Genomic DNA, 57,017 nt, shown 5'->3' with positions numbered 1-57,017 from the left:
GCGCCGCCGACGGCATACCGAGCCGTCCGTCGCCATAGTGCAAGCGGATGTTCGGGATGCGCAGCGGCCGCAGGTTCGTCTTTGCGCGCTCGTATAACGGCTTGATGCGTTCAATCGAATACACATCGCGTGCAATCCGGCTCAGCACCGCGGCCTGATAGCCGCAGCCCGTGCCGATTTCAAGCACGCGTTCCAGTTCACGGCCCGCGCCCGCGAGTTCCAGCATGCGGGCGACCACCGACGGCTTCGAGATGGTCTGGTGATGGCCGATCGGCAACGCCGCATCTTCGTAGGCCTGGGCCGCGAGGCCAGGATCGACGAACATGTGGCGCGGCACGGCCGCGAGCGCCTGAAGCACGCGCGGATCGGTCACACCGTTGGCACGCAGGCGTTCGACCATGCGTTCGCGAACCCGTTCCGAAGTCAGCGCGAGTGCACCGTTCAGGGCGACGCCCGGCGCACCCGTACCAGGCGTCACGCCGGGACGCGGCACAGTGACCGGGCGCGTCTGCGCGTTCCTTGCGCCCGCAGGGAGCGGCTTCGTCGCGGCCGGCGAAAACGTTTGAGCGGCACGGCCGGGAAGATCGGCGCGGGGCGAAGCGGACTTGCGCGCGGGCGACGCGGCGGTATGCGGCACGCCTGGCGCTTTCGCGGCTTTCACAGCATGCGCATTGGCCGTCGAGCCGATCGCGGACGATCGCGCGCCGGGCGACTGAGCATTTGCCGTGCCCTTGACTGCGACCTTTACCGCGACTTTCGCAACGGGCTTGGCCGAAGGCGTCGCGCGCGCCTCGCCGGGGCGCGCGTCGTCGCGCCGACGCGGCTCCCGAACGAGATCCGCGAGGCCGAGCGGAAAACGCTTGGTACGCTCGCCCGTCATGAAGCGCTGCCGCCCTGGCGCACCCATTCGTGCGTCGCCGGCAACATCTGCGTGTGTGTCAGATCGAGTTGCAGCGGCGTGATCGACACCTGGCCGTTCGACACCGCATGGAAATCCGTGCCCTCGCTCGCGTCGCGCGCGCTGCCCGAGGGGCCGATCCAGTAAATCGGCTCCCCGCGCGGATTGGTCTGGCGGATCACCGGCTGCGAAGGATGACGCTTGCCGAGTCGCGTGACGCGCCACTCGCCCATCTGCCCGTAAGGCAGGTTCGGGATGTTGACGTTCAGCAGCGGATTGCCCGGCAGCGGGTTGGCGAGGTAATGCGCGACGATGTCGGCGGCCACGCGCGCGGCGTCGTCGAGGTGCACCCAGTCCTTATCGACGAGCGAGAACGCGATGGCCGGCACGCCGAACATGATGCCTTCGGTGGCCGCGGCGACCGTACCCGAGTACAGCGTGTCCTCGCCCATGTTCTGGCCGTTGTTGATACCGGACACCACGAGATCGGGCCGATGGTCGAGCATGCCCGTCAGCGCGATATGCACCGAGTCCGTGGGCGTGCCGTTGACGTAGTAGAAACCGGTGCTCGCCGAACGCAGCACCGAAAGCGGGCGCGATAGCGTGAGCGAGTTCGATGCGGCGCTACAGTTCTGTTCGGGCGCCATCACCGTGATCTCGCCAAGCGGCTTGAGCGCTTCGTAGAGCGCGGCGAGGCCGGGCGCGAGATAGCCGTCGTCGTTGCTGAGTAGTATTCGCATCAGCCGATTGTAACCGAGGAAAGAAGGCAGACGAACGACAGGCAGAGTGCCCTCCTACGGCTTATGACGACGCACTTTACGACGGTATGCACGGCACATTCCTACATTCTTTCGGAGCACACCGGGAAGGTCGCCGCCCTCACGAAAATAAACGCACGATCGTTCGCATTGCGTCGGATTGCCGTACACTGTGATGCTCAAGCCGGATCCATGACTGACGTAAAACGACAGGAGACACGATGCGCGCAATTCGCTGCAACCAGTACGGCCCGCCCGACACGCTCACGCTCGAAGATCTGCCCGATCTCGTACCCGGCCCCGGCCAGGTCGTGATTGATGTGAAAGCCGCCGCCGTGAATTTCCCGGACGTCCTCATCATCGAGAACAAGTATCAGGTCAAGCCGCAACTGCCCTTCACGCCAGGCGCCGAAGTCGCGGGCATCGTGCGCGCCGCGGGCGCAGGCGTGAAGCTCGCGCCGGGCGCGCGCGTCGTGGCCTATGTGGGCAACGGCGGATTCGCCGAGCAGGCGATCGCCGACGCGTCGGCCTGTGTGCCGCTGCCCGATGCCGCCGATTTCGCGACGGCCGCCGCCTTCACGCTGGCCTACGGCACCTCGCATCACGCCGTAGTCGATCGCGCGCAACTCAAGGCTGGCGAAACGATGCTGGTGCTCGGCGCGGCGGGCGGCGTGGGTCTGGCCGCCGTGGAAATCGGCAAGGTGCTGGGCGCACGCGTGATCGCCGCGGCGTCGAGCGATGAAAAGCTCGACGTATGCCGCCGCTTCGGCGCCGACGACACCATCAACTACAGCACCGAGGATTTGCGCGAGCGCATCAAGGCCCTCACCGACGGCAAAGGTCCCGACGTGATCTACGACCCGGTCGGCGGCATCTACGCGGAGCCGGCGTTTCGCAGCATCGGCTGGCGCGGCCGCTATCTCGTGGTCGGTTTTGCGAACGGCGAGATTCCCAAGCTGCCGCTGAACCTCGCGCTGCTCAAGGGCGCGAGCCTCGTCGGCGTGTTCTGGGGCGACTACGCGCGCCGCGAGCCGCAGAACAATGCAGCGGCGTTCGCGCAGATGGTCGGCTGGATCGGCGAAGGCAAGCTCAAGCCTTATGTCTCGAAGCGCTACAAGCTCGCCGATACGGCACAGGCGTTCAAGGACATGGCCTCGCGCAAGGTGACGGGCAAGATCATCATCGAGCCTTGAACGGCGCTTCCTGAATCAGCAGGACAGAATGAAAAAGGCTCGCCCGTTTCCGGCGAGCCTTTTTCTTGTGCTGCGTTTGTTGATTTCGTGGCGCTAGACGATCTGTTGCGCGCGCAATGAGGCAATCCGATTCGCGTCATAACCGAGCGATTGCAGGACCTCGTCGGTATGTTCGCCGAGTTCCGGGCCGAGCCAGCGCGTGTCGCCGGGCGTCGCCGAAAGCTTGGGCGTGACACCCGGCAACGCGATGTCGATCCCCTCTCCGTCCGCATCGCCCGGCTTCTGCCAGCGGAACTGCTGGATCATCTGACGAGCGGCGAACTGCGGATCGGTGAACATGTCCGCCGCGCTGTAGATGCGGCCTGCGGGCACGTCGGCGGCGTTGAGCACATCGAGCGCTTCGTCGATGGTGCGCGTGGCGAGCCACGCGGCGATCGCGCCGTCGATTTCCACGGTGCGCGGCACGCGGCCGTCGTTATGCGCCAGCGCCGGATCATTGGCGAGATCGGCGCGATCGATCGCCGTCATCAGGCGTTTGAAAATGGGATCGCTATTGCCGCCGATCACGATGCTGCCATCGCGGCACGCATAGGTGTTGGACGGCACGATGCCGGGCAGCGACGCGCCGGTGCGCTCGCGCACCATGCCGTAGACGCCGTACTCGGGCACCACGCTTTCCATCATGTTGAACACGGCTTCGTAGAGCGCCACGTCGACGATCTGGCCGCTGCCGCCGTTCATGTTGCGATGATGGAGCGCCATCATCGCGCCGATCACACCATGCAGCGCCGCGATCGAATCGCCGATCGAAATGCCGATGCGCGGCGGCGGCAGTTCCGGATAGCCGGTGATGTGGCGCAGGCCGCCCATCGACTCGGCGATCGCACCGAATCCGGGGCGGTCGCGATACGGGCCGCTCTGGCCGTAGCCCGAAAGCCGCACCATCACCAGACCGGGATTGTCCTTCGAGAGCACGTCATAGCCCAGCCCGAGCTTTTCGAGCAGACCGGGCCGGAAATTCTCGATGACGATGTCGGCTTCCTTCGCCAGACGCCGCACGATTTCCTTGCCCTCTTCGGCCTTCAGATTGACCGTCACCGACTTCTTGTTGCGCGCCTGCACCGCCCACCAGAGCGAGGTGCCGCCCGCTTCGGGCCAGAGCTTGCGCCACTTGCGCAGCGGATCACCGCCCTTCGGATCTTCGATCTTGATGACCTCGGCGCCGAATTCGCCGAGAAAACGCGCCGCGAACGGGCCCGCGATCAGCGTGCCGAGTTCGAGCACTTTCACGCCCGCAAGCGGACCGGCCGCTTTCGTGGCAGCGGAGGCGGATTCGTCGGATCGGTCTGCGCTCATGGGTCTCCTGAACTGTTCCTGGTGTTTCTGCTTCTTGTGTCGGGCGCGTTGCACACGCGCCGTCGCCTTACATCGAGCGCCGGTCGAGCATGGCGCGCGCGATGGTGCCCGCATCGACGTATTCCAGCTCCCCGCCCACCGGCACGCCGCGCGCGAGGCGCGTGACGGCGAGACCGCGCGCCTTGAGCGCCTGGCCGAGGTAGTGGGCCGTGGCCTCGCCTTCGTTGGTGAAGTTGGTCGCGAGCACGACTTCCTTGACGACGCCGTCCGAGGCGCGTTTCACGAGCCGGTCGAAATGAATCTCTTTGGGGCCGATGCCGTCGAGCGGGCTCAGATGCCCCATCAGCACAAAATACAGGCCGCGCCAGGTCATGGTCTGTTCGAGCATGATCTGGTCGGCGGGCGTCTCGACGACGCAGAGCAGCGTGGGATCGCGCTCCTCATCGAGACATGTTTCGCAGACCTGAGCTTCGGTGAAGGTGTTGCACTTCTCGCAGTGCTTCAGGTGATCGGTCGCGAACAGCAACGCCTGGCCGAGCTTTTCGGCGCCGTCGCGATCGTGCTGCATCAGGTGATAGGCCATGCGCTGCGCCGACTTCGGCCCGACGCCAGGCAATACGCGCAGCGCCTCGACGAGCGCCGCGAGAGCAGAAGGTTGTTTCATGCGAATTCAGCGTGGTGAAGCGAAAAAACGTGCGCAGCGAACAGGCAAAGACAACGCGCGCGGCGGTCTTGCGAACCGTCGCGCGCGAGGCGCCGCATAGCGTTCAGGCCGTGCGGCGCGCGGGCCTTAGAACGGCATCTTGAAGCCCGGCGGAATCGGCAGACCGGCGGTCATGCCGCTCATCTTTTCCTGCGACGTGGCTTCGGCCTTGCGCACGGCGTCGTTGAACGCGGCGGCGACGAGGTCTTCCAGCATGTCCTTGTCGTCGGCGAGCAGGCTCGGATCGATCGAGACACGGCGCACGTCGTTACGGCACGTCATCGTGACCTTGACGAGACCGGCGCCAGCCTGACCCTCGACTTCGATCTGGGCGAGCTGTTCCTGCGCCTTCTTCATGTTTTCCTGCATCTGCTGGGCTTGCTTCATGAGCCCGGCGATTTGGCCTTTCAACATTTCATTGCTCCTTCTGGATCATGGTGATTCAGGTGTGTCACTCGCGCGCACGGCACCGAAGCGCCGTGCGGCGCAATTCAATGGGCGGCCTGAGCGCCGCCCGGCGCGGCTTCGGGCACGATCGGCCGGATCGAACCGGGCACGATGCTCGCGCCGAAGTCGCGAATCAGTTGCTGCACGAAAGGATCGGCGCCGATGTCGCGCTCGGCGTCGCGCTGGCGCTCGGCGCGCACGGCGGCGTCGAGCGCCGCCGCCGTGCGGCGCGCCGGCCCCACCGTCACATCGAGTTCGACCGTCTTGCCAAGGCTGTCGGCCAACGCCGCCTTGAGCTTCGCGACCTGCGAGGCTTCCGCGTACTGCGGCACCGGCACGCTCAGCTTCAGCACGCCATTGTCGAGCGCGGTGAGTTCGCTGTTGAAGGCGAGCTGGTACGAAATGCCCTTGAGCGGCAGCGTCGCGGCAAGCGCGGGCCAGTCGCCCGTGAAGCCGATGGCGTCGAGCGGGATGCCCGGCGGCAGCTTGCTCACGTCGACCACGGCCCCCGATGCGCCGGCAGACACTGCTGCGCGCGGCGCGGCGGGCTCGTTATCGTAGGACGGCGCGAAGCCGTCATCGGGCGACGAGAAATAAGCATCGTCGGCACCGAGCGGCACGTAATCGTCCGGCGGAATGTCGTCCCACGGCGGCGCGCCCGACGCATCCTGCGAGGCGCTGGCCTGACGCGCGGGCTGGCGCGCCTGCGCCTGCTGCGCGGCAGCGGCGCGGCGTGCGGGGTCGGGCGTCGGCACTTTCACTTCCATGCGCGGCGCGGCGGGCTTCTGCGCGGCAGGCGTGGCGGGCGCTGTGGCCGCACCGCGGGCGCCACGCTCCGGAGAAGTCCGCAGGCCCTTGTTGCGCAGGACGTCGAGCGCAGCGCTTGCACCGCCGCCGGGGCGTCCCGCAGGCGCTGCTGCGGGTTCGGCAGCCGTTTCTGACGGCGTGGGCGTGGGCGCAGATTCGGGTTGCGCAGCGGGAGCAGGCGCAACAACGACCGGAGCCGGCGCAGCTGCTTCGATTTTCGCTTCGCTCGCGGCAGGTGCGGTGTCGTCTTCCCAAGGCGGAACGATGCGCGGTTGCGGCGCGCTCGCAGGTTGTTCGACGGCTTTTTCAGCGACAACCGTAACGGGTGGCGCGGCGTCGACCTTGACCGCTTGCACGTCCGATTGCACTTCTACGCGCGGCGCGGCAACAGGCACAACGGCCTTCGGAGCAACAGCACGCTCAACCGGCGCGGCGCTCGCAGCCGAAGTGGCCACCGCCGCGCGAGCCGCACCCGCTACTGCGGGCTTTGACACAGGCGCGCTGCCCACGCTACCCGCGCCAACCGACGGCTCGAACGCCAGCATACGCAGCAGCGTCATGGTGAAGCCCGCGTATTCGTCGGGCGCGAGACCCAGTTCGCTGCGTCCGAGCGTGGCGATCTGATAGAAAAGCTGCACCTGCTCAGGACTCAGCGCCTCGGCGAAACGGCGCAGATCGTCGGCTTCCGGCCACTCGTCGAGCACCGACGCCGGCGCAAACTGCGCCCATGCAATGCGATGGAACAGGCTCGCGAGATCCTGCAGCGCGGTGGAGAACGACAGGCTGCGCAGCGCCATTTCATCGGCGATCGCCAGCACCTGCGCGCCGTCGCCCGCGAGCAGCGCGTCGATCAGGCGGATCAGATAACTCTGGTCGAGCGCGCCCAGCATCCCGCGCACGGCCTCTTCCGTCACCTGATTGGCCGAATAGGCGATCGCCTGGTCGGTCAACGAAAGCGCGTCGCGCATCGAGCCGTCGGCCGCGCGTGCGAGCAGACGCAGCGCCTGCTGCTCGAATTCGACCTTTTCTTCGCCGAGAATATGCGTGAGATGCTCGACGATATTGCCAGCCGGCATCTGCTTCAGATTGAACTGCAGACAGCGCGACAGAACCGTGACCGGAATCTTCTGCGGATCGGTCGTCGCGAGGATGAACTTGACGTGCGGCGGCGGCTCTTCCAGCGTCTTCAGCATCGCGTTGAAGGCGTGATTCGTGAGCATGTGCACTTCGTCGATCATATAGACCTTGAAGCGGGCATCCACCGGTGCATAGACGGCGCGCTCAAGCAGCGCGGCCATTTCGTCCACGCCGCGATTGCTCGCCGCGTCCATTTCTACGTAATCGACGAAACGTCCCTCGTCGATTTCCCGGCACGCGCGACACACACCGCAGGGCTTCGACGTCACGCCCGTCTCGCAATTAAGCGCCTTGGCGAAGATGCGCGAGAGCGTCGTCTTGCCCACGCCGCGCGTGCCCGTGAAGAGATACGCGTGATGGAGACGGCCGCCGTCGAGCGCATGCGTGAGCGCGCGCACCACGTGCTCCTGTCCGACGAGCGAAGCGAAATCCTTCGGCCGCCACTTGCGTGCGAGAACTTGATAGGTCATCCGGAAATTGTATCAGCAACGCCCGCGCACTCCGATGAATCGGAAGGCGGGCCGCGCCTTGCGTACGGGGCGTGTCGGGCCATGGGTGCGGCCTGCGCGCGGCACGTCGCGAAGACGCGGAATCGACAGACGGGATCAATAGAATCCCAGGCGAAAGCGCACAGGTGCTGCACGCGACATCACGGCGCACGCACTGCGGATCACTTTGGGAGAAAAGCGGGAAAAACCAGAGAGGAACAACAGAAAAACAGCAGAAAAAATTGAAGGTGACGAGCCTGACCCTCGGCACTGGCGGAAAACGGCTGTGGCTGCTTCGTTCCCGACCTGACCAGGTTGACCGCCCCTCCATGCGAGGAGGCCCGTCACGTCGCATTCTAACACTGGATGGGCTGTCTTGAGAATGCCGCACTGCAAAACTCTTCGAATCCGCGAAATATCGCCTTTTCCGCAACGATGCGCGGGCCGGCGCGACCAGACCTTGCAAACCTACGCCGCAGCACCATATCAACACCATGCAACACCATGCAATGCATGCGGGCGCACATATCCGCATGAGTAACCCACCCCGGCGGCACGAAATTCGCGCACGATCGGCATGACGGACAGACACGAATGCGCCGCGAAAAAAGCATGAAACCCTGCTGGCGCCATGCGTACTATCACCGTCGGCAACGCATAGGGATTTAGGCTAAACTGGCGGCGACCTTTGTCAGGGAAGCCCTGACGAGTGGATCCGGAGCCGTCCGGCGCAGGCCGGGCATCCCCGGAACTATTTTGAGTTTTGGTGTATCGTGGCGAGCAATTCAATCAGCCTCGATCCGAAAGAGGTAATTAGACAATGAGCGAACAAATCAAGCACATCAGCGACGCATCGTTCGAACAGGACGTCGTGAAATCCGATAAGCCCGTGCTGCTGGACTTCTGGGCCGAATGGTGCGGCCCCTGCAAGATGATCGCGCCGATTCTCGACGAAGTCGCGAAGGACTACGGCGATCGCCTGCAAATCGCGAAGATCAACGTCGACGAGCATCAATCGACGCCTGTGAAGTTCGGCGTTCGCGGTATCCCGACGCTGATCCTCTTCAAGAACGGCGCCGTTGCGGCACAAAAGGTCGGCGCGCTCTCGAAGTCGCAACTGACCGCGTTCCTGGACAGCCACCTGTAAAAAGGCGCCGCGCCGCTAGCATGCAATCTGTGCCCGGCCGGGCGACGATCCTGCCCGGCCACATCCGATTCAAATAACGAATACAGGATGCGCACGAAAGCAGCACAAAGCAGCGGCGCACACGCTAGAATGCCTGGGTGTGCATGTTGTCCACCGACAACACGCGCCCGAAAAACATGCCGAAACATGCCGTTGGGCTCCCCTGACGGGTTTTGGCGTGTGCTATGCTAGAATTCATAAAGCGTCTACCCGGCGCCCTTATACAAGTCCTTGAGCGGTTCCGCTCGCTTCTTTTCCCCCTGACTTCTTTTCGTCGCATCCTCCCCGACGGGTTCTCCGTATGCATCTTTCCGAGCTCAAGTCTCAGCACGTGTCTGAATTGATCGAGATGGCCAATGGCCTCGAGATCGAAAATGCGAACCGCCTGCGCAAGCAGGAACTCATGTTCGCGATTCTCAAAAAGCGCGCCAAGACGGGCGAAACGATCTTCGGTGACGGCACGCTCGAAGTGCTCCCCGACGGCTTCGGCTTCTTGCGCTCGCCGGAAACCTCGTATCTCGCCAGCACGGACGATATCTATATCAGCCCGTCGCAGATCCGCCGCTTCAACCTGCACACCGGCGACACGATCGAAGGTGAAGTGCGCACGCCGAAGGACGGCGAACGCTACTTCGCGCTCGTGAAGGTCGACAAGGTCAACGGCCAGGCGCCGGAGGCCTCGAAGCACAAGATCATGTTCGAGAATCTCACGCCGCTGCACCCGAACAAGGTGCTGCTGCTCGAGCGTGAGATGCGTGGCGAAGAAAACGTCACGGGCCGCATCATCGACATGATCGCGCCGATCGGCAAGGGTCAGCGCGGCCTGCTGGTCGCCTCGCCCAAGTCCGGCAAGACCGTGATGCTTCAGCACATCGCGCACGCCATCAAGCAGAATCACCCCGACGTGGTCCTGTTCGTGCTGCTGATCGACGAGCGTCCTGAAGAAGTGACCGAAATGCAGCGCTCGGTGGCGGGCGAAGTGATCGCCTCGACCTTCGACGAACCGGCTGCCCGTCACGTCCAGGTCGCCGAAATGGTGATCGAGAAGGCCAAGCGCCTCGTCGAAATGAAGCACGACGTCGTGATTCTGCTCGACTCGATCACGCGTCTCGCGCGCGCCTACAACACGGTCGTGCCGGCTTCGGGCAAGGTGCTGACCGGCGGTGTGGACGCCAACGCGCTGCAACGTCCGAAGCGCTTCTTCGGTGCGGCACGTAACATCGAAGAAGGCGGCTCGCTCACCATCATCGGCACGGCGCTGATCGAAACCGGCAGCCGCATGGACGACGTGATCTACGAAGAGTTCAAGGGCACCGGCAACATGGAAGTGCACCTCGAACGCCGCCTCGCGGAAAAGCGCGTCTATCCGTCGATCAACCTGAACAAGTCGGGCACGCGTCGCGAAGAACTGTTGATCAAGCCGGACATCCTTCAGAAGATCTGGGTGCTGCGCAAGTTCATCCACGACATGGATGAAGTCGAAGCAATGGAATTCCTGCTCGACAAGATTCGCCAGACGAAGAACAACTCCGAGTTCTTCGACATGATGCGTCGCGGCGGCTAAAGCCCTGCTCCGCTAGCCTCATCGATGTATCCCGAACGCCCGCTTTCGCGGGCGTTTTTGTTTTTCCCGATCAAACCCTGTGCGCCTCAACATGAACGTGAACGTTCACGTTGATCTATAATCGGGCCGATGCTTCCTCTGCCGGATCAGCCGGCTATCCATCGATGCCCAGCCATTCTCCCGCACTGCTGACAGTGCGCGACGCCGCCGCACGGCTTGGCGTCACGCCCCGCACGCTCAAGTATTACGAGGAACGCGGCCTCGTCACGCCCACGCGCAGCGAGGGCCGCTACCGCCTTTACGACGAACGCGATCTTGAGCAGTTCGCCCGCATTCTGCGGCTGCGCGCCATCGGTTTTTCACTGCACGGCATCACCGAAATGCTCAAACGCCCGCTGGAAACAGTGGGCGATGGACGCCGGCGCTATTCGCAGGAATCGCTGCAACAGATCGCCGACGCGCTCGAACAGCAGATTGGGACGCTCGATACCCGCATCGCGGACGTGCGCCGCGAACTCAAGGAAGCGCAGACCGTGCGCGCCGAACTCGCGCACGATCTCGACTATCTGAAACGCCGCCTCGCGGGCGAGCCGTCGGAAACGCTGATCGACGAACGTCTAGCCGCAGCGCGACGGCGCAAGCAGGCCGCGCAGGCGCACGACAATCTCGCGCAGACGGACACCGGACGCACGGCGTCCGTCAACACGCAAAGCGGCAATCACGCGCGCGGCAAGTCCGGCGCCGCCCGCAAGACCAGGCCGGCGCAAAAGCGCAATGGCGACGATGGAGGCGACGCCGAATGAGCACCGCTCCCACCCGCGCACCGCTTTTCAGCGCCGCGCGCCTGCGCGGCGACTTCTTTCCGTGGGTACTCGCGCTCGCGACCGGCCTCGACTACTACGACAACGCGATCTTTTCCTTCTTCACGAGCTACATCGCGGGCGGCATCAACGCATCGCCCGACGAACTCGTGTGGTCGTCCAGCACCTATGCCGTAGGCGCCGTGCTCGGCATCCTGCAGCAGCAATGGTGGGTCGAACGCGTCGGCTACCGCCGTTACGTGGCGGGCAGTCTGCTGTTCTATTCGGCGGGCGCGATGGCCGCGGCGCTCTGCGAGTCGTCGATCGAACTCGCCTCCGCGCGCGGCTTTCAGGGCTACTGCATCGGCCCGATGATGGGCACCTGCCGCATCCTGATCCAGAGCTCTTTCACGCCGCAGCAGCGCCCCGTCGCGACGCGTGCTTTCCTGATCCTGATCGTCCTGTCGAGCGCGCTTGCGCCGCTGCTGGGCGGCCTGCTGGTTTCGCATTTCGACTGGCGCGCGCTGTTCGCGTTTTGCGCGCCGGCTGGCGTCGTCTATGCGGTGCTGGCCCTGCTGGCGCTCCCCGATTCCGGTCTGGTCGCGCCCGAGGCGCGCGGCGACACGCACGTCTGGCCCTACGTCATCTTCGCGTTCGCGCAAGCGGCCTTGCAAATCGCCATGCAGCAGGTGCGCTTCGAGCTGTTCAGCGGCTCGCCCGGCATCGTGCTGCTCACGGTCGCGGGCATGGCGGCGCTCGCGTGGTTCGTGTGGCACCAGTGGCATCATCCGAAGCCGCTCATGAGCCTGCACGCGTTTCGCGAAAAACCGTTCCGCGTCGGCTTGCTGCTCTACATGCTCTACTACTATCTGACGACGGCGCTGAGCTACCTGGTCTCGCGTCTTCTGGAGGGTGGCCTGAACTATCCGGTCGAGAACGCCGGGCGTCTGACCGGCGTGACCTCGCTGATCTCGGCCACCGCGCTGTTCCTCTATTTCCGCTATTCGAAGTACGTCACGCACAAGAAGTGGATCATCGTGCCGGGCTTCGCCCTCGCGGCGTTCATTGCGTTCTGGATGACGCGCCTCACGCCCGACACGAGCGAAAGCTGGCTGATTTTCCCGCTGCTGCTGCGCGGCCTGCTGCTGCTCTTCATCGTGCTGCCCGTCGCCAATCTGACGTTCCGCGTGTTCGCCATCGAGGAATATACCCACGGTTACCGTTTGAAAAATGTCATGCGTCAATTGACGATGTCGTTCGCGACCAGCACGGTTATCATCCTTGAGCAGCACCGGCTGGCGCTGCATCAGACCCGGCTCGCCGAATTCGTGAGCCCGCTCAACCCGATCTTCCAGAACACTTACGCGACGCTCGTGCATGCCTTCGAAGGACTCGGCCGCTCGCCCGGCGAAGCGCAAGGACTGGCGATCGCGCAGATCAGCAGGACGGTCGCGCAGCAGGCCAGTTTCCTGAGTTCGCTCGACGGGTTCTATTTCCTGATCGGCGTGGCCGTCGTCGGCGGCGTGTTCGCCGCGTGGCAAAAGCAGATCGACTGAACAACGCGCACAACGTAAATCGATGCTTTCGAAACTGACCCACTGGTTCGACACGCGCCGCCGCGAAAAGGCATTGCGCACTTATGCGATCGACCATGCGCTCTGGCAGGCGACGCTCGCCGGGCTGCCGTTTCTCGCCTATCTCGACGCCGCCGATCTCGTGCGTCTGCGCGAACTCACGAGCCTTTTTCTCGCGCAGAAGGAATTCACCACGGCGCACGACCTGGAGCTGACCGACCGGATTGCCGTGGCGATCGCGGTGCAAGCGTCGCTGCCGGTGCTCAACCTCTCGCTCGATCTCTATAAAGGCTGGGTCGGCGTGACGGTCTATCCCGGCGAATTCATCATCCGCAAGACCGTCGAGGACGAGGACGGCGTGGTTCACGAAGTCGAGCACGACGCGAGCGGCGAGGCGTGGGAAGGCGGCCCGGTGCTGCTGTCGTGGGAAGACGCGCAGATGACCGATGGCGGCGACGCGTATAACGTCGTGATCCACGAGTTCGCGCACAAGATCGACATGCTCAATGGCGAAGCCGATGGCCATCCGCCCCTTTTTCGACGCTGGCATGCGCCGCTCGATGCACAGGCCTGGGCGGACGTGTTCGACAACGCCTACGACCAGTTCTGCGACAAGGTGGACGCCGTGCCAGAGCGCCGCTGGGCGCGCTTCGAGCGCGATTCGCTGATCGATCCCTATGCCGCCGATCATCCGTCCGAGTTCTTCGCGGTCTGCAGCGAGGCGCTGTTCGTCAAGCCGCAGGCGTTCGAAGCCGAATATCCGGAGCTTTACCGCTTGCTTGCGCGCTATTACCGTCAGGACCCCGCGCGCGTGGGCGTACTGGCGGCCCCGGACTCGTGAAAAATCGCCAACCGGCTGATTTTCTGGCATAATCGCCGTTTTTCGACCTTGGGCAAGTGGCTCGCGCCTGATTTCGGGCAAGAGCGCCGGTACTGCATAGGGCAGCCGGGCTCGCGGGTTGGCTACCGTCAGATTTAAGGAATCATCATGAAAGAAGGCATTCACCCGGATTACCGCGAAGTTCTGTTCATCGACGTTTCGAACGACTTCCGTTTCGTGACGCGCTCGACGATCCAGACGCGCGAAACCGCAGAATTCAACGGCAAGACCTACCCGCTCGCAAAGATCGAAGTCTCGTCGGAATCGCACCCGTTCTACACGGGCACGCAGAAGATCATGGACACGGCTGGCCGCGTCGAGAAGTTCAACAAGAAGTTCGGCGCACGCGCCACGGGCAAGGCAACGAAGTAAATCTTCGCTGTGCCGGCTTAGGTGCCGGTCCCACACAGAAAGGGCAGCATACGCTGCCCTTTTTTGTTGCCCGCGCTTCCCGTTCATCGCGACGCACCCATGTACCACCGGCGCTCCGGCGTTTCATTGCGTTCGCACCCAGCCTGCGCCGTGACGCGCGCAGGCGCGCCCGGCTAGAATGCCGGATGCTCCCGACCGGGCGCAGGCACGTCAATCGCGGCGAGTCCTTGCCTTGACGTTGCCCGCCGGTCCGCTTACCCGATTCCCTCGTACTGCATGAAGCCTGCCATTCGCCTGACCGCCTCCGCCACCAGCGCCCTGCCGCGCTGGCTGCTGCTGACCATCACCATCGTCTTCGCTTCGTTCGGCCTGTTCGGCCGCGATCCGTGGAAGAACGAGGATGCGGCGGGTTTCGGCGTGATGTGGACGATGGCCGGCGGCACCTCGCACGACTGGCTGCTGCCGAACCTCGTCGGCAAATACGTGACGGAGAACGGCCCGCTGGGCTACTGGCTCGGCGCGCTGTGCATCCGCCTCTTTGCGCCGTGGGTGGACGCGAGCAATGCCTCGCGCATCGCCACGGGCCTGCTGTTCTGCTTCGCCTGTGCTTTCGTCTGGTACAGCGCCTATTTGCTTGGCCGGCGCGCCGAAGTGCAGCCGTTCAAGTACGCCTTCGGCGGCGAGCCCGAGCCGCGCGACTACGGCCGCACGCTGGCGGACGGCGCCCTGCTCGTTCTGCTCGCCTGCTTCGGCCTTGCCGAACGCGGCCACGAAACCACGCCGCAGCTGATGCAGTTCCTCGGCATCGCCATGCTCGTCTACGGCCTCGTGCGCGCCATCGACAAACCCGTCCAGGGCGCTGTCTGGTGGGGCGCGGCGCTGGGCGTCGTGATGCTGTCGAGCGGTCCGGTGCTGGTGGGCGCCCTGCTCATCGGTACGCTCGCGATGCTCGCCATCGCGCCCGAGACGCGCTCGCGCTGGCTGCTGGTGGCCGGCCTGCCGGTGGCGATCGTGATCGGCTTCTCGTGGCCGCTGATCGCGCTGCACACCTATCCCGACGATGCCGTGTGGTTCATCAACCAATGGGCTCGCACCAACGTCAATGCGTTCGCGGGGCCGCCGGGCACGGTGCTGCGCTATGCCGCCAAGAACCTGCCGCTGTTCACCTGGCCCGCGTGGCCGCTCGCGATCTGGGCGTGGGTGAGCTGGGCCGGCCTGCGCCGCGCGCCGCACATCGCGATTCCGCTGTCGGTGATCGTGCCGCTCCTGATCCTCGTGGTCGTGCAGAGCCACGAAACCAATCGCCTCTTCATGCTGGTGCTGCCCGCGCTGTCGGTGCTCGCGACCTTCGCGCTGCCGACGCTCAAGCGCGGCGCGATCAACGCCATCGACTGGTTCGCGGTGCTGAGCTTCACGATCCTCGGCACCTTCGTGTGGCTCGTCTGGCTCGCGGGCATGACCGGCTTCCCGGCGCCGCTCGCGCGCAATCTCGCGCGTCTCGTGCCGGGCTTCGCACCGCAGTTCAAGATTTTGTCCTTCGTCTGCGCGGTGGGCGTGACGCTGTGCTGGATGGCGCTCGTGCAATGGCGCGTGGCGCGTCATCCGAAGGTCCTCTGGCGCAGCGTCGTGCTGTCGAGCGGCGGCACCACGCTGATGTGGGTCCTGCTGATGACGCTCTGGCTGCCCGTCGTCAACTACAGCCGCACGTATAAGGACGTCGCCCAGCAGATCTCGGCGCACCTCCCCGCCGACTATCAGTGCATTTCGCCGGTGCGCCTCGGCGACGCGCAGATCGCCACCTTCGCCTATTTCGGCAAGATGCACTTCTCGTTCGACGAGGACTGCGACGTGATCCTGCGTCAGGATACCCAGGACTACGGCGAACCCAGCTCGATGTCGAACTTCGTCTGGAAGCTGGTCTGGGAAGGCCGCCGCGCCGCCGACCGCGACGAGCGCTTCCGTCTCTACGTGCGCATCGACCGCCCGCAGCCGCCGCTCAAGAAGCGCGTATGGCGCAAGCGCCCCGATTGACGATTGAGGCCGCGGTGACGACAACCCTCCTCGGCGATGTGCGGCGCATCGCCGGCCTTGCGTGGCCGGTGCTGGTCGGGCAGCTTGCGATCATCGCGTTCGGCGTGATCGACACGGCGATGGTGGGCCGCTATTCGGCGCTCGACCTCGCCGCGCTGGGGCTCGGGTCGTCGATCTATGTGTCGGTCTATATCGGCCTCACGGGCATCCTCTCGGCGCTGCAGCCGGTCGCCGCGCAACTCTACGGCGCGCGCAAGGATGCCGAGATCGGAGAGGAAGTGCGCCAGGCCTTCTGGCTCGCGCTCGTGCTGATGGTGATCGGCTTCGTGATTCTCTACTTCCCCGGCCCGCTGCTCGATCTTGCGCGCGCGCCCGAAGCGCTGCGCGATCGCACCATTGGCTATCTGCGGCTGCTGTCGTTCGGGCTACCCGCAAGCCTTGCGTTCCGCATCTATAGCTCGCTGTCCAATGCGGTCGGCCGCCCACGCCTCGTGATGTTCCTGCAGGTGGGCGCGCTCGCGATCAAGGTGCCGCTCAATACGTGGCTGATCTTCGGCGGCCTTGGCGTGCCCGCGCTGGGCGGCCCCGGCTGCGCGCTCGCCAGCACGTCGATCAACTGGGCGCTCGCGCTGTGCGCGGCCTTCGCGTTCACGCGCATCGATGTGTTCGCGCCGTTCGAAATCTTCCGGCACTTCTGCTGGCCGGTCTGGAAGCGCCAGGCGGAACTGCTCAAGCTCGGCATTCCGATGGGGCTGTCGTATCTCATCGAGGTGACCTCCTACACCTTCATGGCGATCTTCATCGCGCGTCTGGGCACGACGACGCTCGCGGGGCACCAGATCGCCGGCAATATGGGCGCGGTGCTCTATATGACGCCGCTGTCGATCGGCGTGGCGACGTCGACGCTGGTGGCGCAGGCGCTGGGCGGCGGCCGTCCCGCCGAAGCGCGCACGCTCGCGCGTCATGGCGTGATGACGGCGGTGGCGATCGCCTGCTGCTACGGCGCGATCGTGTTCGTGCTGCGACCGCTCATCATCAGCGGCTATACGCCCGATCCCGCCGTGGCGGTGGCGGCGATGCCGCTCGTCGCGATCGTGACGGTCTATCACGTCTTCGACGCGCTGCAGATCACGACCGCGTTCGCGCTGCGCGCCTACAAGGTCGCCGTGGTGCCGACGCTCATCTACGCGATCGCCCTCTGGGGTGTGGGTCTGGGCGGCGGCTATGCGCTCGGCTTCGACGTGTTCGGCACCCTGCCCGGCTGGGCAACCGGCGCGCGCGGCTTCTGGCTCGCCAACGCGGCAAGTCTCGTGATCGCGGGCGCGGGCCTGATCGTTTATCTGTCGCGGGTCAGCACGCGCTATCTGCGAGCCGAAGGTTGAGCGAGGTTCGAAGGTCGGGCGCGCTGCGCGCGCCTTCTTGCAAGTGCAGGCGCCGCTGGCTGTTAGTTGCAGAATAGACAGAGGACCATCAGACCTCCGCGCGCGCTGCCTCCGCTGTCTGCGCCGCATGATACGAAGACCGCACGAGCGGCCCCGCCACGACTTCCCGAAACCCCATCGCCAGTCCCGCCTCACGCAGCGCCGCGAACTCGTCTGGATGCAGATAACGCCGCACCGGCAGGTGATAGCGCGAAGACGCGAGATACTGCCCGATCGTCAGCACCTCGACGCCATGCTCGCGCAGATCGCCCAGCGTCGCCCGCAACTCCTCATCGGTTTCGCCCAACCCCACCATCAGCCCTGACTTCGTGACGAGCGCCGAATGCGCCTGCTTCGCACGCGCGAGCAGATCGAGCGAGCCGCGATAGTCCGCGCCCGGCCGCGCCGCGCGATAAAGCGACGGCACCGTCTCGATGTTGTGATTGAACACATCGGGCCACGCGGCCGACAGCGCATCGAGCGCCCGCTCGATGCGGCCACGAAAATCCGGCGTCAGGATCTCGACGCCGATACCCGGTACGCGCTTGCGCACCTGCTCGATACACTGCGCGAAATGCGCCGCGCCGCCATCGCGCAGATCGTCGCGATCGACCGACGTAATGACGACATGCCGCAGACCGAGCGCCGCGACCGCCGCCGCCAGATGCTCGGGTTCGTCAGCGTCGAGCGGCTCGGGCCGCCCGTGCGCGACATCGCAGAACGGACAGCGCCGCGTGCACAGGCCGCCCATGATCATGAACGTGGCCGTGCGCTGCGCAAAGCATTCGCCGATGTTCGGGCACATCGCCTCCTCGCAGACCGAATGCAGCCGATGCTCGCGCAGTACCTTGGCGACCTCCTCGATCGTCGTACTCATGAGTGGGCGCGCGCGCAACCAGGGCGGTTTAGGCAGCGCCCCGCCCGCCGGCGCGGGCACGATCTTCACCGGAATACGCGCGAGTTTCTCGCGGCTGCGCAGGCCGTGCTGGCCGAGCGCGGTGTCGCCGGGCAATGCAATATCGGACGCCACGACTTCAGACACGGCCACGCTCATCGTCAGTCTCCCGACTCGAAAAAGGCCTTGAGCAGGCGGTTGACCTCGGCGGCGGCCTCCATCTGCACCATATGCCCCTTGCCCGCGATCACCTCGACGCTCACCGTGGGCGCGAGGCCCTGTGCGTGTTTCGCCGGAATGATCTGATCGGTCTCGCCCCACACCACGAGCACCTTTGGCGCGAGCGTCGACAGCCGGTCGCGAAACACGCGCCGCTGCGCGCCGCCTTCGAACGCCTGCGAGGAAATAGCGCGCAGCGCGTCCTGCACGCCTTCGAGCCGCTTGTACTTCACGAGGTCCTCGACGAGTTGGCGCGTCACCAGCGCGGGATCGGCGAACAGCTTCGTCACATGCGGCTTGAGCGCGTTGCGGTTTGCCGCCGCGACGAAGCCCTCGATATACGCGCCGTCGATCTCGTCACCGAGACCCGCGCTCGCAATCAACGCCAGCGACGCGACGCGCGCAGGCGCGCTTTCTGCCACCGCCATCGCCACCGCACCGCCCAGCGAGTGCCCGACGAGATGCGCGCGCCCAATCTCCTGCGCATCGAGAAACGCCATCACGCTTCGCGCGAGTTCATCGAGCGCGCCGCTCTCCACCGCCTTGCCCGACTCGCCGTGCCCCGGCAGATCGAGCGCCCAAACGGTGCGCCCGGCGGCCAGATCGGCGTGGTTGAAGAGCCAGTTGTTGAGATCGCCGCCGAAGCCGTGAATCAGCACGACGGGCGTTGCGCTACCTTCGCCGAGCTTCAGCCAGCGCACTGTGCGCCCGCCAATCTGCGCTTTTTCCGGTTGCGGCCCGGCATCCGCCTCGCCCGCTTTCGCAGGGACGAAATCGCGCTGGAACTCGCTTACCGCGGCGTCTATTTCGGCATCCGAAGTTTCGGCATCGGCGACCACGCCCAGCAGCGCGCCCACCGGCAGCGTGTCGCCCTCCTGCGCGATCTGCCGCCGCAAAATGCCTTCGAACGCGCATTCGACGCCCGAGGCGATCTTGTCCGATTCGACGTCGAGCAATTCCTCGCCCTTCGTGACCTTGTCGCCTGGCGATTTGAGCCAGCCGTTCACCTGGCCCTGCTCCATCGACAAGCCCCATTTGGGCATCGTGATCATGTGGATCGGCATAACGTCAGCTCCTGGCGGCGCGCGCGGCTTCGGCGATCTGATCCGCCGAGGGGATATAGAGGTCTTCGAGCGAAGCCGCGAACGGGACAGGCGTATGCGGCGCCGTCACCATGCCGACCGGCGCCTTGAGATCGCGAAACGCCTTGCTGGCGACCAGCGCCGCGATATCCGTGGCGATCGAGCAGCGCGGATTGGCCTCGTCCACCACCACGACGCGGCCCGTGCGCCGCACGCTCTCCAGAATGGTTTCCTCGTCGAGCGGCGAGGTCGTGCGCAGGTCGATCACGTCGGCTTCGATCCCTTCCTTCGCGAGCTTTTGCGCCGCGTCGAGCGCGTAATGCACCATGCGCCCGTAGGTGACGAGCGTGACGTCGTCGCCGTCGCGCACGATGTTCGCTTCGCCGAACGGAATCGAATACGACTCCTCAGGCACGTCGCCTTCCATCGTGTAGAGCAGCTTGTGCTCGCAGAAGATCACGGGATCGTTATCGCGGATCGCCTCGATCATGAGGCCCTTCGCGTCATAAGGCGTGGCCGGGCACACGACCTTGAGGCCCGGAATATGCGTGAAAAGCGAGGTCAGCATCTGCGAGTGCTGCGCCGCCGCGCGCAGGCCCGCGCCGTACATCGTGCGGATCACGACGGGCGTGACCGCCTTGCCGCCGAACATATAGCGAAACTTCGCGGCCTGATTGAAGATCTGATCGAAGCACACGCCCATGAAATCGATGAACATCAGCTCCGCAACCGGTCGCAGGCCGCACGCCGCCGCGCCCACCGCCGTGCCGATAAAGCCACCTTCCGAGAGCGGCGTATCGAGCACGCGCCCCGGGAACTTGCCGTAAAGCCCCTTCGTCACGCCGAGCACGCCGCCCCACGCGTCCTGCTCGCCGGGCGCACCCGCGCCGCCCGCGTTGTCTTCGCCCATCACGATCACGCTGTCGTCGCGCGACATTTCCTGGGCAAGCGCCTCGTTGATCGCCTGCGAATAGGTAATTTTCCGTGCCATTTCCGTCTCCTTGATCTGGAATCCTGATGATTGACCGGCAATGCGTTCAGGGATACGACACGTACACGTCGGTGAGCAGCGCTTCGGGTGCGGGCAACGGCGCGGCTTTCGCTTTGGCCACGGCATCGTCGATCAACGCTTTGACTTCGGCGTCGACCTTGCGCAGGTCATCGGTGCTCGCCAGCTCCGCGCGCACCACGCGCTCTTCGAAGCGCTTCAGGCAATCCTTTTCCTCGCGCAGCTTCTGCACTTCGCCGGGTGCGCGATAGGTCTGCGCATCGCCTTCGAAGTGGCCGAAATAGCGCGAAAGCTTCATTTCCACGAGCGTCGGCCCGCCGCCGCTGCGCGCCCGCGCGATCGCTTCGCCCAGCGCCTCGTGAACGGCGAAGAAGTCGAAGCCATCGACGATCACGCCCGGCATGCCGAAGCCATTGGCGCGGTCGGCGATGTTATCGGCGGCGACCGACCACGTGGACGAGGTGGCTTCCGCGTAGCCGTTGTTCTCGGCGACGAAAATCACCGGCAGGCGCCAGACCGAAGCCAGATTCATCGATTCGAAAATCACGCCCTGATTCGAGGCGCCGTCGCCAAAAAAGCACACGCCCACGCCGCCGGTTTTCTTGTGCTTCGCAGCGAGCGCCGCGCCGCAGGTCAGCGGACCGCCCGCGCCGACGATGCCGTTCGCGCCCAGCATGCCCTTCGAGAGATCGGCGATATGCATCGAGCCGCCCTTGCCGCGGCACGAGCCGGTCTCGCGACCGTAGATCTCGGCCATCATCTCGCGCACGTCCACGCCCTTGGCGATGCAATGGCCGTGGCCGCGGTGCGTCGTGGCCACATAATCGGCATCGTTCAGATGACTCATGACGCCGACCGCCGACGCCTCCTCGCCCGCATAGAGGTGCACGAAGCCGGGAATCTCGCCGGTCGCGAATTCGACGTGCAAGCGCTCTTCGAATTCCCGGATCGTGCGCATCGAGCGATACGCCTTGAGCAACTGCTCCTTGTTCAACTGGCCTGACATGGTTGTCTCCTGTCGATAAGACACTGTGTATGCCTGCAGCACTGCAACCGGCGGCGTCAGTGGAAAGTGAAGCCGCCGTCCACTTCCATGCTGATGTCTCCTTTCGTTGGGTTATGTGGGGTTATGAGAGGCGCGGCGCGGTGAGCCACTGCGCCTCGCGCAACAACTGATGGGAAGCCGCGTAACGCAGCGTGCGCGCGACATCGACGGTCAGCGGGCCGTGCCAGTCGAGGGAGACTTCGTAACGGTCGCCGCGCGCCGGTTCGATCTCGCGCTCACCGTCGAAGGCGAGCGTGCCGTGGCCCGCGTCGAGGGGCAGCGCCATACCGGCTTCAAGGCGCTGGCAGGTCAGCATCCTCACGCGTTCGATGCGGCCCGGCGCGATGGGAGCGATCAGCGGCACGCCCTCTTCTGTGTTCGTGTTAGAGAGGCTGAATGTCATGTGCAGGCCATGCGAGGCGTCGCGCCCCACCGGCGCCCACGCGCCGCCAATCGAAGCGAGCCCGATGCCGTCAGGCGGCGCAAAGGCAAGAAATAACGATTCGATGTCCGAACTATCTGAAATGGCCCGCGCACCGATGAAAGGCTGGCGCGACACGCAGATATCGACCAGCGCGATCTCTTCGCGGCCAAGGCTCGCGCCTTCCACGCAGCGCGCCACCAGCCGCTTGTTGCGCACGAGCGCGGTTTCGGCGGGCACCGCGCCGGTCGCGACGAGCGCGCCGGCCAGGCCCGCCACCGTGGCCTCGCGCAGTTCGGGAAAAGCGTTATTGGTGCCGGTGGATAACGCGACGAGGGGTGTCGTGCCGCAATGCGCGGCCACGGCGCGATGAGTGCCGTCACCGCCTAGCACGGCGATCAGCGCGACCTGTTCGCGGATCATGTGGGCGACGCCCGCGTGCGTATCGGCGACGCTGTCGCTGACGGGCAGATCGACGAATTCGACCGCCGGCCAGCGCGCGTGAGGATCGACCGCAGCATGCGTCTGCAGCGCGCGCAGCACCAGCGCGGCCACGCCCGTGCGATCGCGCAAGGTAAGCACGCGCTCCACGCCCAGCGCGCCGAGACCGGCCAGCAGGCGCACAACCATGTTGGCCTTTTCCGCCGTCGGAAAAACCGAGGCATGAGTGGTGAGGCGGCGAATATCGCGGCCCGAAGCCGGGTTCGCGATCACGCCTACAGTCACGGGCGTCGTCACGGGCATTGTCTCCTGTCCACGCGGCGCGGTTGCGCGCGGGGACTTGTGATGGCGGCGCGTTTGCTCCGGTACCGCAGCTTTTTCGCGCCTTGATTGCCTGCACTCTCTGCAAGCGTTATGCCAACGGTGCGGAAGCGGAGGTGTTGATCGGTTGAAGGCTTTTGCCGTGGGCGTTTGCGGGGAATGGACCTAAAGCGCCGCCAGGACGGTGGCAGGCGCGGCGGCGTCTCACGAGACCGGGCGGCGCGCGACGCACACTGACACGGTTATCCGCCGAACGTCGAAAAGCCCCGCCAGGTGGGCTTTTCGCGCGCACGAGCCGCGTCTCACCGGCATCGCGAGACGCATTGAGACGATCGTCTCACCCGTTTCGCGTGCTGCGCTGCGGTGTGATTGCGCGCCGCGAATGTGCTACAAAAGATCGCGCCGCCCGCCGCGCCCGATCTTGAACGTCCCGAACGTCTGGAATCGCTCATGCCCTACGCACTCGCTCCCACCCGGCACGCCGAACGCGTGCGCGGCGCCGTCGAAGGCCGCCTGCCCGCGCCGTCCGACTCGCCGCGTCTCGTGTCGTCGTGGCAGCGCTCGTTCGAGCGCTATCAGCTCGATCCTGGCTCGGTGATCGGCCCGCGCGTGCTGAGCGCCGCCGAGCTACGCGAGATCCGCGATCGCGAGGAAGCCTTCCTGCGCGCGTCCGGCCAGTGCCTGACCCGTCTGCACGAGACCGTGCGCGACGCCGATTACTGCGTGATGCTCACCGACGCGCACGGCGTCACCATCGATTCCCGCATCGACCGCGAGCGCCGCAACGACTTCAAGCACGCGGGCCTCTACGTCGGTTCGTGCTGGTCGGAGAGCGAGGAAGGCACCTGCGGCATCGCCAGCGTGCTGACCGATCTCGCGCCGATCACGGTGCACAAGACCGATCACTTCCGCGCGGCGTTCACGACGCTCACCTGCAGCGCCGCGCCGATCTTCGCGCCGGGCGGCGAATTGATCGGCGTGCTCGACGCGTCGGCCGTGCAGTCGCCCGACAATCGCGACAGTCAGCGCATCGTCAATCAGCTCGTGCGCCAGAGCGCGACGCTCATCGAGGACGGCTACTTTCTGCATCGCACCTCGGCGTGCTGGATTCTGTTCGGGCATCAGAACCGCAATTACGTCGAGGCCCAACCCGAATTGCTGATCGCCTTCGACGAGAACGGCAACGTGATGGCCGCGAACCGGCGCGCGCGAGAATGCATCGCGGGCCTCGACGCGCCGCGCCATATCGACGAGATCTTCGATTCCTCGCACGTGCAGTTGCGCGATATCGGCCGCATCGAAGCGATCGCGGCGCTGCGCCTGCGCGCGAGCGGCGCGATGCTCTACGCGCGCATCCGTGCACCGCTCGGACGGCTCGCCTCGCCGGGCCAGCACGGCGCGACGCCGCTGCGCGATACGCGCTCGACACACCACGCGCACCACGACGATGCGCACGAACACAGCGCGCTCGGCCCGTTTCTGCGCAGCGCCGATGCGCGCGTCGCCGACAACGCCCGCATCGCCCAGCGCGTGGCGGGCAAGCGGCTGCCGGTGCTGCTGCTCGGCGAAACGGGTGCGGGCAAGGAAGTGTTCGCGCGCGCGATCCACGACTCGGGGCCGCGCCGCAGCCGGCCGTTCGTGGCCGTGAATTGCGGCGCGTTGCCGGAATCGCTGATCGAGAGCGAGCTGTTCGGCTATGCGCCGGGGGCGTTTACGGGTGCGCGGCGTCATGGCGCGCGCGGCAAGATCGCCATGGCCGATGGCGGCACGCTCTTTCTCGATGAAATCGGCGACATGCCGCTCGCCTTGCAGACGCGCCTGCTGCGCGTGCTCGCGGAAGGCGAAGTGCTGCCGCTGGGCGGCGAAGCGCCCACGCATGTCGATCTTGAGGTGATCTGCGCGACGCACCGCGATCTCGCGCGCATGGTGGCCGAGGGGAGCTTTCGCGACGATCTCTACTATCGCCTGTGCGGCGCCGTGCTGACGCTGCCGCCGCTGCGCGAGCGACGCGACATCGCCACGCTGATCGACACGGTGTTCGCCGAGGAAGCGCAGGCGGCGGGCCGTCCGCTCGCGCTCGATGCGGCGCTCGCGGCGCGCCTGGCTACGTTTGCGTGGCCCGGTAATCTGCGGCAGTTGCGCAATGCCATGCGCTACGCATGTGCGGTATGCGATACGGTGCGCGTGGAGGCGCGGCATCTGAGCGCCGATCTGGCGGCGCAATTGCCGCTGCCGCTGCCAGAGCGGCGGGAGGCACGGCCAGACGCCGCGCGCACCATCGAAAACGAAGCCGACGAACGCGCGCGCATTGTGGCCGCGCTGGTGGCGCATCGCTGGCGTCCCAATGCGGCGGCGGCCGCGCTCGGCGTCTCGCGCGCGACGCTTTATCGGCGTGTGGCAAAGCTCGGCATCGTCGGACCACATCGAGCCTGAGCGGCGCGCAAAACGACGCACCATCGGGATACATGCTTGAGCAGCGCTCCCGCTGCAGGAATGCACAGAAGTATTAAATATTGTGCGGTGCGATTGTATTGCCTTGAAACCGTCGGTATAAATCGACGGCTTGCGTCCACGGATAAGCCAACTGTCCTATCCTTGTAGCGCAGCATCATCGACTGGATGCGTCGTCCGTTCCCGGCTAACCGAAATGCCCTCAATGGAGTGCCTGCCATGCTCAAAAAGCTGCTGATGCTGTTCCTCGCGATTGGGTTCTCACTGTCCGCCGCGCTCGCCGTGGCTGCCGTCGAAGTCAACAGCGCCGACGAAACCGCGCTCGAATCGGTCAAGGGCATCGGCCCGGCCCACGCCAAGGCGATCATCGACGAGCGCAGCAAAAACGGCCCGTTCAAGGACGCCGACGATCTGGTGAACCGCGTCAAGGGCATCGGTCCGAAGTCGGTGCAGAACCTTGAAGCCGCCGGCCTGACGATCAACGGTTCGTCGGCGCCGCCCGCGGGCAAGCCTGCCACGACGTCGAAGAGCAGCAAGAGCACGGCTGCGGCGCCCGCGGCCACGCCGGGCACGGCGCCCAACCCCGCGACCACGGTGGCGCAGACACCGGCCGCCACGACCGCGCCGCAAGCCGCGTCTGACGCGAAGGCCAGCAAGTCGAAGCGCAAGAGCAAGAAGGCCGACGCCGCCGCGAGCGCAGCCGATGCGGGCACCGCTGCATCCGCGCCGGGCGCGGCTTCGGACACGAAAGCCAAAAAAGGTAAAAAGTCGAAGAAGAACAAGGCCGCTTCGGATGCGGCCGCATCGGGTGCCTGAGGTTTCCCGCCCCCCCTGATTCCCTGATTCCCCGCGCATATTTCACGATACTGCGCACCGCCCCGCTACCGGCCGTGGCCACCGCCACGGCCATTATTCAGAGAGATTCTCATGAGCCTGTTAGATACCCTCGGTTCCCTGCTCGGTTCGTCGCAACAGCAACAAGGCGGCGGCCAGGCCCAACTCCTCGCCGTCGCGATGGAATTCGTCAACAACCAGCCGGGCGGCCTGAACGGCCTGATCCAGAAGTTCGAGCAAGGCGGTCTCGGCGACGTCGTGCAATCGTGGGTCGGTAACGGCGAGAATCAGTCGGTCTCGCCCGACCAGTTGCACAACGTGCTGGGCTCCGACGTGGTGTCGGGCCTCGCGCAGAAAGTCGGCATGGACCCAAGCCAGGTAAGCGGCCTTCTCGCGCAGGTGCTGCCGCATATCGTCAATGCGGGCACGCCGACCGGCGAAGTGCCGCAAGGCGGCCAGATCAACGGCGAAAGCGTGCTGGGCACGCTCGGCGGCCTGGCATCGCTGCTCGGCGGCGGCAACAAGCAGGCCTGAGCGCACCGCAGCGCACTGAAGCGCCCATGAAAAAAGGGCTCCCCGCATGATGGGGAGCCCTTTGCGTTTGCAACGATGCGAGCCTTCCGGCCCGCACCCCGCCATCGCGTTTAGTGCACGACGCGTTCGAACACGAGCTTGCCGTCCTGCACCTCGACGGGAATCACGTCCTTCGGCCCGAACTTGCCCGCGAGGATCAGCTTGGCGACCGGATTCTCGATCTCCTGCTGGATCGCGCGCTTGAGCGGCCGGGCGCCGAACAGCGGGTCGTAGCCGACGTCCGCGATCTTGCCGAGCGCCGCGTCCGACACCACCAGTTCCATGTCGAGCTTTTCCAGACGCTCGCGCAGACGCTGCAACTGGATCTTCGCGATCGACTCGATGTTGTCCTTGCCGAGCGCATGGAACACCACGACTTCATCGATCCGGTTCAGGAATTCGGGGCGGAACTGCAGCTTCACCTCGCCCCACACCGCTTCCTTGATCGCTTCCTGCGGCTCGCCCGCCATCGACTGGATCAGATGCGAGCCGAGGTTCGACGTCATCACGATCACCGTGTTCTTGAAGTCGACGGTGCGGCCCTGGCCATCGGTCATGCGGCCGTCGTCGAGCACCTGCAGCAGCACGTTGAATACGTCCGGGTGAGCCTTTTCGACTTCGTCGAGCAGGATCACGCTATACGGCTTGCGGCGCACGGCCTCGGTCAGATAGCCGCCTTCCTCGTAGCCCACGTAGCCCGGCGGCGCGCCGATCAACCGCGCGACGCTGTGCTTCTCCATGAACTCGCTCATGTCGATGCGGATGAGATGGTCCTCCGAATCGAACAGGAAGCTGGCGAGCGCCTTGCACAGCTCGGTCTTGCCCACGCCCGTCGGCCCGAGGAACAGGAACGAGCCATACGGCTTGTTCGGGTCCGCGAGACCGGCGCGCGAGCGGCGGATCGCATCGGCGACAGCAACGATCGCCTCGTCCTGGCCGACCACGCGTTCATGCAGCTTGTCTTCGATCAGCAGCAGCTTTTCGCGCTCGCCCTGCATCATGCGCGACACCGGAATGCCGGTCGAACGCGACACCACTTCCGCGATTTCCTCGGCGCCTACCTGCGTGCGCAGCAGGCGATGGCGCGTCGGGTTGTTCTGCTCGCTCGCTTCGGCCTGCGCGACCTGCCGGAGTTGCGCTTCGAGCTGCGGCAGCTTGCCGTACTGCAGTTCCGCGACCTTTTCGAGCTTGCCGTCGCGCTGGAATTTCGTGATCTCGGCGCGCACGCGGTCGATCTCTTCCTTGATCTGCGCGCTGCCCTGCACGGCCGCTTTTTCCGCCGTCCAGATTTCTTCGAGATCCTTATATTCGAGGCTCAGGCGATCGATCTCCTCCTCGATCAGCTGCAGACGCTTCTGCGACGCTTCGTCCTTTTCCTTCTTGACGGCTTCGCGCTCGATCTTCAACTGGATCAAACGGCGGTCGAGCTTGTCCATCTCTTCCGGCTTCGAGTCGATTTCCATCTTGATCTTCGAAGCGGCTTCGTCGATCAGATCGATGGCCTTGTCCGGCAGGAAACGATCCGTGATGTAGCGATGCGAGAGTTCCGCCGCCGCGACGATGGCCGGGTCCGTGATCTCCACGCCGTGGTGCAGTTCGTACTTTTCCTGCAGACCGCGCAGGATCGCGATGGTCGCCTCGACCGACGGTTCATCGACGAGCACCTTCTGGAAGCGGCGTTCGAGCGCGGCATCCTTTTCGATGTACTTGCGATACTCGTCGAGCGTGGTCGCGCCGATGCAGTGCAGCTCGCCGCGCGAGAGCGCCGGCTTGAGCATGTTGCCCGCATCCATCGCGCCTTCGGCCTTGCCCGCGCCCACCATGGTGTGGATTTCGTCGATGAAGACGATGGTCTGGCCTTCGTCCTTGGCGATGTCGCTGAGCACCGCCTTCAGGCGCTCTTCGAATTCGCCGCGATACTTCGCGCCCGCGAGCAGCGCCGCCATGTCGAGCGAAAGCACGCGCTTGCCTTTGAGCGTCTCCGGCACTTCGCCGTTGACGATGCGCTGCGCGAGACCTTCGACGATGGCCGTCTTGCCGACGCCCGGCTCGCCGATCAGCACCGGATTGTTCTTGGTGCGGCGTTGCAGGATCTGGATCGAGCGACGGATTTCGTCGTCGCGGCCGATCACGGGATCGAGCTTGCCGGCGCGCGCGCGCTCCGTCAGATCGACCGTGTACTTCTTGAGCGCCTCGCGCTGGCTTTCGGCGTCCTGGCTATGCACCTGCGCGCCGCCACGCACGGCGACGATCGCGGATTCCAGCGCCTTGCGCGTCAAGCCGTTCTTGCGCGCGATTTGACCGGCATCACCCTTGTCGTCGGCGACCGCCAGCAGGAACATCTCGCTCGCGATGTAGGTGTCGTTGAGCTTTTGCGCTTCCTTGTCGGCCTGATTGAGCAGGCCCGTGAGCTCGCGGCCCACTTGCACGTTGCCATCCGTGCCCTGCACCTGCGGCAGACGGTTGATGGCGTCGTTGAGCGCGTTCTGGAGCGCCTGCACCTGCACACCGGCGCGCGACATCAGCGAGCGCGCGGAGCCGTCCTGTTGCGCGACGAGCGCCGCCAGCAGGTGGACCGGCTCGATGTATTGATTGTCGTGGCCGACCGCAAGACTTTGCGCGTCGGCGAGTGCTTCCTGAAACTTGGTGGTGAGTTTGTCGATTCTCATTTGAAGCGAGACCTCCAGAATTTTTAACTGTCACCAAATCTAAGGGGTCCTGCGCCATTTTCAAGCGCCGATCGCGTCATTTTTTCCGATTTTTACGACAGACGTAGGCAAGCGGCACCAGCCTGGGCGAAACATGGCATTCACACTGCGCCGCAGCTGAGGGAAAAAGATGGGTGTGTCTCGTGGCGCGCGCTCAATGCTCGCGCGATGGCGTGCGCCGTGCAACGGTTCCGGCGAGTCCGGTTGGCCCGGCGGCATCCGGCATGAACTTGATCGGCACGAGACCAAGCAGGCCGGTCAACCCGGCCGCCGGTTGCGCCAGCTCGCCGATGGTGTGGCGGTCGAGTTCGCCGAGAAACGCATCGCGCGCCGCCGCCAGCGCATGCTTGAGGCGGCACTGCGGCTCTATGACGCACTGGCGGCGCTCACCCTGCTCGTCCGGAAAGCAGCCGACCAGCGCGAAATCGCTCTCGGTCTGGCGCACCACGGCGCCGACGCTCAGCGCCAGCGAGTTCGGCGCGAGACGCAGGCCGCCGTTGCGCCCGCGCACGGTATCGACCCAGCCCAGTTCGCCCAGGCGTTGCACCACCTTCATCAGATGGTTCTTCGAGATGCCATAAGCATCCGAAATGTCCTGGATCGTCGACAGGCCGTCGCGGCGCAAGGCGAGATACAGCATCACGCGCAGCGAGTAGTCGGTGTAATCGGTCAGTCTCATGGCGGCAGGGCGCTGGACAGGGCCAGGAATGCTGAGGTGGAAGGCGTACATTAACATGCAAGCGGCATGCACGTTTTAGCCTGGCCGGGTATCATAATCCGTTCACCGCTTCACTCGGGCCGCGCCCGCAGGCACCCTCATGAATCACCCCGACACCCGCGCCGCCCGCGTGCGGCACCCCACCCCCACCGAAGACAACATCCGCGAACTCGTCTACGCGTTCTACGACCGTGTGCGCGCCGATACCCTGCTCGGCCCGGTCTTCGACGGCGCGCTGGCGGGCCGCTGGGACGAGCATCTGCCGAAGATGTGCCGCTTCTGGTCGAGCCTCGTGCTCGGCAGCAAGTCTTATCGCGGTAATGTGCAGCAGGCGCACGAGCCGGTTCCCGGCATCGAGCCGAAGCACTTCAGCCACTGGCTCTATCTGTTTCTCGACACGGTGCAAGCGCACTACGAACCCGCCGCAGCCGTCCAGTTCATGGAACCGGCGCTGCGGATCGCGCAGAGCCTGCAATTGAGCCGCTTCGGCTGGGACTACACGATTCCGCCCGAACAGCAGTCGCTGCTCGATACGATCGCGCCCCGGCGCCATCCCGCAGGTCAGGGTCATGATCTGCCCGAACGCCCCGCTGGCGAACCGTTTCCGGCCAGAATCGTCGGCCGCTCGATGGATCAGGACGAAGCCGTTTGAGTTAAATCGCCACCCGCCCGGTGTGGCTCGATTGAATCGGCTGTTAGTTGCAATACATCTCCACTCTGCCCCCGTTTTATGCGCATAAGGTCGAGCACCTGCACGCGCGCGCCCGCCATTCGAACTCGTTCTACAGATTCCCCTGAGGCGGATTCGTAAAATTTCTTCATCGCTCGTTGGGCTGCGCGGCGCGATGACTGGATACCCGATCCCCACACCGCGCCGCTGCCATGCATCGACACGCATGGCCGCTCTTGCCCGCGCCTTTTCTTTTTTCTGATCGTGAGATTCCGACGTGACCGCTTTTCACTCACTCCTCGCGCGCGGGCAGGACATTTCGACGGCGGCAAAGTTGCCGGTCAAACGCAAGACGCTCTGCGGCGTTGTTGCACTGTTGGCCTTGTGCGCGAGCGCGACGTCCGTGCCCGGCGCCCATGCTGCCGTTTCGACGGCATTCAGCTACGGTCCGGCCTTCGAGCGCGCCCCGCTTGCTCAAGACGTGACCTTGCCGGGCGCGCCGCCCGTGACTTCCTTCGATGCCATCTGGCCGTCGCTACGTGACGTCGACGGCGTATTTGCCCAGCCATTCGCGCAACGTAGCGATATCGCCACGTTCGGCGCGCGCGTGTCATCTGACGAGATCGCGCCCGGCACCGTCTGCTCGCGCCTCGCCTCGATGTGTTTGCCGCTCGCCGATTTACACGACGAACAGACGGCTGATGGTTCGAGCGCACATAAGTGGTTTGGCCACGTGACCTCGCTGCAGACGATCGACGGCTACGACCTGCCCACCCCGGCCGTCCAGGCAGCAGCCGGCCCGATTGACACAACCCTGCGGGAATCGCTCGAACACGCGGGCTTGCCCGCCAGCGTCACCGCGCAGATCGCGAGCCTTTTCGCGGGCCATGTGGATCCCGATGCCCGCGCCCAGGCGGGAGACACGTTTCGCGTCATGCTGGACTCGGCCGATGGCCCCGGTACGCCGCGCGTCGCCTCCATCGAGCTGCGCCTGCAAGGCGAAACCTATGACGCGCTGTGGTTCACCCCGCCAGGAGCTGCGCATGGTGCGTACTACACGCTCGACGGGGCGTTGCTCGCCGGCAGGCCGTTTTCGATGCCGCTGGACTATCGGCGCGTAAGTTCGCCGTTCGGCATGCGTACGCATCCGGTGTTTGGCGAGCCGCGCTTTCATGAAGGCGTCGATCTGACCGCGCCCGCCGGCACGCCGATTTACGCCGCCGCTACAGGCACGCTCGAACTGGCCGCCAGCGAACGGGGTTACGGCAAGCTGGTCGTGCTGCGTCACGACAGCGGTTATTCGACTCGCTACGCGCATCTGGCGTCGTGGGCTGTCGGGCTGAAGTCCGGGCAGCGTATCGAGCAGGGTCAAGTGATCGGCTACGTCGGCCGCACGGGTGTCACGACCGGAGCGCACCTGCATTTCGAGGTGCGACACAACGACGAGCCGCTCGATCCCCTGACGCTGACGTCGCACGAGTTCGTCGCGCCGTTGGGCGGCACTGCGCGAATGGCTTTCGAAGCCCGTGTCGAAGCCGCCCGCACGAGCCTGGCCGCATTGCCGCAGCCAGCCAGCCGGATGGCGTCGATCATGACCCCGAGGCGCTTCATCGGCTAGCGTCGCCCGGCTGAGCGCTCACAACCGCTTGCGATCGACCTTGGGCACTTCGGGCGCCATCTTCAGTAGCCGGGCAGCCTGGGTGTCGATAAAGCGCGTGACGCTCTCCAGCAACGCGCGCTCGTCGCCCACATAGAGGTCGCTACGCGCAAGTTCGGGCGCGAGCGCGCGCGCAGCCAGCGCCAGTCGAACCAGTTCGCGTGCCAGGTAACGCGGCTGCACGCCGGTGCGCTGCGCAAAGCTCGCCAGTTCGAACGGCGTGATCTCTTCGAGGCGGAAGGCGTCGCCATAGCCCATCGCCATCTCCTGCTCCACCATCTCGCCGTAGGCGTTCACGCTGACCAGATCGTAGAGCGGCGCCGGCGCAAGCCCGCCACGTTCCATGAAAAACGACAGATTCTTGCCGTGCGCGTCGCTATTGCCGATCAACAACTGGAAAATCGCCCAGCGCGTCAGGAACGTGCGCGCCACGGCCGGCGTGACGAAAGCCGGTGCCAGCGCGAAGAGCTTCGCGAAGCTCACCCCTTCCCGAATCGCGCGCACGTCCTTGGTATTGCCGAAGTTGCGCTCGTACTTGAACGACACGGGCAGATCGAGCGCCTGGCATCCGTCGATCACATGCAGTCGCCGCACGGCGTCCACGCGGTCTGCGTCGTCCTCTGCACGCGTGACACGGCGATCGAAGCGCTCGATCAGCAGGATCGGCTCGGGAATGCGGCGCAGCGTCACCGGCGCGGCGGGCAGCCCCATCCGCGCCGCGAGTGTCATGCAGAAGTGCTCGTTGGCGACCATGTACGGCGTGCCCGGGTTGCGCGACTCGGGCTTGAGGATGTGCGTCGAACTGAGCGCACCGCCCTCGACGAGCGACAACTGGCGACCCTCCACCAATACCTGTAGCTTGTCCTGATAGCCCGCTACCGAGAGCCGCACGCGTTTGTCCCAGACTGGAAACGGAACCGTGTCGCGGTCGCGAATGCGTTCGGTCAGTTCTTCCTCGCCAACGACGCGACGGGCATCGCCGCCCGGTGCGGGCGGGTCGTTCGTCAGCCGTGCCTCCTCACCCGCAGCAAGAAAGCTCAGCGCGCCAACCGGCTCCTGGCCAAGCATACGGATCAGCCCGTAGATGTTGTCCTTCGAGATCTGATACACGATGGACGCCACGTCGAGCGCGCGCCCCTCGGGCAGCAGGTTGCCGATGAAACGCTGGAGTGTGCCGGTCGGCGGCCCTTCGCCGTTAAGGCCGATATGCGGTGAAAGCGGGAAGGCATCGCGCCGGGCTCGCCAGTCGTCGGCATAGCTGAAGTCGTAGCGGTCCTCGCGCGGCTCGAAGCCGAGCGAGCCGACCGCTTCGCCATGCGTGCTGACATGCAGGAAATGGCGCATCAGCGGCGCTCCGCTGCGGAGTCGTCTGCCGGTTCGTCTACTTTCTGCGCGGCCATCTGGTCCAGCACATCCGAGGCGTCGCCGCGCGGCAGCACCAGCAGGCTGAGGCCAAACCCGTCGAGAATCAGAAAAAGCTTGTCGAGACCAATCGGTCGGCCGTTCTCCAGCCGAGAAAGCACGTCTTTCGAGACGCCGAGCTGATCGGCGGCATCATCGATGCGCAGCGCACTCTGCGCGCGCCGGTTGCGCACGAGCAGACCCAACGCCGCCAGCGTGGGCGCACTGGGGGCGAGTTTGACGGGTTGCGGGAGAACGCGGGCCATAGTTCTAATATTCCAGGAATAATGACGGAACGCGCCGCGCCTGGCAGCATAATTCCGAATATATCAGAATTATGTGTCCAAACGCTCCTGAACGCCGATTAAACCTTAAATATCGGAACTATCAACCCAAAAACAGCGGGAGGGTCGATAATTCCGCAATACCTGAACTATCAACCCCAAAGAACAGACGACGCTCAAGCCTCATCAGCCGCATTGCCCGATTTCACACCCCAGCGAGCCAGCGCCGCATCGTCGCTCGTGCGCGCATCGACCCAGCGCGCGCCGTGTTCGGTCGCTTCCTTCTTCCAGAACGGCGCTTCGGTCTTGAGGTAGTCCATCACGAACTCGCACGATGCAAACGCATCGCCGCGATGCTTCGAGGTGGTCGCCACCAGCACGATCTGGTCGAGCGGCGCGAGCTTGCCCACCCGATGCACGATCAGCACCTCGATGCCCGGCCAGCGTTGCTGCGCCTGCGTCACGATCGCTTCGAGCGCTTTCTCGGTCATACCCGGATAGTGCTCGAGTTCCATGCCCGCGACGCTGCTGCCGTCGTTGAGATCGCGCACGGTACCGACAAAGCACGCCACCGCGCCGATCGATGGATTGTGCGCACGTAACTGCGCGACTTCGGTGCTCAAGTCGAAATCTTCGGTCTGCACGCGTACAGGCATGGTCGAATTCCTCCTTGTGCCGGCTCAGCCGCCCGTCACCGGCGGGAAGAACGCCACTTCGCAGCCGTCGGTGATGCGCGTGGTGGGTTCGGTCATGACATGGTTGCAGGCCATGCGCAGCGCGCGGCCTTCGGCCAGCGTTTCGGCCCAGACGCCGCCGCGCGCGCGCAGCCAGCCGCGCACGTCGCCCACCGTGGCGATGCCGTCGGGCAGCACGGCGGTTTCATCGGCGACGCCCAGCGCTTCGCGCACGCTCGCAAAAAACTTCAGTTGAATCTTCATGGATCGAGACCTGGGGAGGCTTTAGTACAGCAATTCGGTGAACGGGATGAAACGCACGGTCTCTCCCGCGCTGATCGCGTGATTGGGCGGATTGTCGATGATGCCGTCGCCCCAGACGGTCGAAGTCAGCACCGCCGAACTTTGGTTCGAGAACAGGTCGAGACCGCCCGCCGGATTCACGCGCGCCCGCAGGAATTCGTTGCGGCGGTCGGCCTTGTTCTGGCTGAAGTCGGCGCGCAGCGAGAGCGCGCGCGGGCTGACCTGCGCCACGCCCGCCAGCCGCAGCAGGAACGGCCGTACGAACAGCAGGAAAGTCACGAAACTCGACACCGGGTTGCCCGGCAGGCCGATGAAAAACGCCTCGCCGTCCAGGTCGCTACCTTGTGGCCGGCGCACGGCGCCAAAAGCGAGCGGCTTGCCCGGCTTCATCGCGATCTGCCACATGTCGATACGGCCTTCGGCTTCCACGGCGGGTTTGACGTGATCTTCCTCGCCCACCGAGACACCGCCCGAAGTCAGGATCAGGTCATGCGTGGCGGCTGCGGCACGCAGCGTCTCGCGCGTGACGTCGAGCCGGTCGGGCACGATGCCGTAGTCCGTCACCTCGCAGCCGAGGTTGCGCAGCAGCCCCGTCAGGGTGAAGCGGTTCGAGTTGTAGATCGCACCCGGCTTGAGCGGCTCGCCCGGCATCGTCAGTTCGTCGCCGGTGAAAAACACCGCCACTTTCACGCGGCGCGTGACCGTGAGCGCCGCACAGCCGACCGAGGCCGCCAGCCCCAGCGCCGCGGGCGACAGACGCGTGCCGGCCGGCAGGATCACCGAATCCTTCTTGATGTCCGCGCCCTGCGCCGTGATCCACTCGCCCGCTTTCGGGTTGTGCAGAATCGTCACTTCGCCGTCGGCGCTTTCGGTCTGTTCCTGCATGACCACGGCATCGGCGCCCGGGGGCACCGACGCGCCCGTGAAAATGCGCGCGGCCGTCCCGGCGGCGAGCGGCTGCGGCGCGTGACCGGCCGCAATGCGCTGCGAGACCGGCAGACGGCGCCCGCCGCCCGCGAGATCGGCCACGCGTACGGCGTAGCCGTCCATCGCGCTCGTGTTCATGGGCGGCACGTCGAGCGGCGAAACCACTTCGGCCGCCAGCACGCGGTTGAGCGCGTCGAAGGTCGATAGCGTTTCAGTCCGGGCGAGCGGCGTGGCCGCGGCCAGCAGGGTCGCCAGCGCGTCGGCGGTCGAAATCATCGGCACGCGCGGAGCCGGTGCGGCAGAAGGAATATTGGGCGTGGACATGAGTGGGGATGGTGGCCAGGCGCGCGGCAGCAGGCGTGCATCAGGCACTCAAGCGCGCGCCATCGACAGTGATGGTCTGTCGTTATTGTAGCGGCGGGGACGCGGCATCGCAGCCTCTCCCCCGGCCCCTCTCCCTCGGGAGAGGGGAGCAAGGTCACCCTCTCCTGGGGGAGAGGGCCGGGGTGAGGGAAAATGGCGCCTGCTTACAGGCCCGTATGGCCGGCAATGTAGTCCTTCACTCGCTGGGCGTCGGCCGGCACCACTTCGAAGCGCTGCGGCAGCGCCTCCAGGCCTTCGAACGCAGCGGGCCGCTCCGGCTCGCGCTCCAACGCCTCGCGAATCGTCTCGCCGAACTTCACCGGCTGCGCCGTTTCCAGCACGATCATCGGCACGCCCGGCTGCAGATGCTCGCGCGCCACCTTCACGCCGTCGGCGGTATGGGTGTCGATCATCGTCTTGTAGCGCGTGTAGACGTTGCGGATCGTGGCGATACGGTCGTCGTGGCTGCTGCGGCCCGAGACGAAGCCGAATTGCTGCACGCGCACAAAGTCGCCGCTCGCCGCCAGATCGAAGCCGCCCTTTTCCTCCACGTCGCGGAACAACTGCGTCACGCGCGCCGGATCGCGGCCCAGCAGGTCATAGACAAAGCGCTCGAAGTTCGACGCCTTCGAGATGTCCATGCTCGGGCTGGTCGTGTGATACGTCTCCGCCGAGGCGCGCACGCGGTAGATGCCGGTGCGGAAGAACTCGTCGAGCACGTCGTTCTCGTTGGTGGCCACCACGAGCTTTTCGATCGGCAGGCCCATCATGCGCGCGATATGGCCCGCGCACACATTGCCGAAGTTGCCCGAGGGGACCGTGAACGAGACACGTTCGTCGTTGCTCTTCGTCGCCGCGAAGTAGCCCGCGAAGTAGTACACGACCTGGGCCACGACGCGCGCCCAGTTGATCGAGTTGACCGTGCCGATCTTCTGCTGCGCCTTGTACGCGTGATCGTTCGAGACAGCCTTGACGATGTCCTGGCAGTCGTCGAACACGCCCTCCACGGCCAGGTTGAAGATGTTCGGGTCTTGCAGGCTGAACATCTGCGCCGTCTGGAACGCGCTCATCTTCTTGTGCGGCGAGAGCATGAACACGCGCACGCCCTGCTTGCCGCGCATCGCGTATTCGGCGGCGCTGCCCGTGTCGCCCGAAGTCGCGCCCAGGATGTTCAACTGCTGGCCGGCCTTCGCGAGCGCGTACTCGAACAGGTTGCCGAGCAACTGCATCGCCATGTCCTTGAACGCGAGCGTCGGGCCGTTGGAGAGTTCGAGCAGCGAGAGCTTCGCGCCGTTTTCCTCGCCGAGCGTGGTCAGCGGCGTGATCTTGCTGGCGTCCTCGCCGTGACGCACGTTGCAGTACGTCGCGGCGGTGTAGGTGCGGCGCGTGATGTCGCGCAGGTCATCGGCGGGAATGTCGCCGGCGAACTTCGAGAGGATTTCGAACGCGAGATCCGCGTACGACAGCCCGCGCCAGCGCGCAAGCTCTTCCTGGCCGATCTGCGGGTATTCGGCGGGCAGATAGAGGCCGCCGTCGCGCGCGAGGCCGCCCAGCAGAATGTCCGAAAACGAATGGTGCTCGCCGGCGCCGGCGCCGCGCGTGGATACGTAATTCATTGCGTTGTGCCTTGCCTATGCCTTAGTTCAGTCCTTCCATGCGCAGCTTCGTCACCGACGACTTCACCGTCGCCAGTTGCTCGATCTGCGCGATGGCCGCGTTCACGTTCTTTTCGACCGTGCGGTGCGTGATCAGGATGATGTCGGTCTCCGCCTTCCCCTGCGCGTCCACTTCTTCCGACTCCTTCTGCAGCAGCGCGTCGATCGAGATGCCGCTGTCCGCGAGGATGCGCGTGATGTCGGCCATCACGCCGGTCTGATCGGCCACGCGCAGGCGCAGGTAGTAGCCGCTCGTGACTTCGTCGATCGGCAGGATCGGCGTGTTCGACAGGCTGTCCGGCTGGAACGCCAGATGCGGCACGCGATGTTCCGGATCGGCCGTGTGCAGGCGCGTCACGTCCACGAGGTCGGCGACCACGGCCGAGGCCGTCGGCTCCGCGCCCGCGCCCTTGCCGTAGTAGAGCGTCGTGCCCACGGCGTCGCCGTGCACCACGACCGCGTTCATCGCGCCTTCCACGTTGGCGAGCAGGCGTTTGGCCGGGATCAGCGTCGGGTGCGTGCGCAGCTCGATGCCCTTTTCCGTGCGCCGCGCGATGCCCAGCAGCTTGATGCGGTAGCCCAGTTCTTCCGCGTACCTGATGTCGATGGCGTCGAGCTTGCTGATGCCTTCCACATAAGCCTTGTCGAATTGCACCGGCACGCCGAAGGCAATGGCGCTCATGATCGTGGCCTTGTGCGCGGCGTCCACGCCTTCGATGTCGAAGGTCGGGTCGGCTTCGGCGTAGCCCAGTTCCTGCGCGCCCTTCAATGCGGTCGCGAAGTCGAGGCCGCGCTCGCGCATTTCCGACAGGATGTAGTTGGTCGTGCCGTTGATGATGCCGGCGATGTACTGGATGCGGTTGGCCGTGAGGCCTTCGCGCAGCGCCTTGATGATGGGAATGCCGCCCGCGACCGCCGCCTCGAATGCGACCATCACGCCCTTGGCGCGCGCCGCCTGGAAGATCTCCGTGCCGTGGACCGCCAGCAGCGCCTTGTTCGCGGTGACGACGTGCTTGCCGTTGCCGATCGCGCGCAGCACGAGGTCCTTCGCGAGCGTCGTGCCGCCGATCATTTCAGCAATGATCGAAATCGACGGATCGTCGACCACGGCGTTGAAGTCGGTCGTCAGATCGACGCTGCCGGCCTCGGTGCCGAGCGCCGCCGTGGCCTTGGCCGGATTGCGCACGGCGATGCGCGCGATCTCGATGCCGCGGCCCGCGCGACGTTTGATTTCTTCCTGGTTGCGGCGCAGTACCGTGAAGGTGCCGCTGCCTACCGTGCCGAAGCCCAAGAGACCTACTTTGATCGGATCCATGCAGCGTGTGTTCGTCTAAGAGTGTGGAAAGAAGTTCGTCTGGGTACGCGGGTTGGGGTGCGCGAGTTGCAGTACGCGCACCCGGGCCTTACGTACCGTGGCGCTGGCGATAGCCGTCGAGGAAGCGCGCGATCCGGTTGATCGAATCGGTCAGGTCGTCGACGTTCGGCAGGAACACCACGCGGAAGTGATCCGGCTGCTTCCAGTTGAAGCCCGTGCCCTGCACGAGCAGCACGCGCTCCTGCAGCAGCAGATCCAGGATGAACTGCTGGTCGTCCTGGATCGGATAGAGCTTCGGGTCGAGGCGCGGGAACATGTAGAGCGCCGCTTCCGGCTTCACGCAGGTCACGCCCGGAATCGCCGTGAGCAGGTTGTACGCCAGTTCGCGCTGGCGATACAGGCGCCCGCCCGGCTGGATCAGTTCGTTGATGCTCTGGTAGCCGCCCAGCGCCGTCTGGATGGCGTACTGGCCGGGCACGTTCGCGCACAGGCGCATCGACGCCAGAATGCCGAGGCCTTCGGTGTAATCCTTCGAGCGGCGGCGGTTTTCGCCGGTCATGCCCGAGAGGAACATCCAGCCCGCGCGGTAGCCGCACGCGCGGTAGCTCTTCGACAGGCTGTTGAACGTCACGGTGATGACGTCTTCCGAAAGCGAGCCGAGCGCCGTGTGGGTCTTGCCGTCGTAGACGATCTTGTCGTAGACCTCGTCGGCGAAGACGATCAGGCCGTGTTCGCGGGCGATGTCGATCAGGCCGAGCAGCAGTTCGTCCGAGTACAGCGCGCCGGTCGGGTTGTTCGGGTTGATGACCACGAGCGCGCGCGTGTTCGGCGTGATCTTCGCGCGGATGTCGTCGAGGTCGGGCATCCACGCGTTCGATTCGTCGCAGACGTAGTGGATGGGCGTGCCGCCCGAGAGGCTCACCGCCGCCGTCCAGAGCGGATAGTCGGGCGCGGGCAGCAGCACTTCGTCGCCGTCGTTCAGGAGCGCCTGCATCGCCATCACGATCAGCTCGGACGCGCCGTTGCCGATGTAGATGTCGTCGAGTTCGACGCCTTTGACGCCCTTTTGCTGCGCGTAATGCATGATCGCCTTGCGCGCGGCGAACACGCCCTTCGAGTCCGAATAGCCCGAGGAGCCCGGCAGGTTCAGGATCATGTCCTGGATGACTTCGTCGGGTGCGTCAAAGCCGAACGGGGCGAGATTGCCGATGTTCAGCTTGATGATGCGATGGCCTTCTTCTTCGAGGCGCTTGGCGTGCTCGAGCACCGGCCCGCGGATGTCGTAGCAGACGTTCTGCAACTTGTTGGATTTGAGGATCGGTTTCACGGCGGGCGGTCGGATTAAAAGCCTGGTACGGGCTGAAACGGGGTTGATCGGATGGATGAGTGGCGCCGGCGCTGCGGGTTGCGGCGCGCGGGCGGCGGGGACGACAAATGCCCGAACGCGGATGAAGCCGGCCTGCAGCTTGTGACTGCGTTCGCCCGGGAAAGGGTTGATCCGGGCGGATGGCGTGAGGCGGACGCTGCAGGAGCTGCCGCTCGGGGGGACACTCGGCGCATGCACCAGATGAGTACCTGCGTCGGCGCGGCCACCAAAAAGCTATAATTTAGCGGATTTTGGCCGACTTCCGCAATGCGCAAGAAGCCGTGCCGGCCCGCCAGCCGCGGGCGCGACGGAAATGGGGCGCAAAGCCGACGCACCACGCGCGGCGTCATTCGCGCCGCCGCCGACCGCGACCGCCCTGCCTGCGACTTTCCGGAATTGAAGTTTTGAAACTACACCAGGACTCCAGCGCCGCTCTCAATACCGTCACCGGTTACGGCGCCGACTACGTCGAAATCAACCTCGAACGCCACAACGGCAGCATTCTCGTGCTGCCCGAAGAACCGGTCATCCCCTGGCCGGTCAACGCGTTCGACGCTCTTACCCCCGAACTGTTCGACATGCTGCTGCCGCTCAAACCCGAAGTGGTGGTGTTCGGCAGCGGCGCGCGCCTGCGTTTTCCGCACCCGCGCCTGACGGCCGCGCTGGCCGCGAAGCGCATCGGCGTCGAGGCGATGGACTTCAAGGCGGCCTGCCGCACTTACAACATCCTGATGGCCGAAGGCCGGCGCGTGGCGGCCGCGCTGTTGATCGAAGCGTAATTAGAACCTGATCCGGCGGCGCTCGCCGCGCATGGAAAGCGCGTGAAAGCCTGATCCGCGCTTCGGCCCTGGCCAGCGCTTAAGCTCGCCTTCAGGTTGGCCTGGCGTGCCGTAGTACACTTGCGCGCCGCGCGGGCGTCGCGTGCGCCCAGGGCAGGAACATCCCGGGGCGCGGCACCGCCCGCAAGCCCGCAACGTTGACAAGAACAGGCTGCAATCCATGAACGATACGCCTTCGAGGCTGCCGCTCAGCCGTGGCGCGATCCTGCTGCTGATCGTGGCGCTCGCCGTAATCTGGTTCCTTCCGCTCGGCTGGCGCCATCTGCTGCCCAGCGACGAAGGCCGCTACGCCGAAATGGCGCGCGAGATGCTCGCGTCCGGCGACTGGATCACGCCGCGCTATAACGGCTACAAATATTTCGAGAAGCCGCCGCTGCAAACCTGGATGAACGCGCTCACCTTCGCGTGGTTCGGGATCGGCGAGTGGCAGGCGCGCCTTTACACCGCCCTCACGGGCTTTGCGGGCGTGCTGCTGGTCGGCTTTACGGGGGCGCGCGTGTTCAACGCCGCCACGGGTTTCTTCGCCGCGCTGGTGCTCGCCTGCGCGCCGTACTGGAACCTGATGGGCCACTTCAACACGCTCGACATGGGCCTGTCGTTCTGGATGGAACTCACGCTCTGCGCGCTGCTGCTGGCGCAGCGCCCGAACCTGCCCACGCGCGACGCGCGCCTGTGGATGTGGGTCTGCTGGGGCGCGATGGCGCTCGCCGTGCTCTCCAAGGGTCTGGTCGGCCTGATCCTGCCGGGCGCCGTGCTGGTGCTCTACACCCTGGTCGCGCGCGACTGGGCGCTCTGGAAGCGGCTCTACCTCGTGAGCGGCCTGATCGTGTTTTTCGCGATCGTGTCGCCGTGGTTCATCCTCGTGCAGCAGCGCAATCCCGAGTTCTTCAACTTCTTCTTCATCGTCCAGCAGTTCCAGCGTTACCTCACGCCTGCGCAGAACCGTCCCGGCCCGTTCTACTACTTCGTGCCGGTCATGCTGGTGGGCTTTCTGCCGTGGCTGTCGGTCAGCATCCAGAGCGTGCGGCACGCGCTGCGCACGCCGCGCCAGCCCAACGGGTTCGCGCCCGTCACGCTGATGCTGGTGTGGAGCGCCTTCATCTTCCTGTTCTTCAGCGCGTCGCATTCGAAGCTGATTTCGTACGTGCTGCCGATCGCCCCGCCGCTCGCGCTCGTGATCGGCCTGTATCTGCCGCTCATGACGCGCAGACAGTGGACGCGTCACCTGATCGGCTACGCGCTGCTGGCCGTCGCGCTGATGGCAGGCTCCTTCGTGCTCACGCGCCTGGGCGATGCGCGCAACCCCAATGCGCTTTATCGCGAGTTCCAGGTCTGGGTGTTCGCCGCCGCCGCACTCGCCTTCGTCGCGACCATGGTGGGCCTGCGCCTCGCGCGCGCCAAACGTACGCCGGAAACGGGCGCGCAGGCGCCGGCTATCGCGCTGGGCACCGCCTGGCTGCTGCTCGCGAGCGTCGCGGGCACGGGTCACGACGTATTCGGCACCCTCAGCTCGGGCGCGCCGCTCGCGCCGGCCGTGCGGGCGGCCATCGCGAAGCTGCCGGCCGATACGCCGTTCTATTCCGTGGGCGTGCTCGATCACACCTTGCCGTTCTACGTGCGCCATTCGATGACGATGGTGCAGGTCACCGACGAACTGGCCTTCGGCATCAGCGAGGAGCCGCAAAAATGGGTGCCGACCGTCGCCGACTGGGAGCAGCGCTGGAAGGACGAGCGCTATGCGCTCGCGCTGATACCCGTGCAACGCTATGACGAACTCGCGGCGCAAGGCTTGCCGATGCAGGTCATTGCGCGCGACACGCGCCGCGTGGTCGTCGAAAAGCCGCAACCCTGACCTCACACGCCCCGCACCGCCGGATCACTACCCAGCGGTGCGGCGATCGCGCCCCGCACATGAGCGATAATGCGGGGCGCCGGCGTGGGTGGCGCCGTTGGTGGCACCCCAAGGCGCCAGGAATCTGCCCCCAAAATTAGCGTTATTGCATTAACCCTCCAACACGATGAATCCGATTTCCCTGATCTGCATCCTCGCCGGCGTCGGCCTGAATGCCTGCGCGCAACTGTTGCTCAAGGCCGGTGTCAATGGCGTTGGACACTTCGAATTCACCCGTGCGAACATCCTGCCCATCGGCTGGAAGCTCGCCACGCAGTTGCCGATCATCGGCGGCCTCACCTGCTATGTGTTCAGCGTGGTCGTGTGGATCGTCGGCCTGTCGCGCGTGGACGTCTCGATCGCCTATCCGATGCTCTCGCTCGGCTACGTGGTCAACGCATTCGCGGCGTGGTATCTGTTCGGCGAAGTGCTGAGCATCCAGCGCCTGGTCGGCATCGGCATCATCCTGATCGGCGTGGTCGTGCTCGCGCGCAGCTAAAGCTGCGCGGCACACTTTGCACCACCCGCTTGCACCTCTTCGCGCAGTATTCAATCACCCCTGACGTTCTGAACCAGAAAGCACTCATGACCCAGACACCCGCATCGTTCCTGCCGTTCGTGAAGCCCGAAATCGACGAAGAAACCATCGCTGGCGTCGTCGACGTGCTGCGCTCGGGCTGGATCACCACCGGTCCGCAGAACCAGGCTTTCGAAGCCGCGCTGTCCGAATACTGCGGCGGCCGTCCGGTCCGTACGTTCAACTCGGGCACGGCCACGCTGGAAATCGGCCTGCGCATCGCGGGCGTCGGCGCCGGCGACGAAGTCATCACCACGCCGGCCTCGTGGGTATCCACGAGCAACGTGATCTACGAGGTTGGCGCGACACCCGTGTTCGCCGACATCGACCCCGTCACGCGCAACATCGACCTCGACAAGCTCGAAGCCGCCATCACGCCGAAGACGAAGGCGATCATCCCCGTGTTCCTCACCGGCCTGCCGGTGGACATGGACCGCCTCTACACGATCGCCCGCCAGCACAAGCTGCGCGTGATCGAGGACGCCGCCCAGGCGTTCGGCTCGAGCTGGAACGGCAAGCGCATCGGCGCGATCGGCGACATCGTCTCGTTCAGCTTCCACGCCAACAAGAATCTGACGTCGATCGAAGGCGGCGCGCTCGTCCTCAATAACGAGGACGAAGCCGAACTGGCCCGCAAGTACCGTCTGCAGGGCATCACCCGCACCGGCCATGACGGCATGGACTGCGACGTGCTCGGCGGCAAGTACAATCTGACGGACGTGGCCGCACGCGTGGGTCTGGGCCAGCTCAAGCACATCGAGCGCTTCACGGAGCAACGCCGCAAGCTCGCGCATGCGTATTTCACGGGCTTCGAAGGCAGCGCCGCCGTGACGCTGGGCGTGGGCCTGCCGGTGGCGGACATGAGCAACAGCAACTGGCACATGTTCCAGATCACGCTGCCGCTGGACAGGCTCACGATCTCCCGCGCGGAGTTCATGGAGCAGCTCAAGCAGCGCGGCATCGGCTCGGGCGTGCACTACCCGGCGATCCACCTGTTCACGCTGTACCGCGAACGCGGTTTCACCGACGGCATGTTCCCGCACGCGGAACAGCTCGGCAAAACCACGCTCACGCTGCCGCTCTTCACGCAGATGAGCGTCGCGGACGTGGCACGCGTGTGCCGCGCCATCGACGAGATCTGCACGCAGTACGCAAAGTAAGCACGACGTAAGCGCGAAGGCACTACGCGCAACAAGTACCTGCAAGGCACGGGCGCTGTTCGGTCAATCGCGCCCGTCCAGCGGACCTTACACTGTCGCGCTGCACGTATCACTCAAGGCATGACCCCGAGCATCACCCCACGCATTACCCCAACGGAAAAGACGCACACATGAGTCAAACGGAACAACGCACCTTGACCCCGGAAACGCCGGAAGTCTCGGTCATCATTCCGGTCTACAACGAGGAAGCCGGCCTGAAGGCGCTGTTCGAGCGCCTCTACCCGGCGCTCGACAAGCTCGGCACCTCGTACGAAGTCATCTTCATCAACGACGGCAGCCGCGACCGCTCGGCCGCGATGCTCGCCGAGCAGTTCCGCGCGCGCCCCGACACCACGCGCGCGATCCTGCTCAACGGCAACTACGGGCAGCACATGGCGATCCTCGCGGGCTTCGAGCAGGCGCGCGGCGAGATCGTCATCACGCTCGACGCCGACCTGCAGAATCCGCCCGAGGAAATCGGCAAGCTGGTCGAGAAGATGCGCGAAGGCTACGACTACGTCGGCACGATCCGCATGCAGCGCCAGGACAGCCTGTGGCGTCGCAAGGCCTCGCAGGCCATGAACCGACTGCGCGAGCGCATCACGCGCATCAAGATGACCGATCAGGGCTGCATGCTGCGCGCCTACAACCGCCACATCATCGACACGATCAACCGTTGCGGCGAAATCAACACCTTCATTCCGGCGCTGGCCTACACGTTCGCGCAGAATCCGGTCGAAGTCGACGTCGCGCACGAAGAGCGCTTCGCGGGCGAGTCGAAGTATTCGCTCTATAGCCTCATCCGCCTGAACTTCGACCTCGTGACCGGCTTTTCGGTCGTGCCGCTGCAATGGCTGTCGTTCATCGGCGTGATCCTGTCGCTTGGTTCGGCCGGCCTGTTCCTGCTGCTGCTGATTCGCCGCTTCATTCTGGGCGCCGAAGTACAGGGTGTGTTCACGCTGTTCGCCATTACGTTCTTCATGCTCGGCGTGATCATCTTCGCGCTCGGGCTGCTCGGCGAGTACATCGGCCGCATCTATCAACAGGTGCGCGCGCGGCCGCGCTATCTGGTCCAGACGATTCTCGAAGAGCGCAACGGCCGCCCCGTCGTCGATGTCCCGCGTCAGGACATCGTGCAGGGCGTGCAGGCGTCGCTCAACATCGGCAATCCGATCGGCCAGAATGACCAAGGCAGCAGCCAGTCCGGAGCACAATCATGAAACCGCGCGCAGTCGTCTTCGCGTATCACAACGTCGGCGTGCGCTGCCTGCAGGTGCTGCTCGCACGCGGCGTGGACGTGGCGCTCGTCGTCACGCACGAGGACAGCCCGAGCGAGAACATCTGGTTCGGCAGCGTGAAATCGGTCGCCGAAGAACACGGCATCGAGGTCATCACGCCCGCCGATCCGAAGAGCGCCGAGCTGCGCGCGGCAGTCAGCGCCGCGCAGCCCGACTTCATCTTCTCGTTCTACTACCGCCATATGCTGCCGGTGGACCTGCTCGCGCTGGCCGCGCGCGGCGCCTACAACATGCACGGCTCGCTGCTGCCGAAGTATCGCGGCCGCGTGCCCACCAACTGGGCCGTCATCAAGGGCGAAACGGAAACCGGCGCGACGCTGCACGAAATGGCCGCCAAGCCCGACGCGGGCGCGATCATCGCGCAGACGCCGGTGCCGATCCTGCCCGACGACACCGCCGCGATGGTCTTCGACAAGGTGACGGTCGCCGCCGAGCAAACGCTCTGGCGCGTGCTGCCCGCGCTGATCGCAGGCGAAGCGCCGCATCTGCCGAACGATCTCGCGCACGGCAGCTACTACGGCGGGCGCAAGCCCGAAGACGGTCGCCTCGACTTCTCGCATAGCGCGCAGGACGTCTACAACCTGATCCGCGCGGTGGCGCCGCCCTATCCGGGCGCGTTCACCGACATCGGCGAGCATCGCTTCGTGATCGCCCGCGCGCGTCTGGTGCGCCCCGGCACACCCGACGCCGAACGGGCGCGCGCCCTGGCCGGATTGCCCGCGGGCATCCACGTAAGCGATAATGCGCTTTTCGCCCTCTGCGGCGACGGCCGCGCCATCGCGATCCACGAACTGCGGCATGCGCCGAGCCTGACACAAGGCGGTCAAGAGACCGTCGTCACTCCCGCCGCGTTCTCCGACCTCATCTCATCTGTCCCTCGTCCATGAAAAAAGTTCTGATCCTGGGTGTCAATGGCTTTATCGGCCATCACCTGTCCAAACGCATCCTCGAGACCACGAACTGGGAAGTGTTCGGCATGGACATGCAGACGGACCGCCTCGGCGATCTGGTCAAGCATGAGCGTATGCACTTCTTCGAAGGCGACATCACGATCAACAAGGAATGGGTCGAATATCACGTCAAGAAGTGCGACGTGATCCTTCCGCTGGTCGCCATCGCCACGCCCGCGACTTACGTGCAGCAGCCGCTGCGCGTGTTCGAACTCGACTTCGAGGCGAACCTGCCGATCGTGCGTTCGGCGGTCAAGTACGGCAAGCACCTGGTCTTCCCGTCGACCTCCGAGGTCTACGGCATGTGCTCGGACGAGCAGTTCGACCCGGACGCGTCCGCCCTCACCTACGGCCCGATCAACAAGCCGCGCTGGATCTACGCGTGCTCGAAGCAGCTGATGGACCGCGTGATCTGGGGTTACGGCATGGAAGGCCTGAATTTCACGCTGTTCCGTCCGTTCAACTGGATCGGCCCGGGCCTCGATTCGATCTACACGCCGAAGGAAGGCTCGTCGCGCGTCGTGACGCAGTTCCTCGGCCACATCGTTCGCGGCGAGAACATCAGCCTCGTGGACGGCGGCGCGCAAAAGCGTGCGTTCACCGACATCGACGACGGCATCGAAGCGCTGATGAAGATCATCGACAACAAGGACGGTGTCGCCTCGGGCAAGATCTTCAACATCGGCAACCCGACCAACAACTTCTCGGTGCGCGAACTCGCGCACAAGATGCTGGCGCTCGCCGCCGAGTTTCCGGAATACGCGGAAACGGCCAAGCAGGTGCAACTGGTCGAAACCTCGTCGGGGGCATACTACGGCGCGGGCTATCAGGACGTGCAAAACCGCGTGCCGAAGATCGACAACACGATGCAGGAACTCGACTGGGCACCGAAGTCGACCTTCGACGAAGCGCTGCGCAAGATCTTCGAGGCGTACCGCGGCCATGTCGCCGAGGCACGCGCCCTCGTCGAGCAGCAAGCGTAACGCGAAGGACTTCGCCTCTTGGCCCGCATCGTCCTGAAAATCGACGTCGACACGCTGCGCGGCACGCGTGAAGGCGTGCCGAATCTCGCGCGCATCTTCGATCGCTACAAGGCACGCGCGACGTTCCTGTTCAGCCTTGGCCCGGACCATACGGGCTGGGCGCTGCGCCGCGTGTTCCGTCCGGGTTTTCTGAAGAAGGTCTCGCGCACATCGGTGGTCGAGCACTACGGCATCCGGCAACTGATGTACGGCGTGCTGCTGCCGGGACCGGATATCGGCGTGGAAGCCGCCGCTGAAATGCGCGCGATCCACGAAGCCGGTTTCGAGTGCGGCATCCATACGTGGGACCACGTGTACTGGCAGGACAACGTGCGTACGCGCGACGCGCAGTGGACCGCGCGCCAGATGCAAAAGAGCCACGACCGCTTCACGCGCATCTTCGGCACGCCGCCCGTCACGCACGGCGCGGCCGGCTGGCAGATGAACGAGGCCGCCTTCGCGCAGATCGACGCGTGGGGCATGCAGTACGCCTCGGACGGGCGCGGGCATTCGCCCTATCGCCCGGTCGTGAACGGCCGCACCCTGAAGCACGTGCAGATGCCCACCACGCTGCCCACGCTCGACGAAGTGCTGGGCGTGGATGGCGTGGACATCGATACGGTGGCCGCCTGGATGCTCAAGCGCACCGAAAACAATCCGCACGATCAGGTCTTCACGCTGCACGCGGAACTCGAAGGCCAGAAGCTCGCGCCGGTGTTCGAGCAGTTGCTCGCCGGCTGGCGCGCGCAGGGCCATACGTTTGCCACGATGGGCGATTATCATGCGACGCTGGACCCGGAATCGCTGCCATCGTACCCTGTCACCTGGGGCGAGATCGCGGGCCGCTCCGGCGAGCTGATCCTCCAGCCCGACTGAAGACCCGAGCCAGTTCGACCCGACCCGAGCCCAACCCAAGCCCGATCGAAAACCGCCGCCCGTCTGCGTTTGCCTGCGCCGGGCGGCATGTCGTTGCGGCGACGCCCGCGGGGACGCCTCCCCAGCGCAGCATGCTGTAGACTGCGCCCCGCCTGTCAACGTTCGCCAAGCCTGCCAGCCAATAACAAAGGGAGTGCCACGTGCCTGACGTGACCATCGCAGTCGACCAACCCGTTCCCGACTTTACCGCCCCCGCCACTGGCGGCGACTTCACGCTGTCGAGCCTGAAAGGCAAGAAAGTGGTGCTGTACTTCTATCCGAAGGACAACACCCCCGGATGCACGCGCGAAGGCATGGAGTTCCGCGACCTCTATCCGAAGTTCAAGAAAGCCGGCGCGACCATCGTGGGCGTCTCGCGCGACAGCGTGCGCTCGCATGAAAACTTCAAGACCAAGCTCGAACTGCCGTTTACTTTGGTATCGGATGGCGATGAAGCGCTCTGCTCGCTCTTCAACGTCATCAAAATGAAGAAAATGTATGGCAAAGAAGTACGTGGAATCGAACGCTCCACGTTCCTCATCGATGCCGACGGAGTACTGCGCCAGGAGTGGCGCGGACTCAAGGTGCCGGGCCATGTCGACGAGGTTCTGGAGGCTGTACAAGCGCTTTGAGGCGCGTTATATTGGGCTGCAATGAGTGCCTGTCCACCCTATATTTTGTCGCGTTTTGCTACGTCCGCGCGGTGTGTCGAACGGTCACTGGATGACCGCTCCAGCGCATTCGGGCAACGCGCCATCAGAGCAGTGAAGCCGCTTGCCTCGTCAGTCGGGGCGGCGGCTTTTTTGTTGGTTTTTTCGGATTTCGTACCCACAACGCTGCGCCGGCCCGGCAAACCGGCACGCGTCTACGTCAAGGAGCCGATCGAAGACCAGGCGAACCGGCATTTTCAGACCTGAGCGCGCACCCTGCGCGGCCACGGCGCACGCCTACCCGGCAGCCCGCCCACGCCGCCCGAAAGCGCACCTTACTGGGTAACCCCGGACCACTCGACCCGAATTTTTCGAGGGACACCATGCCTTTGCCTACTCCCCCCAGCAAGCTCGGCAACCTGCTGCCGCCCGAGGAATACAAGACGCGCGCGCGCACGACGCGCAGCACGCGTAAAGCGGCGAGCGAAAACGACGCCGCCGATGTCGATTTTGGCGCGGAAAGCGTCGCCGAACCCATGACGCCCGCCGCCAACGCGGCGACCACGCTGCGCACGGTGCCGTTGCCGTCCGCCAGCGCCGAACTCGCCGCGCTCGAACCCGTGGCGCCCGCACCCGCGCGAAAACGCAAGCAACAGACCGCGGCGCTTCTGCAGCCCTTGCCGCCCGTTCAGGCCCACGCCGAAGCGCAGCCCGAAGCGCCCGCCGCCGACCAGGCGCCGGCTTCCCCGGTCGCACCGGTCGCCCGCAGCGGCAACAAACCCGCGTCCGCGAAAGCCGCAGGCGGCGCTGCCGCACCGGCCACGCGCGGCAGCACGAAAAAACGCGTGCATCCGGAAGACAGCGTCGAAGTGCAAAAGCTCTTCGTGCTCGACACCAACGTGCTGATGCACGACCCGACCTGCCTGTTCCGTTTCGAGGAACACGACGTCTATCTGCCGATGATGACGTTGGAAGAACTCGACAACCACAAGAAGGGCATGTCGGAAGTCGCGCGCAATGCGCGTCAGGTCAGCCGCACGCTCGATCAACTGGTCGCAAACGCCGGCCCGATCTCGGAAGGCATTTCGCTCGCCCGTCTCGGTAGCCGCGAAGCGCTCGGCCGTCTGTACTTCCAGACCACGCTCACGCATATCGATCCGGTCGACGGTCTGCCCGAGGGCAAGGCCGATAACCAGATTCTCGGCGTGGTGCGCGCGCTGCAGCGCGACCGGCCCGACCACCTCGTCGTGCTGGTGTCGAAAGACATCAACATGCGGATCAAGGCCCACGCGCTCGGGCTGCCCGCCGAAGACTACTTCAACGACCAGGTTCTCGAAGACAAGGACCTGCTGTACTCGGGCATCCGTGCGCTGTCGCAGGACTTCTGGGCCAGGCACGCGAAGGGCATGGAGTCCTGGCAGGACACCAAGACCGGCACCACGTACTACCGCGTGACCGGTCCGGAATGCCTGTCGATGCTCGTGAACGAGTTCGTCTATCTGGAGCCGCAGAACGGCGAGCCGGCGTTCCACGCCATCGTGCGCGAACTCAACGGCAAGACGGCGTTGCTGCAGACGCTGCGCGACTACGGCCACCACAAGAACAACGTGTGGGGCATCACGGCGCGCAACCGCGAACAGAATTTCGCGCTGAACCTGCTGATGAATCCCGAGATCGACTTCGTCACACTGCTCGGCCAGGCCGGCACGGGCAAGACGCTCGTCGCGCTCGCGGCGGGTCTCGCACAGGTGCTCGACGACAAGCGCTACAACGAGATCATCGTGACGCGCGCGACGGTGCCGGTCGGCGAGGACATCGGCTTCCTGCCGGGTACGGAAGAGGAAAAGATGCAGCCGTGGATGGGCGCCTTCGACGACAACCTCGAAGTGCTCCAGAAAACGGACGATGCCGCCGGCGAATGGGGCCGCGCCGCGACCCAGGAACTGATCCGCTCGCGCCTGAAGGTCAAGAGCATGAACTTCATGCGCGGGCGCACCTTCGTGGACAAGTACCTCATCATCGACGAGGCGCAGAACCTGACGCCGAAGCAGATGAAAACGCTCGTCACGCGCGCGGGTCCGGGCACCAAGATCGTCTGTCTGGGCAACATCGCGCAGATCGATACGCCGTACCTGACCGAAGGCAGTTCGGGTCTCACTTACGTGGTGGACCGCTTCAAGGGCTGGGCGCATAGCGGCCACGTGACGCTGGCGCGCGGCGAGCGCTCGCGTCTGGCCGATTACGCGTCCGACATTCTGTAAGACGACGTATTGAACTGAATCCGGCGCTTTTCCCAGCGTCGGACATTCTCCGAAGGACCGTTTCCGGGCAACCGGATACGGTCCTTTTTTCATGGGCAAACGCCTTGCCGACGTGCCGTGACAGCAACGGTCGGCACGCGAAGTTCAAGTAAGTTGTGAAGAATTCTTGCCGAAGCCCGCTCTGACGGGCTACCATCGGCGAATTACCGGTTTTCCCCAATGGCGCACGCCCTAGCGTTCGCCTCCTGCTTTTCATGCGGCGACTCTGGCTTGCGTTACTGATCGTGGTCTTTCTGGCGGCGTGTTCGAGCGCCCCGCAGAAGGTATCGCGCGGCAGCAGCGCCAGCGCTGGGTATGCATGGCGCACCAAGCCACCCGGCTTCCCCAATTTTGTCGATCACAGCGTCGGACGCGAGGAAATCTCGATCCAGGCGATGGGTCTCGTCGGCATTCCCTATCGTTGGGGCGGCAATACGCCCGATAGCGGCTTCGACTGCAGCGGTCTCGTGAAATACGTGTTCGCGCGCGCGGCGTCGGAGGATCTGCCGCGCACGACCCTCGACATGAGCCAGCGCGGCGAATCGATCGAACCCGACCAGATCGCGGCGGGCGATCTCGTTTTCTTCAACACCACGGGACGGCCCCACTCGCATGTGGGCATTTACGTGGGCAAGCTGCGCTTCGTGAACGCGCCCTCGACGGGGGGCACCGTGCGGCTCGACTATCTGACCAATCCTTACTGGTCGAAGCATTTCGACGGCATACGACGGCTCGCACCGGCGAAACGTGCGCCAACGCCGTTCGATGCGCCGACTTTCGATGCCTCAACGCCCGCGCCGCCCGCAGCACCGCCTGCACCGCGTGCGCCGGTCGTGGCTGCGGTTGCGCCAGCCGCTGTTCCCGCGCCCGTGGCCGCCGATGCCCAGAACCGCTTAACGACTACACAGCCAACGGCGTATGCGAATAGCGCATCTGCGGCGCCATCGGCCGACGCTTTTGAACCGCCCCCGCAAGCCATCAGCGCGGCGCAAACCCAAGCGCGCGATGCTGGTGCAATCACACCCGCAGCCTCGGGAGACGCTCCGCGCGACGCTATCGACGCCGCTGCCGATGCCTTCGAGCCGCCACCAGCAGCCGTCAACGCTGCCCAGCGGCAAGCCGCCCAGGCAGGCTCGACGCCGATCCCGCCGGCTCAATCAGCCCAGCCCGTGCAGATCATGCGCGCCTCGACGGCGGGGGGCGGCCAGCCCGCCCCCACGCAGTCCGGCGACGACCCTATCGCCCGCTTCGCCAACGGCTCGTTCTGAGCGCCGCCACAAGGCGCGCTGCCGCTCCCGGCCCTTATCCAGACGGCTAACGAACGCCCGCGGCGGTTTCGCCCGTGGGCCGCGTCTGCTATGGTTTCGGTACTCTTTCAATCCCAGCCGCAGCGAGGCAGCGATGGATCTCGGACTCGGTAACAAGGTCGTATTGGTAACGGGCGGCAGCAAGGGCATCGGGCTTGCCTGCGCCCGTGCATTCGCCAAAGAAGGCGCGCGCGTCGCGATCGTCTCGCGCGACCCCGCCAATCTGGCGCGCGCACGCGAACAGTTGGGCAGCGAAGGTCTGCACGTCCATCTCACCCGCGCGGACCTGCACGAGCCTCACAGCGCCGCCGACGTGGTCGAAGAAGTCTCCACGGCGGTCGGCCCGATCGACATCCTGATTAACAGTTCGGGCGCCGCGCGCCGCTACGATCCGGAAACGCTGGACGCCGATGCTTTCAAGGCCACCATGGAAGCAAAGTACTTTCCGTACATCTACCCGCAGCAGGAAGTGCTGCGCCGCATGGTGGAACGCGCCAAAGCAGCAAAGGCCGCGGGCGAAGACAACGATCCCGGCACGATCGTCAACATCATCGGCATGGGCGGCAAATTCGCGAGCGACATCCATATCGCAGGCGGCGCGGCCAATGCGGCGCTCATGCTCGCGACGGTGGGCCTCGCGCATTATCACGCGCGCTACGGCATCCGCATCAACGCGATCAATCCGGGGGCGACGCTGACCGAGCGCCTGCAGGAAGCCCTGCAACTGGAAGCAGGACGCGAAGGCGTGAGTGCCGAAGAGGCGCTCGCGCGCGGCGAGGCCAGGGTGCCGCTCGGGCGCTACGCGAAACCCGAGGAAATCGCCGATGTCGTGCTCTTTCTGGCCAGCCGACGCGCGAGCTATGTGACGGGTGCGATCGTGCCGATGGATGGCTGCACGACGCCGATTATCTGAATTCAAGGATCGGCGTCAAAAAGAAAACGGCGCCCGAGGGCGCCGTTCATGTCATGGCTAGCCGGTACCGGCGTTACATCAACCGGTGACCGATCCACCAGCCCGCCGCAGCGAGCGTGGCCGAAGCCGGGATCGTCAGCACCCAGGCCCAGACGATGTTGCCCGCGACACCCCAGCGCACGGCGCTGAGCTTCTGCGTCGCGCCCACGCCGACAATCGCGCCGGTAATGGTATGGGTCGTGGACACCGGAATGCCGAGCCACGAAGCCGTGAAGAGCGTCAGCGCCCCACCCGCTTCGGCGCAGAAACCGCCCACGGGCTTGAGCTTGGTGATCTTCTGGCCCATGGTGCGCACGATGCGCCAGCCGCCGAACAAGGTGCCGATGCCCATCGACAGATAGCAGCCGCCGATCGCCCAGATGGGCGGTGCGTCCGAGCCGATCGCCGAATACCCCGTGGCGATCAGCAGCATCCAGATGATGCCGATGGTCTTCTGCGCGTCGTTGCCGCCGTGGCCGAGGCTATAGAGGCTGGCCGAAATCAGCTGCAGACGGCGAAAGCGCCGGTCCACCTTGCTGGGTGGCGTGCGGAAGTACAGCCACGACACCGTCAGCATGAAGAACGAGCCGAGGATAAAACCGAGCAGCGGCGAAATGAAGATGAACGCGACGGTCTTCATCAGGCCGTCGAAGTTCAGCGAGTGCCAGCCCGACTTGGCCAGCGCCGCGCCCACCAGACCGCCGATCAGCGCATGCGACGAGCTCGACGGAATGCCGTAGTACCACGTCAGCACGTTCCAGCCGATCGCACCGATAAGCGCGCCGAACACCACGTAGTGATCGACAATGTCGGGGTCGATGGTGCCCTTGCCCACCGTCTGCGCCACCTTGAGGTGGAACACGAAATAGGCGATCACATTGAACATGGCCGCGAACGCCACCGCCTGCTGCGGTTTGAGGACGCCCGTGGACACGACCGTGGCGATGGAGTTCGCCGCGTCGTGAAAGCCGTTCATGAAGTCGAAAATGAGGGCGATGGCCACAAGAAAGGCGACCACCCAGAGGGCGAGTTGTATCGATTGCATCGTGGTCCCGCTCAGGCGTTCTCTAGCACGATGCCTTCGATGATGTTCGCGACATCCTCGCACTTGTCCGTGATCGCTTCGAGCAATTCGTAGATCGCCTTCAGCTTGATCAGATTCTTGACATCGTCTTCCTCGCGGAAGAGCTTGGAGATCGCGCCGCGCAGCAGGCGGTCGGCGTCCGACTCCAGACGGTCGATGTCCTCGCAGGCCTTGAGGATCTCCCGCGCCTGCTTCATGTCGGAGAGCAGCGCGACCGCAGCCTGCACGCGCTCGGCCGTGGCCGTGACCACGTGCGCGAGCTGGCTCGCCTCGGCGGTGACCGCCTGGACGTCGTACAGCGAAATGGCCGTGGCGACGTCCTCCATGAGGTCGAGGCAGTCGTCCATCGTCGTGATCAGCTTGTGGATCTCGTCGCGGTCGAGCGGCGTGATGAAAGTCTTGTGCAGCAGGTCAATCGCTTCGTGCGTGAGCTTGTCGGCGGCCTTTTCGGCGGCCTGCACATTCTGTTTGTGGACTTCCGCGTCAGCCAGATTGTCGATCACGAGCTCGAGCTCACGGCTTGCGGAAACGATGCACTTCGCGTGCGCGTTGAAGATTTCGAAGAACTTGCCCTCGGTGGGCATGAAGCGACCGAACATTGGAATCCCGGTAATTGGTCTCGAATTGCCGTCACAAAACGGCAAGATGGCCGTCATAAAACGGCAATATTGTAGCGTTACGGACTGGCGGCCGCACTTGTCGCCGGCTACCCAAGCGGCATTTGCGCCACTATGGCGCACGCGCATGGGTTCCGGCTTGACTCCACGTCAAATTCCGGCGTGCTTCGGACGCCACCCGGACGTCACTCGCCGTAGAAGTTCTGCGCTCCCGCAAAATTATCGAACTTCGTGTATTGACCGTGGAACGTGAGGCGAACGGGCCCGATCGGGCCGTTACGCTGTTTGCCGATGATGATCTCGGCGGTGCCCTTGTCGGGACTGTCGGGGTTGTAGACTTCGTCGCGGTAAATAAACAGGATGACGTCAGCATCCTGTTCAATTGCGCCCGATTCGCGCAGGTCGGACATCACCGGACGCTTGTTCGGACGCTGCTCAAGTCCACGATTGAGCTGCGAGAGCGCAATCA

At 65.0% G+C, this 57,017-nt stretch carries 50 protein-coding genes, 1 other RNA gene and 1 pseudogene (2 of these 52 only partly in view); 27 read left to right on the top strand and 25 right to left on the bottom strand.

Translation table 11 applies throughout. From position 1 onward, the window contains the following. Together B0G62_RS20045 and surE are read right to left on the bottom strand one after the other, a co-directional pair. Positions 1-880 carry the 5' portion of a protein-L-isoaspartate(D-aspartate) O-methyltransferase gene (locus B0G62_RS20045; RefSeq protein WP_103705951.1) on the bottom strand. Its footprint begins 215 nt before the window's first position, so only the first 880 of its 1,095 coding nucleotides appear in the window; its start codon is at positions 878-880; its stop codon lies off the left edge, out of view. Beyond that, positions 877-1,638, bottom strand: coding sequence for a 5'/3'-nucleotidase SurE (gene surE, locus B0G62_RS20040; protein WP_103705950.1), 762 nt, complete (start codon positions 1,636-1,638; stop codon positions 877-879). The genes B0G62_RS20045 and surE overlap by 4 nt, the downstream gene beginning before the upstream one ends. A 239-nt stretch (positions 1,639-1,877) precedes the next feature. On the opposite strand from surE, the gene B0G62_RS20035 reads away from it, so the two are divergent. Continuing rightward, positions 1,878-2,849 carry an NADPH:quinone oxidoreductase family protein gene (locus tag B0G62_RS20035; protein ID WP_103705949.1) on the top strand — a complete coding sequence of 324 codons (972 nt, stop codon included), beginning with the start codon at positions 1,878-1,880 and terminating at the stop codon, positions 2,847-2,849. Between the two features lie 93 nt (positions 2,850-2,942). On the opposite strand, the gene B0G62_RS20030 is transcribed toward B0G62_RS20035, so the two are convergent. The 5 genes from B0G62_RS20030 to ffs all read right to left on the bottom strand — a co-directional run bounded on the left by B0G62_RS20030 (position 2,943) and on the right by ffs (position 8,133). Next, the gene (locus B0G62_RS20030; protein WP_103705948.1) at positions 2,943-4,205 is read right to left on the bottom strand and encodes a CaiB/BaiF CoA transferase family protein; all 1,263 of its coding nucleotides are present in this window, start codon (positions 4,203-4,205) and stop codon (positions 2,943-2,945) included. Positions 4,206-4,272: 67 nt separating this feature from the next. Beyond that, on the bottom strand, positions 4,273-4,869 hold the full coding sequence (gene recR / locus B0G62_RS20025) for a recombination mediator RecR (protein ID WP_103705947.1): 597 nt from the start codon (positions 4,867-4,869) through the stop codon (positions 4,273-4,275). A 126-nt stretch (positions 4,870-4,995) separates the two neighbouring features. Continuing rightward, entirely contained in the window at positions 4,996-5,322 is a 327-nt protein-coding gene (locus B0G62_RS20020; protein ID WP_103705946.1) for a YbaB/EbfC family nucleoid-associated protein, read from the bottom strand. Between the two features lie 77 nt (positions 5,323-5,399). Then, positions 5,400-7,769, bottom strand: coding sequence for a DNA polymerase III subunit gamma/tau (dnaX, locus tag B0G62_RS20015; protein WP_103705945.1), 2,370 nt, complete (start codon positions 7,767-7,769; stop codon positions 5,400-5,402). 265 nt (positions 7,770-8,034) lie between these two features. Next, an RNA gene (ffs, locus tag B0G62_RS20010) (signal recognition particle sRNA small type) lies at positions 8,035-8,133 on the bottom strand. Between the two features lie 474 nt (positions 8,134-8,607). Here ffs and trxA point away from each other — a divergent pair. The 8 genes and pseudogenes from trxA (at position 8,608) to B0G62_RS19970 (ending at position 17,576) form a co-directional block, all read left to right on the top strand. Beyond that, positions 8,608-8,934, top strand: a complete 327-nt coding sequence (trxA, locus tag B0G62_RS20005; protein ID WP_027797264.1) for a thioredoxin TrxA — start codon at positions 8,608-8,610, stop codon at positions 8,932-8,934. A 340-nt stretch (positions 8,935-9,274) separates the two neighbouring features. After that, a complete protein-coding gene (rho, locus tag B0G62_RS20000; RefSeq protein ID WP_103705944.1) occupies positions 9,275-10,537 on the top strand; it encodes a transcription termination factor Rho in 1,263 nt (420 codons plus the stop codon). Positions 10,538-10,701: 164 nt separating this feature from the next. Then, positions 10,702-11,193 (top strand): annotated as a pseudogene (locus tag B0G62_RS19995) (MerR family transcriptional regulator); the annotation flags it as partial. Between the two features lie 143 nt (positions 11,194-11,336). Beyond that, entirely contained in the window at positions 11,337-12,893 is a 1,557-nt protein-coding gene (locus B0G62_RS19990) for an MFS transporter (RefSeq protein ID WP_103705942.1), read from the top strand. 22 nt (positions 12,894-12,915) lie between these two features. Further along, positions 12,916-13,752: a M90 family metallopeptidase gene (locus B0G62_RS19985; RefSeq protein ID WP_103705941.1), complete on the top strand. Its 837-nt coding sequence runs from the start codon at positions 12,916-12,918 to the stop codon at positions 13,750-13,752. Between the two features lie 147 nt (positions 13,753-13,899). Further along, a complete protein-coding gene (locus tag B0G62_RS19980; RefSeq protein WP_028224764.1) occupies positions 13,900-14,163 on the top strand; it encodes a type B 50S ribosomal protein L31 in 264 nt (87 codons plus the stop codon). Between the two features lie 276 nt (positions 14,164-14,439). Continuing rightward, positions 14,440-16,194, top strand: a complete 1,755-nt coding sequence (locus tag B0G62_RS19975) for an ArnT family glycosyltransferase (RefSeq protein WP_103705940.1) — start codon at positions 14,440-14,442, stop codon at positions 16,192-16,194. Positions 16,195-16,208: 14 nt separating this feature from the next. After that, a complete protein-coding gene (locus B0G62_RS19970) occupies positions 16,209-17,576 on the top strand; it encodes an MATE family efflux transporter (RefSeq protein WP_244193313.1) in 1,368 nt (455 codons plus the stop codon). A gap of 88 nt (positions 17,577-17,664) precedes the next feature. On the opposite strand, the gene lipA is transcribed toward B0G62_RS19970, so the two are convergent. The 5 genes from lipA to B0G62_RS19945 all read right to left on the bottom strand — a co-directional run bounded on the left by lipA (position 17,665) and on the right by B0G62_RS19945 (position 23,030). Next, positions 17,665-18,669: a lipoyl synthase gene (gene lipA / locus B0G62_RS19965; RefSeq protein WP_407671217.1), complete on the bottom strand. Its 1,005-nt coding sequence runs from the start codon at positions 18,667-18,669 to the stop codon at positions 17,665-17,667. 2 nt (positions 18,670-18,671) lie between these two features. Continuing rightward, positions 18,672-19,793 carry an acetoin dehydrogenase dihydrolipoyllysine-residue acetyltransferase subunit gene (locus B0G62_RS19960; RefSeq protein WP_103705938.1) on the bottom strand — a complete coding sequence of 374 codons (1,122 nt, stop codon included), beginning with the start codon at positions 19,791-19,793 and terminating at the stop codon, positions 18,672-18,674. A 4-nt stretch (positions 19,794-19,797) separates the two neighbouring features. After that, complete coding sequence (locus B0G62_RS19955; RefSeq protein WP_103705937.1) at positions 19,798-20,802, bottom strand: alpha-ketoacid dehydrogenase subunit beta; 1,005 nt, start codon at positions 20,800-20,802, stop codon at positions 19,798-19,800. A gap of 46 nt (positions 20,803-20,848) precedes the next feature. Then, positions 20,849-21,826 (bottom strand): thiamine pyrophosphate-dependent dehydrogenase E1 component subunit alpha, encoded by a 978-nt coding sequence (locus tag B0G62_RS19950; RefSeq protein WP_103705936.1) that lies wholly within the window; start codon positions 21,824-21,826, stop codon positions 20,849-20,851. A 121-nt stretch (positions 21,827-21,947) separates the two neighbouring features. Then, positions 21,948-23,030 carry an ATP-NAD kinase family protein gene (locus B0G62_RS19945; RefSeq protein WP_167401315.1) on the bottom strand — a complete coding sequence of 361 codons (1,083 nt, stop codon included), beginning with the start codon at positions 23,028-23,030 and terminating at the stop codon, positions 21,948-21,950. 468 nt (positions 23,031-23,498) lie between these two features. On the opposite strand from B0G62_RS19945, the gene B0G62_RS19940 reads away from it, so the two are divergent. The 3 genes from B0G62_RS19940 (at position 23,499) to B0G62_RS19930 (ending at position 26,867) form a co-directional block, all read left to right on the top strand. Next, positions 23,499-25,481, top strand: coding sequence for a sigma-54-dependent Fis family transcriptional regulator (locus tag B0G62_RS19940; protein ID WP_103705977.1), 1,983 nt, complete (start codon positions 23,499-23,501; stop codon positions 25,479-25,481). Positions 25,482-25,718: 237 nt separating this feature from the next. After that, complete coding sequence (locus B0G62_RS19935; RefSeq protein ID WP_103705935.1) at positions 25,719-26,315, top strand: ComEA family DNA-binding protein; 597 nt, start codon at positions 25,719-25,721, stop codon at positions 26,313-26,315. A 111-nt stretch (positions 26,316-26,426) separates the two neighbouring features. Beyond that, the gene (locus B0G62_RS19930; protein ID WP_103705934.1) at positions 26,427-26,867 is read left to right on the top strand and encodes a YidB family protein; all 441 of its coding nucleotides are present in this window, start codon (positions 26,427-26,429) and stop codon (positions 26,865-26,867) included. Positions 26,868-26,977: 110 nt separating this feature from the next. Here the strand turns inward: B0G62_RS19930 and clpB are convergent, their stop codons facing one another. After that, positions 26,978-29,575, bottom strand: a complete 2,598-nt coding sequence (gene clpB, locus B0G62_RS19925; RefSeq protein ID WP_103705933.1) for an ATP-dependent chaperone ClpB — start codon at positions 29,573-29,575, stop codon at positions 26,978-26,980. A gap of 193 nt (positions 29,576-29,768) precedes the next feature. Then, positions 29,769-30,293 carry an RrF2 family transcriptional regulator gene (locus tag B0G62_RS19920; protein ID WP_103705932.1) on the bottom strand — a complete coding sequence of 175 codons (525 nt, stop codon included), beginning with the start codon at positions 30,291-30,293 and terminating at the stop codon, positions 29,769-29,771. Positions 30,294-30,432: 139 nt separating this feature from the next. On the opposite strand from B0G62_RS19920, the gene B0G62_RS19915 reads away from it, so the two are divergent. Together B0G62_RS19915 and B0G62_RS19910 are read left to right on the top strand one after the other, a co-directional pair. After that, on the top strand, positions 30,433-30,984 hold the full coding sequence (locus B0G62_RS19915; RefSeq protein WP_103705931.1) for a group III truncated hemoglobin: 552 nt from the start codon (positions 30,433-30,435) through the stop codon (positions 30,982-30,984). Between the two features lie 295 nt (positions 30,985-31,279). Continuing rightward, positions 31,280-32,620, top strand: a complete 1,341-nt coding sequence (locus B0G62_RS19910; protein WP_103705930.1) for a M23 family metallopeptidase — start codon at positions 31,280-31,282, stop codon at positions 32,618-32,620. A gap of 18 nt (positions 32,621-32,638) precedes the next feature. Here B0G62_RS19910 and B0G62_RS19905 read toward each other — a convergent pair whose 3' ends face one another. The 8 genes from B0G62_RS19905 to B0G62_RS19870 form a co-directional block, all read right to left on the bottom strand. After that, a complete protein-coding gene (locus tag B0G62_RS19905) occupies positions 32,639-34,003 on the bottom strand; it encodes a HipA domain-containing protein (RefSeq protein WP_103705929.1) in 1,365 nt (454 codons plus the stop codon). Continuing rightward, positions 34,003-34,326: a helix-turn-helix domain-containing protein gene (locus tag B0G62_RS19900; protein ID WP_181315612.1), complete on the bottom strand. Its 324-nt coding sequence runs from the start codon at positions 34,324-34,326 to the stop codon at positions 34,003-34,005. Before B0G62_RS19900 ends, B0G62_RS19905 begins: the two co-directional genes overlap by 1 nt. Before the next feature lie 194 nt (positions 34,327-34,520). Further along, positions 34,521-35,000 carry a molybdenum cofactor biosynthesis protein MoaE gene (locus tag B0G62_RS19895; RefSeq protein WP_103705928.1) on the bottom strand — a complete coding sequence of 160 codons (480 nt, stop codon included), beginning with the start codon at positions 34,998-35,000 and terminating at the stop codon, positions 34,521-34,523. A 24-nt stretch (positions 35,001-35,024) separates the two neighbouring features. Beyond that, positions 35,025-35,282 (bottom strand): molybdopterin converting factor subunit 1, encoded by a 258-nt coding sequence (gene moaD, locus B0G62_RS19890; protein WP_103705927.1) that lies wholly within the window; start codon positions 35,280-35,282, stop codon positions 35,025-35,027. A 21-nt stretch (positions 35,283-35,303) separates the two neighbouring features. Next, a complete protein-coding gene (locus B0G62_RS19885) occupies positions 35,304-36,524 on the bottom strand; it encodes a molybdopterin molybdotransferase MoeA (protein ID WP_103705926.1) in 1,221 nt (406 codons plus the stop codon). Positions 36,525-36,775: 251 nt separating this feature from the next. Next, on the bottom strand, positions 36,776-38,227 hold the full coding sequence (gene thrC, locus B0G62_RS19880) for a threonine synthase (protein ID WP_103705925.1): 1,452 nt from the start codon (positions 38,225-38,227) through the stop codon (positions 36,776-36,778). 22 nt (positions 38,228-38,249) lie between these two features. Continuing rightward, positions 38,250-39,581, bottom strand: a complete 1,332-nt coding sequence (locus B0G62_RS19875; protein WP_103705924.1) for a homoserine dehydrogenase — start codon at positions 39,579-39,581, stop codon at positions 38,250-38,252. Between the two features lie 88 nt (positions 39,582-39,669). Then, positions 39,670-40,956 (bottom strand): pyridoxal phosphate-dependent aminotransferase, encoded by a 1,287-nt coding sequence (locus B0G62_RS19870; protein WP_407671218.1) that lies wholly within the window; start codon positions 40,954-40,956, stop codon positions 39,670-39,672. A 395-nt stretch (positions 40,957-41,351) separates the two neighbouring features. Between B0G62_RS19870 and B0G62_RS19865 the strand changes: the two genes are divergently transcribed. From B0G62_RS19865 to B0G62_RS19810, 13 genes are all read left to right on the top strand, one after another. Beyond that, a complete protein-coding gene (locus tag B0G62_RS19865; RefSeq protein WP_103705923.1) occupies positions 41,352-41,726 on the top strand; it encodes an Mth938-like domain-containing protein in 375 nt (124 codons plus the stop codon). Positions 41,727-41,946: 220 nt separating this feature from the next. Then, complete coding sequence (locus B0G62_RS19860) at positions 41,947-43,638, top strand: glycosyltransferase family 39 protein (RefSeq protein ID WP_103705922.1); 1,692 nt, start codon at positions 41,947-41,949, stop codon at positions 43,636-43,638. 166 nt (positions 43,639-43,804) lie between these two features. Then, positions 43,805-44,176: an SMR family transporter gene (locus B0G62_RS19855; RefSeq protein WP_027818352.1), complete on the top strand. Its 372-nt coding sequence runs from the start codon at positions 43,805-43,807 to the stop codon at positions 44,174-44,176. An 86-nt stretch (positions 44,177-44,262) separates the two neighbouring features. Further along, the gene (locus B0G62_RS19850) at positions 44,263-45,414 is read left to right on the top strand and encodes a DegT/DnrJ/EryC1/StrS family aminotransferase (RefSeq protein WP_103705921.1); all 1,152 of its coding nucleotides are present in this window, start codon (positions 44,263-44,265) and stop codon (positions 45,412-45,414) included. A gap of 170 nt (positions 45,415-45,584) precedes the next feature. After that, positions 45,585-46,673 (top strand): glycosyltransferase, encoded by a 1,089-nt coding sequence (locus B0G62_RS19845; RefSeq protein WP_103705920.1) that lies wholly within the window; start codon positions 45,585-45,587, stop codon positions 46,671-46,673. Then, the gene (locus B0G62_RS19840; protein WP_103705919.1) at positions 46,670-47,638 is read left to right on the top strand and encodes a formyltransferase; all 969 of its coding nucleotides are present in this window, start codon (positions 46,670-46,672) and stop codon (positions 47,636-47,638) included. Before B0G62_RS19845 ends, B0G62_RS19840 begins: the two co-directional genes overlap by 4 nt. Next, positions 47,635-48,684 (top strand): bifunctional UDP-4-keto-pentose/UDP-xylose synthase, encoded by a 1,050-nt coding sequence (locus tag B0G62_RS19835; RefSeq protein WP_103705918.1) that lies wholly within the window; start codon positions 47,635-47,637, stop codon positions 48,682-48,684. The genes B0G62_RS19840 and B0G62_RS19835 overlap by 4 nt, the downstream gene beginning before the upstream one ends. An 18-nt stretch (positions 48,685-48,702) precedes the next feature. Further along, positions 48,703-49,599 carry a polysaccharide deacetylase family protein gene (locus tag B0G62_RS19830; RefSeq protein ID WP_103705917.1) on the top strand — a complete coding sequence of 299 codons (897 nt, stop codon included), beginning with the start codon at positions 48,703-48,705 and terminating at the stop codon, positions 49,597-49,599. A 209-nt stretch (positions 49,600-49,808) separates the two neighbouring features. Further along, positions 49,809-50,270: a peroxiredoxin gene (locus tag B0G62_RS19825; protein WP_103705974.1), complete on the top strand. Its 462-nt coding sequence runs from the start codon at positions 49,809-49,811 to the stop codon at positions 50,268-50,270. Positions 50,271-50,402: 132 nt separating this feature from the next. After that, complete coding sequence (locus B0G62_RS31740; protein ID WP_167401313.1) at positions 50,403-50,555, top strand: hypothetical protein; 153 nt, start codon at positions 50,403-50,405, stop codon at positions 50,553-50,555. Positions 50,556-50,671: 116 nt separating this feature from the next. Beyond that, a complete protein-coding gene (locus tag B0G62_RS19820) occupies positions 50,672-52,549 on the top strand; it encodes a PhoH family protein (RefSeq protein WP_103705916.1) in 1,878 nt (625 codons plus the stop codon). A 254-nt stretch (positions 52,550-52,803) separates the two neighbouring features. Further along, the gene (locus tag B0G62_RS19815; RefSeq protein WP_103705915.1) at positions 52,804-53,856 is read left to right on the top strand and encodes a C40 family peptidase; all 1,053 of its coding nucleotides are present in this window, start codon (positions 52,804-52,806) and stop codon (positions 53,854-53,856) included. Between the two features lie 133 nt (positions 53,857-53,989). Continuing rightward, entirely contained in the window at positions 53,990-54,808 is an 819-nt protein-coding gene (locus B0G62_RS19810) for an SDR family oxidoreductase (protein ID WP_103705914.1), read from the top strand. 73 nt (positions 54,809-54,881) lie between these two features. On the opposite strand, the gene B0G62_RS19805 is transcribed toward B0G62_RS19810, so the two are convergent. The 3 genes from B0G62_RS19805 to B0G62_RS19795 all read right to left on the bottom strand — a co-directional run. Beyond that, positions 54,882-55,892, bottom strand: a complete 1,011-nt coding sequence (locus B0G62_RS19805; protein WP_103705913.1) for an inorganic phosphate transporter — start codon at positions 55,890-55,892, stop codon at positions 54,882-54,884. A gap of 11 nt (positions 55,893-55,903) precedes the next feature. Continuing rightward, positions 55,904-56,530, bottom strand: coding sequence for a DUF47 domain-containing protein (locus B0G62_RS19800; RefSeq protein WP_103705912.1), 627 nt, complete (start codon positions 56,528-56,530; stop codon positions 55,904-55,906). Positions 56,531-56,733: 203 nt separating this feature from the next. Then, positions 56,734-57,017 carry the 3' portion of a replicative DNA helicase gene (locus B0G62_RS19795; protein ID WP_103705911.1) on the bottom strand. It continues 1,099 nt past the right edge of the window, so 284 of the gene's 1,383 nt are visible here — the last part of the coding sequence; the start codon falls outside the window, past its right edge — the gene reads right to left on this strand; it ends in the stop codon at positions 56,734-56,736.

The organism is Paraburkholderia eburnea, assembly GCF_002917095.1.
GTDB classification, from domain to species: Bacteria; Pseudomonadota; Gammaproteobacteria; order Burkholderiales; family Burkholderiaceae; genus Paraburkholderia; species Paraburkholderia eburnea.
This window is presented reverse-complemented; position numbering and strand designations above follow the sequence as displayed.

What these genes read in the sequence shown, in the direction of transcription:
- surE (WP_103705950.1), bottom strand. Translation starts at nt 1,638, where the DNA reads ATGCGAATACTACTCAGCAACGACGACGGCTATCTCGCGCCCGGCCTC.
- B0G62_RS20035 (WP_103705949.1), top strand. Translation starts at nt 1,878, where the DNA reads ATGCGCGCAATTCGCTGCAACCAGTACGGCCCGCCCGACACGCTCACG.
- B0G62_RS20030 (WP_103705948.1), bottom strand. Translation starts at nt 4,205, where the DNA reads ATGAGCGCAGACCGATCCGACGAATCCGCCTCCGCTGCCACGAAAGCG.
- recR (WP_103705947.1), bottom strand. Translation starts at nt 4,869, where the DNA reads ATGAAACAACCTTCTGCTCTCGCGGCGCTCGTCGAGGCGCTGCGCGTA.
- B0G62_RS20020 (WP_103705946.1), bottom strand. Translation starts at nt 5,322, where the DNA reads ATGTTGAAAGGCCAAATCGCCGGGCTCATGAAGCAAGCCCAGCAGATG.
- dnaX (WP_103705945.1), bottom strand. Translation starts at nt 7,769, where the DNA reads ATGACCTATCAAGTTCTCGCACGCAAGTGGCGGCCGAAGGATTTCGCT.
- trxA (WP_027797264.1), top strand. Translation starts at nt 8,608, where the DNA reads ATGAGCGAACAAATCAAGCACATCAGCGACGCATCGTTCGAACAGGAC.
- rho (WP_103705944.1), top strand. Translation starts at nt 9,275, where the DNA reads ATGCATCTTTCCGAGCTCAAGTCTCAGCACGTGTCTGAATTGATCGAG.
- B0G62_RS19990 (WP_103705942.1), top strand. Translation starts at nt 11,337, where the DNA reads ATGAGCACCGCTCCCACCCGCGCACCGCTTTTCAGCGCCGCGCGCCTG.
- B0G62_RS19985 (WP_103705941.1), top strand. Translation starts at nt 12,916, where the DNA reads ATGCTTTCGAAACTGACCCACTGGTTCGACACGCGCCGCCGCGAAAAG.
- B0G62_RS19980 (WP_028224764.1), top strand. Translation starts at nt 13,900, where the DNA reads ATGAAAGAAGGCATTCACCCGGATTACCGCGAAGTTCTGTTCATCGAC.
- B0G62_RS19975 (WP_103705940.1), top strand. Translation starts at nt 14,440, where the DNA reads ATGAAGCCTGCCATTCGCCTGACCGCCTCCGCCACCAGCGCCCTGCCG.
- lipA (WP_407671217.1), bottom strand. Translation starts at nt 18,669, where the DNA reads ATGAGCGTGGCCGTGTCTGAAGTCGTGGCGTCCGATATTGCATTGCCC.
- B0G62_RS19960 (WP_103705938.1), bottom strand. Translation starts at nt 19,793, where the DNA reads ATGCCGATCCACATGATCACGATGCCCAAATGGGGCTTGTCGATGGAG.
- B0G62_RS19955 (WP_103705937.1), bottom strand. Translation starts at nt 20,802, where the DNA reads ATGGCACGGAAAATTACCTATTCGCAGGCGATCAACGAGGCGCTTGCC.
- B0G62_RS19950 (WP_103705936.1), bottom strand. Translation starts at nt 21,826, where the DNA reads ATGTCAGGCCAGTTGAACAAGGAGCAGTTGCTCAAGGCGTATCGCTCG.
- B0G62_RS19945 (WP_167401315.1), bottom strand. Translation starts at nt 23,030, where the DNA reads ATGCCCGTGACGACGCCCGTGACTGTAGGCGTGATCGCGAACCCGGCT.
- B0G62_RS19940 (WP_103705977.1), top strand. Translation starts at nt 23,499, where the DNA reads ATGCCCTACGCACTCGCTCCCACCCGGCACGCCGAACGCGTGCGCGGC.
- B0G62_RS19935 (WP_103705935.1), top strand. Translation starts at nt 25,719, where the DNA reads ATGCTCAAAAAGCTGCTGATGCTGTTCCTCGCGATTGGGTTCTCACTG.
- B0G62_RS19930 (WP_103705934.1), top strand. Translation starts at nt 26,427, where the DNA reads ATGAGCCTGTTAGATACCCTCGGTTCCCTGCTCGGTTCGTCGCAACAG.
- clpB (WP_103705933.1), bottom strand. Translation starts at nt 29,575, where the DNA reads ATGAGAATCGACAAACTCACCACCAAGTTTCAGGAAGCACTCGCCGAC.
- B0G62_RS19920 (WP_103705932.1), bottom strand. Translation starts at nt 30,293, where the DNA reads ATGAGACTGACCGATTACACCGACTACTCGCTGCGCGTGATGCTGTAT.
- B0G62_RS19915 (WP_103705931.1), top strand. Translation starts at nt 30,433, where the DNA reads ATGAATCACCCCGACACCCGCGCCGCCCGCGTGCGGCACCCCACCCCC.
- B0G62_RS19905 (WP_103705929.1), bottom strand. Translation starts at nt 34,003, where the DNA reads ATGCGCCATTTCCTGCATGTCAGCACGCATGGCGAAGCGGTCGGCTCG.
- B0G62_RS19900 (WP_181315612.1), bottom strand. Translation starts at nt 34,326, where the DNA reads ATGGCCCGCGTTCTCCCGCAACCCGTCAAACTCGCCCCCAGTGCGCCC.
- B0G62_RS19895 (WP_103705928.1), bottom strand. Translation starts at nt 35,000, where the DNA reads ATGCCTGTACGCGTGCAGACCGAAGATTTCGACTTGAGCACCGAAGTC.
- moaD (WP_103705927.1), bottom strand. Translation starts at nt 35,282, where the DNA reads ATGAAGATTCAACTGAAGTTTTTTGCGAGCGTGCGCGAAGCGCTGGGC.
- B0G62_RS19885 (WP_103705926.1), bottom strand. Translation starts at nt 36,524, where the DNA reads ATGATTTCGACCGCCGACGCGCTGGCGACCCTGCTGGCCGCGGCCACG.
- thrC (WP_103705925.1), bottom strand. Translation starts at nt 38,227, where the DNA reads ATGAATTACGTATCCACGCGCGGCGCCGGCGCCGGCGAGCACCATTCG.
- B0G62_RS19875 (WP_103705924.1), bottom strand. Translation starts at nt 39,581, where the DNA reads ATGGATCCGATCAAAGTAGGTCTCTTGGGCTTCGGCACGGTAGGCAGC.
- B0G62_RS19860 (WP_103705922.1), top strand. Translation starts at nt 41,947, where the DNA reads ATGAACGATACGCCTTCGAGGCTGCCGCTCAGCCGTGGCGCGATCCTG.
- B0G62_RS19855 (WP_027818352.1), top strand. Translation starts at nt 43,805, where the DNA reads ATGAATCCGATTTCCCTGATCTGCATCCTCGCCGGCGTCGGCCTGAAT.
- B0G62_RS19850 (WP_103705921.1), top strand. Translation starts at nt 44,263, where the DNA reads ATGACCCAGACACCCGCATCGTTCCTGCCGTTCGTGAAGCCCGAAATC.
- B0G62_RS19845 (WP_103705920.1), top strand. Translation starts at nt 45,585, where the DNA reads ATGAGTCAAACGGAACAACGCACCTTGACCCCGGAAACGCCGGAAGTC.
- B0G62_RS19840 (WP_103705919.1), top strand. Translation starts at nt 46,670, where the DNA reads ATGAAACCGCGCGCAGTCGTCTTCGCGTATCACAACGTCGGCGTGCGC.
- B0G62_RS19835 (WP_103705918.1), top strand. Translation starts at nt 47,635, where the DNA reads ATGAAAAAAGTTCTGATCCTGGGTGTCAATGGCTTTATCGGCCATCAC.
- B0G62_RS19820 (WP_103705916.1), top strand. Translation starts at nt 50,672, where the DNA reads ATGCCTTTGCCTACTCCCCCCAGCAAGCTCGGCAACCTGCTGCCGCCC.
- B0G62_RS19815 (WP_103705915.1), top strand. Translation starts at nt 52,804, where the DNA reads ATGCGGCGACTCTGGCTTGCGTTACTGATCGTGGTCTTTCTGGCGGCG.
- B0G62_RS19810 (WP_103705914.1), top strand. Translation starts at nt 53,990, where the DNA reads ATGGATCTCGGACTCGGTAACAAGGTCGTATTGGTAACGGGCGGCAGC.
- B0G62_RS19805 (WP_103705913.1), bottom strand. Translation starts at nt 55,892, where the DNA reads ATGCAATCGATACAACTCGCCCTCTGGGTGGTCGCCTTTCTTGTGGCC.
- B0G62_RS19800 (WP_103705912.1), bottom strand. Translation starts at nt 56,530, where the DNA reads ATGTTCGGTCGCTTCATGCCCACCGAGGGCAAGTTCTTCGAAATCTTC.